Source organism: Salmonella sp. 32070601201500089SM (assembly GCF_017573605.1).
GTDB lineage: Bacteria > Pseudomonadota > Gammaproteobacteria > Enterobacterales > Enterobacteriaceae > Salmonella > Salmonella enterica.
The window spans coordinates 115,344-156,548 of sequence record NZ_JAGETK010000012.1; the positions used below are offsets into that span (position 1 = coordinate 115,344).

General features: G+C 51.4%; 38 protein-coding genes and 2 pseudogenes (1 of these 40 cut by a window edge). 20 read left to right on the forward strand and 20 right to left on the reverse strand.

Going from position 1 to position 41,205, the window contains the following annotated elements; translation table 11 throughout:
• The 6 genes and pseudogenes from J4728_RS18190 to J4728_RS18215 all read right to left on the reverse strand — a co-directional run.
• Positions 1-491, reverse strand: partial view of an SIS domain-containing protein gene (locus J4728_RS18190; protein WP_208212183.1) — the beginning only. It extends 571 nt beyond the left edge of the window; only the first 491 of its 1,062 coding nucleotides appear in the window; the start codon lies at positions 489-491; its stop codon lies beyond the left edge, outside the window.
• A 12-nt stretch (positions 492-503) separates the two neighbouring features.
• Entirely contained in the window at positions 504-1,352 is an 849-nt protein-coding gene (locus J4728_RS18195; protein ID WP_000178065.1) for a PTS system mannose/fructose/sorbose family transporter subunit IID, read from the reverse strand.
• Positions 1,330-2,109, reverse strand: a complete 780-nt coding sequence (locus tag J4728_RS18200; protein ID WP_000228863.1) for a PTS mannose/fructose/sorbose/N-acetylgalactosamine transporter subunit IIC — start codon at positions 2,107-2,109, stop codon at positions 1,330-1,332. Before J4728_RS18200 ends, J4728_RS18195 begins: the two co-directional genes overlap by 23 nt.
• Before the next feature lie 25 nt (positions 2,110-2,134).
• Positions 2,135-2,596 carry a PTS sugar transporter subunit IIB gene (locus J4728_RS18205; RefSeq protein ID WP_000634729.1) on the reverse strand — a complete coding sequence of 154 codons (462 nt, stop codon included), beginning with the start codon at positions 2,594-2,596 and terminating at the stop codon, positions 2,135-2,137.
• 14 nt (positions 2,597-2,610) lie between these two features.
• The gene (locus J4728_RS18210) at positions 2,611-3,033 is read right to left on the reverse strand and encodes a PTS sugar transporter subunit IIA (protein WP_023205824.1); all 423 of its coding nucleotides are present in this window, start codon (positions 3,031-3,033) and stop codon (positions 2,611-2,613) included.
• 101 nt (positions 3,034-3,134) lie between these two features.
• Positions 3,135-5,900, reverse strand: a pseudogene (locus tag J4728_RS18215) (sigma 54-interacting transcriptional regulator).
• Positions 5,901-6,036: 136 nt separating this feature from the next.
• On the opposite strand from J4728_RS18215, the pseudogene J4728_RS24005 reads away from it, so the two are divergent.
• Positions 6,037-6,111, forward strand: a pseudogene (locus J4728_RS24005) (GNAT family N-acetyltransferase); the annotation flags it as partial.
• Positions 6,112-6,222: 111 nt separating this feature from the next.
• On the opposite strand, the gene tsr reads toward J4728_RS24005, so the two are convergent.
• Entirely contained in the window at positions 6,223-7,884 is a 1,662-nt protein-coding gene (gene tsr, locus J4728_RS18220; RefSeq protein WP_000919519.1) for a methyl-accepting chemotaxis protein, read from the reverse strand.
• 366 nt (positions 7,885-8,250) lie between these two features.
• Here tsr and btsT point away from each other — a divergent pair, with 366 nt between their 5' ends.
• The 6 genes from btsT (at position 8,251) to J4728_RS18250 (ending at position 14,538) form a co-directional block, all read left to right on the forward strand.
• Entirely contained in the window at positions 8,251-10,401 is a 2,151-nt protein-coding gene (btsT, locus tag J4728_RS18225; RefSeq protein WP_208212185.1) for a carbon starvation CstA family protein, read from the forward strand.
• A 94-nt stretch (positions 10,402-10,495) separates the two neighbouring features.
• Positions 10,496-10,699: a YbdD/YjiX family protein gene (locus tag J4728_RS18230; RefSeq protein ID WP_000460616.1), complete on the forward strand. Its 204-nt coding sequence runs from the start codon at positions 10,496-10,498 to the stop codon at positions 10,697-10,699.
• Between the two features lie 10 nt (positions 10,700-10,709).
• On the forward strand, positions 10,710-11,666 hold the full coding sequence (gene yjiA, locus J4728_RS18235; RefSeq protein ID WP_000187840.1) for a GTPase: 957 nt from the start codon (positions 10,710-10,712) through the stop codon (positions 11,664-11,666).
• Positions 11,667-11,703: 37 nt separating this feature from the next.
• Positions 11,704-12,519 (forward strand): AraC family transcriptional regulator, encoded by an 816-nt coding sequence (locus J4728_RS18240; protein WP_001128429.1) that lies wholly within the window; start codon positions 11,704-11,706, stop codon positions 12,517-12,519.
• Between the two features lie 47 nt (positions 12,520-12,566).
• Positions 12,567-13,208 carry a LysE family translocator gene (locus J4728_RS18245; RefSeq protein WP_000438687.1) on the forward strand — a complete coding sequence of 214 codons (642 nt, stop codon included), beginning with the start codon at positions 12,567-12,569 and terminating at the stop codon, positions 13,206-13,208.
• Positions 13,209-13,617: 409 nt separating this feature from the next.
• Complete coding sequence (locus tag J4728_RS18250; protein WP_208212187.1) at positions 13,618-14,538, forward strand: DUF5655 domain-containing protein; 921 nt, start codon at positions 13,618-13,620, stop codon at positions 14,536-14,538.
• 76 nt (positions 14,539-14,614) lie between these two features.
• On the opposite strand, the gene yjiS is transcribed toward J4728_RS18250, so the two are convergent.
• Positions 14,615-14,779 (reverse strand): DUF1127 domain-containing protein YjiS, encoded by a 165-nt coding sequence (gene yjiS / locus J4728_RS18255; protein ID WP_000397915.1) that lies wholly within the window; start codon positions 14,777-14,779, stop codon positions 14,615-14,617.
• On the opposite strand from yjiS, the gene J4728_RS18260 reads away from it, so the two are divergent.
• Positions 14,746-14,889: a hypothetical protein gene (locus tag J4728_RS18260; protein WP_031604638.1), complete on the forward strand. Its 144-nt coding sequence runs from the start codon at positions 14,746-14,748 to the stop codon at positions 14,887-14,889. The two genes, yjiS and J4728_RS18260, sit on opposite strands and share 34 nt — an antisense overlap.
• Positions 14,890-14,983: 94 nt before the next feature.
• On the opposite strand, the gene J4728_RS18265 is transcribed toward J4728_RS18260, so the two are convergent.
• On the reverse strand, positions 14,984-16,354 hold the full coding sequence (locus J4728_RS18265) for an NAD-dependent succinate-semialdehyde dehydrogenase (RefSeq protein ID WP_208212188.1): 1,371 nt from the start codon (positions 16,352-16,354) through the stop codon (positions 14,984-14,986).
• Positions 16,355-16,534: 180 nt separating this feature from the next.
• Positions 16,535-17,500, reverse strand: coding sequence for an Rpn family recombination-promoting nuclease/putative transposase (locus J4728_RS18270; RefSeq protein WP_000749991.1), 966 nt, complete (start codon positions 17,498-17,500; stop codon positions 16,535-16,537).
• A 478-nt stretch (positions 17,501-17,978) separates the two neighbouring features.
• On the opposite strand from J4728_RS18270, the gene mdtM reads away from it, so the two are divergent.
• From mdtM to hypT, 7 genes are all read left to right on the forward strand, one after another.
• A complete protein-coding gene (mdtM, locus tag J4728_RS18275; RefSeq protein WP_080197632.1) occupies positions 17,979-19,220 on the forward strand; it encodes a multidrug efflux MFS transporter MdtM in 1,242 nt (413 codons plus the stop codon).
• Positions 19,221-19,306: 86 nt separating this feature from the next.
• Positions 19,307-20,578, forward strand: a complete 1,272-nt coding sequence (locus J4728_RS18280; RefSeq protein WP_001033033.1) for a DUF445 domain-containing protein — start codon at positions 19,307-19,309, stop codon at positions 20,576-20,578.
• 219 nt (positions 20,579-20,797) lie between these two features.
• On the forward strand, positions 20,798-21,982 hold the full coding sequence (locus J4728_RS18285) for an MFS transporter (protein ID WP_017465690.1): 1,185 nt from the start codon (positions 20,798-20,800) through the stop codon (positions 21,980-21,982).
• An 871-nt stretch (positions 21,983-22,853) separates the two neighbouring features.
• A complete protein-coding gene (locus tag J4728_RS18290) occupies positions 22,854-23,525 on the forward strand; it encodes a nucleoside recognition domain-containing protein (RefSeq protein WP_000068750.1) in 672 nt (223 codons plus the stop codon).
• Positions 23,522-23,983, forward strand: coding sequence for a YjiG family protein (locus J4728_RS18295; protein WP_000211979.1), 462 nt, complete (start codon positions 23,522-23,524; stop codon positions 23,981-23,983). The genes J4728_RS18290 and J4728_RS18295 overlap by 4 nt, the downstream gene beginning before the upstream one ends.
• Before the next feature lie 12 nt (positions 23,984-23,995).
• A complete protein-coding gene (gene iadA / locus J4728_RS18300; RefSeq protein ID WP_208212190.1) occupies positions 23,996-25,168 on the forward strand; it encodes a beta-aspartyl-peptidase in 1,173 nt (390 codons plus the stop codon).
• A gap of 118 nt (positions 25,169-25,286) precedes the next feature.
• Complete coding sequence (gene hypT / locus J4728_RS18305) at positions 25,287-26,195, forward strand: hypochlorite stress DNA-binding transcriptional regulator HypT (protein WP_000383509.1); 909 nt, start codon at positions 25,287-25,289, stop codon at positions 26,193-26,195.
• A gap of 5 nt (positions 26,196-26,200) precedes the next feature.
• Here the strand turns inward: hypT and J4728_RS18310 are convergent, their stop codons facing one another.
• Both J4728_RS18310 and J4728_RS18315 read right to left on the reverse strand, forming a co-directional pair.
• On the reverse strand, positions 26,201-26,935 hold the full coding sequence (locus tag J4728_RS18310) for an aspartate/glutamate racemase family protein (RefSeq protein ID WP_000683251.1): 735 nt from the start codon (positions 26,933-26,935) through the stop codon (positions 26,201-26,203).
• Positions 26,936-27,173: 238 nt separating this feature from the next.
• The gene (locus J4728_RS18315; RefSeq protein WP_000907671.1) at positions 27,174-27,704 is read right to left on the reverse strand and encodes an Hcp family type VI secretion system effector; all 531 of its coding nucleotides are present in this window, start codon (positions 27,702-27,704) and stop codon (positions 27,174-27,176) included.
• A 717-nt stretch (positions 27,705-28,421) separates the two neighbouring features.
• Here J4728_RS18315 and trpS point away from each other — a divergent pair.
• A complete protein-coding gene (trpS, locus tag J4728_RS18320; RefSeq protein WP_001094611.1) occupies positions 28,422-29,435 on the forward strand; it encodes a tryptophan--tRNA ligase in 1,014 nt (337 codons plus the stop codon).
• Here the strand turns inward: trpS and uxuR are convergent, their stop codons facing one another.
• The gene (gene uxuR, locus J4728_RS18325; protein WP_000841654.1) at positions 29,436-30,209 is read right to left on the reverse strand and encodes a Uxu operon transcriptional regulator; all 774 of its coding nucleotides are present in this window, start codon (positions 30,207-30,209) and stop codon (positions 29,436-29,438) included.
• 349 nt (positions 30,210-30,558) lie between these two features.
• Here uxuR and J4728_RS18330 point away from each other — a divergent pair, with 349 nt between their 5' ends.
• On the forward strand, positions 30,559-31,233 hold the full coding sequence (locus J4728_RS18330; RefSeq protein WP_023260960.1) for a dienelactone hydrolase family protein: 675 nt from the start codon (positions 30,559-30,561) through the stop codon (positions 31,231-31,233).
• Here J4728_RS18330 and J4728_RS18335 read toward each other — a convergent pair.
• The 3 genes from J4728_RS18335 to J4728_RS18345 all read right to left on the reverse strand — a co-directional run bounded on the left by J4728_RS18335 (position 31,230) and on the right by J4728_RS18345 (position 33,769).
• Positions 31,230-31,691, reverse strand: a complete 462-nt coding sequence (locus J4728_RS18335) for a DUF302 domain-containing protein (protein WP_208212192.1) — start codon at positions 31,689-31,691, stop codon at positions 31,230-31,232. The genes J4728_RS18330 and J4728_RS18335 overlap by 4 nt on opposite strands.
• Before the next feature lie 204 nt (positions 31,692-31,895).
• A complete protein-coding gene (locus J4728_RS18340) occupies positions 31,896-32,807 on the reverse strand; it encodes an STM4504/CBY_0614 family protein (RefSeq protein ID WP_114064387.1) in 912 nt (303 codons plus the stop codon).
• A 353-nt stretch (positions 32,808-33,160) separates the two neighbouring features.
• Positions 33,161-33,769, reverse strand: coding sequence for a DUF1062 domain-containing protein (locus J4728_RS18345; protein ID WP_000864858.1), 609 nt, complete (start codon positions 33,767-33,769; stop codon positions 33,161-33,163).
• Between the two features lie 487 nt (positions 33,770-34,256).
• Here J4728_RS18345 and J4728_RS18350 point away from each other — a divergent pair, with 487 nt between their 5' ends.
• From J4728_RS18350 to J4728_RS18360, 3 genes are all read left to right on the forward strand, one after another.
• Entirely contained in the window at positions 34,257-34,514 is a 258-nt protein-coding gene (locus tag J4728_RS18350; protein WP_001054381.1) for a YjhX family toxin, read from the forward strand.
• A gap of 4 nt (positions 34,515-34,518) precedes the next feature.
• Positions 34,519-36,150, forward strand: coding sequence for a class I SAM-dependent methyltransferase (locus J4728_RS18355; RefSeq protein ID WP_208212194.1), 1,632 nt, complete (start codon positions 34,519-34,521; stop codon positions 36,148-36,150).
• Between the two features lie 559 nt (positions 36,151-36,709).
• On the forward strand, positions 36,710-37,426 hold the full coding sequence (locus J4728_RS18360) for a YebC/PmpR family DNA-binding transcriptional regulator (protein ID WP_000532939.1): 717 nt from the start codon (positions 36,710-36,712) through the stop codon (positions 37,424-37,426).
• Between the two features lie 476 nt (positions 37,427-37,902).
• Here J4728_RS18360 and J4728_RS18365 read toward each other — a convergent pair whose 3' ends face one another.
• From J4728_RS18365 to J4728_RS18380, 4 genes are all read right to left on the reverse strand, one after another.
• The gene (locus tag J4728_RS18365) at positions 37,903-38,778 is read right to left on the reverse strand and encodes a phosphorothioated DNA-binding restriction endonuclease (RefSeq protein WP_208212196.1); all 876 of its coding nucleotides are present in this window, start codon (positions 38,776-38,778) and stop codon (positions 37,903-37,905) included.
• A 399-nt stretch (positions 38,779-39,177) separates the two neighbouring features.
• Positions 39,178-40,167 (reverse strand): restriction endonuclease, encoded by a 990-nt coding sequence (locus tag J4728_RS18370; protein ID WP_077906441.1) that lies wholly within the window; start codon positions 40,165-40,167, stop codon positions 39,178-39,180.
• A 313-nt stretch (positions 40,168-40,480) separates the two neighbouring features.
• Complete coding sequence (locus J4728_RS18375) at positions 40,481-40,777, reverse strand: TA system toxin CbtA family protein (protein WP_000854676.1); 297 nt, start codon at positions 40,775-40,777, stop codon at positions 40,481-40,483.
• A gap of 20 nt (positions 40,778-40,797) precedes the next feature.
• A complete protein-coding gene (locus J4728_RS18380) occupies positions 40,798-41,115 on the reverse strand; it encodes a type IV toxin-antitoxin system YeeU family antitoxin (RefSeq protein WP_208212199.1) in 318 nt (105 codons plus the stop codon).
• Between the last annotated feature and the right edge of the window lie 90 nt (positions 41,116-41,205).

Consider the following 41,205-nt stretch of genomic DNA (forward strand, 5'->3'; position numbering starts at 1 on the left):
ATTAACAACGCGATAAGCAACAGATTCAGTACCGTCGCGCTAAATCCACGGGTAACAAAGCCGACGGACTCAATCCCGGTCAGAATATCCAGTGGAAAATCACTGGCCTTGCCAAGAGGGCTTTGCGGATCGGCGGTCAGAGCGAATACCGGACGTCCCTGCGCCTGAACTTTACGCATCGCCTCCAGGGTAGAAGCGCTTTTCCCGCTCTGGGAAATAGCAATAACCATATCGGCTTGCGGATCGCTATTCTCATACTGGCTAAAGGTGTACGGCTCTTTAATATCAATAGAGATACCGCAGCGCTCAAAGAAATAACGGGCGCAAAAGGCGGCATTCAACGACGATCCGGTGGCTAATATCAGGATTCGCCGTAACGTTTTTTGGCTGGCGAACCGCGATACTTCTTCCAGCGACTGGCGATGGCGGCGAATAATATTCGCCAGGACGTCAGACTCTTCGTTAATATAGGTCAGCATGGTTGGTGACATTGTGTATCCCTCTTAAAATAACCCTATCCAGGAACCGAAAATTCCCACCAGCGCAATACCGCCAATGATGGTTAACGGTTTCACTTTTTTCCCTAACAGCCAGTACACAATGGCGAAGCTAATTAACGGCAGCAGACAAGGCATGATGTCGTTAATAATGTCCTGAACATGGGTTTTCGCTTCTCCCGTACCAAACGTAATGGGAATGGTGATATCAATCATGGAGGCCGTCATCGCGCCAACCACCATCAGACCGATAATCGAGGCGCCATAGGTTAGGCTTTCCATCATTCCGCTTTGCTGAATACGTTGCAGTACGCCGGTTCCCAGCACATAGCCCCAGCGGGTAAAGAACCAGCGGGCCAGAATATGCGGTACGTTAAACACCAGCAGAAATAAAATCGGCCCCAGAATATTGCCTTTCAGCGCCAGACTGGTACCGATGCCAGTGGCGATAAGACGCAATGTTCCCCAGAAAAAAGAGTCGCCAATACCCGCCAGCGGCCCCATTAACGACGCTTTGACGTTATCGATAGAACTGGCGTCCATCTCTTTCTGCTGGCTATTTTTCTCCTCCATCGCCACGGTAATACCGAGGATCAACGTCACAATGTGCGGCGTGGTATTAAAGAAAGCCAGATGGCGTTTGAGCGCTTCGGCAAGATCTTCTTTTCGGCTATACAGTTTCTTTAATACCGGAATGAGCGTATAGACGAACGCCAGGTTCATTTGTCGTTCATAGTTCCAGGAAAACTCCATCTGGAATGACCGCCAGAAGACGCGGCGTAAATCACGCGCGGTGACCAGACCAGTGGTTTCCGCCTGCTGGCGGTCTTTATCAGAAATCATCTTCATCGTCATGAGACGCTCCTTGCGCAGGTGCCGGTTGCGAGGCCGCAAATTTCGGCATATTGACCATCACGACGGCGACGATCGCGCCGAGAATCGCAATACCCGTCACCGGAATTTTTAAATACGCCATTAAAACAAAACCGAGGAAAAAATAGGGGGCGACCTTTTTATTAATTAATAAGCGCGCCAGCATGGCAAAACCCAGCGCGGGAATAATACCGGTGGCAACGCTTAATCCATGTTTAATAAATTCTGGAATGGCATCCAGAAAACCTTTAACCATATTCACGCCCGCTAAATAAGAGACCGTGACGATAATCCCCAGCGTCAGCGACAGCCCAATGCCGGAGATTAAATGCATACGCTCAATGCCCCGGGTATCCCCCATCTCAGCGTAAGCATCGGCTTTATGACAGAGCAACGGAATAAACATTCCGTTATAGATATTTTTCACAATTAACGCCAGTGTCGCGATAGGCAAACCTAATAACAGCGCGGTTTCCGCCCCAGCGCCGGAATTAATCGCAAAGGCCACACCTAAAATACCGCCAGTGACCACATCCGGCGGCAGCGACGCGCCCACCGAAAAGGAACCGATAAACGCCAACTCCAGCGTCGCGCCCATCACAATTCCGGTTTCCATGTCGCCCAGCACCAGTCCGGTTAAAAGTCCGGTCACGATAGGTCTGGAAATCAGCGACGTCCCTAATGCATATTCAGACTGGGCGATAAACGCCACCAGTCCAAGTAAAAGCGCCTCTACCATAATATGTCCTCAGGAGGGTATCCGCTCAGGCAAAAAGTTGTTTACGATCGTTAGGCACCAGCCGAATTTCTATCTCTACTCCGCCAGCCGCCAGCTCCCGAAGTTGAGTCATTTCATCCGCTAACAGATTGATGGCTTTAGCAATATTCTGGCTCCCTTCACGTACCTTCGTGCCGCCTAAATTAATGCTTTTAATGTCGGGTAATTCGCGCGCCAGCCGGTACGCATCCGCCACGGATTCAACAACAATAAAAAGTTTATATTTATCGGTAACGCCGCTTTTTATCGCTTCAATTGAATCGGCAATATTTTTAATAACCAGCTTCACCGCGGGCGGCTTCGCCATTTTAATGGTGGTTTTACGCAGGTCATCATTAGGTACGCTGTCGTTGGCAATTAAAATACAGTCTGCGCCAACGTACTGCGTCCAGGAAAAGGCGACCTGCCCATGTAATAAACGATGATCCACCCGTAAGAAAACAATCATGACGCTTCCTCCCCTTAAAAATCTTTATCGCTTTGCATGGCGCTGGTGATAGTTTGATTGCAGTACTGAATATTTTCTTTTGAATCCGCTAACGCCGTCATTATGGTATGCGTGGTATTGCCATCGTTTTCCGACATAAAGAGATCGATAACCAGCGGCAGGTTAATCCCTGCCAGCAGATGAAAATTTTCCCGTGATAAATAACGGACAAATTCATTATTCACGCTGCCGGCAAAAATATCGGTCAGCGCAATAATTTCATCTTCCGGCGGGATCTGGGCAATTAGCGTATCTACCTGCTGGCTTAAATCCACGCTCTCTTCAACGTAAGCGCACAGCGTCCAGACATTTGACCGTTTGCCTAAAATCAGCTCCACGGAGTTTAAAACTCCGCTGGCCAGCGTGCCGTGGCTGGCGAAAATATAATGTCTCTTCATCCTGACCTCTAAAACACATTCCACTGTGATAAAAGAGAGCAAGCGGCGTGCCAGAAAAAGTGGCGCGCCGAAAAAAGATGCGGGTTAACAGAGGGAAATCGTTAAAACTGTTGATCTTGCTCGATAAGTTCTGTTTCGAAGGTCAGGATATTATGGATATAGCCAAGCTCGGCGGTGGGGATTTTGACACTGTAGTTACTCTCAATGACACTAAACGCTTCCCGTAGCCGATTCAGTTCCTGTTCCGGACACTGTTGTCCACTATAAGCAGTAATGCCCGCATGGCGGATCAGACGCTCAATCAGGCAACTAATATGCACATAGAGCGCCACCTTTCTTTCATTCGAGACGGTAACGCCCGCCAGATGCTCATAGCGCAGCAGAAACTGCTCAACGTGGTTGATGACTTTGCTGGTGTCGAGGATGGTGACGGATTCGCTCACTCGTCGGAGCGAGAAGTTTTTCAGCAGCAGGTTGTTGATCTCCGCCACCTGCTCCGGCGTGGTCAGCGAACCAAACAGCCGCATCAGGTAGTGGTTCCCCTCGCCGGAGATCAGCGAGTCGAGCGAAATCCACGGCACGCTGGCGATGTGCGGGTCCAGCGTGCCAACTATCGCCAGTACGTCGTAGCGCATAAATACCGGCTCCTGGGTTTTATTGCTCGCCAGCATCGCATAATCGCAGGCGACGACGTCAATCTCCAGCGCCTGCGGAATACTGGCGCTCAGTAATGCGCAAAGATTCGTCGCCACCCCGATACCGGTCGCGCAGGTGGTCAATATGGCGCGCGGTTTGTTGCTTTTCGGCCAGTAGAGCTGATACTCGACCGGCACATCCCGGGCGATATCGCGGGCGATCTCTTCAATAAAATGCCCCTGTAAAATACGCTCCCCTACATACAGGGCCATGCTGGTCGAGACGTTGTTGATAATCGTCACCGGCGTGGAAAGCGCGCGATCAAAATGACGATGAATGGCCTTGAGCGATCCCATATCCACCAGAATCATCAGGCCGGAGGCGAGCGGATGCTCTTCCAGATAGCGCATCACCTGCTGCGCTATCGCCTCCGGCGTGACGTCCAGCGGCATATCGAACGATTCAAAAATCGTATTTTTCAGTAACCGGTTGGCGACGTTGGCGATACTGCTGGCGGTGGCATAGCCATGCGCCAGAATCACCGCATGCGTCACCTATTTTTGGTTGTTAGCCCCCTGTTTATGCAGCCAAAGCGCCAGCAGCAGCATATCAATGCGTCTCGGCTCCAGATCCAGCTTCTGGCCCAGCGTCTCCAGAATTTGTAAACAGAAGCTGTACAGCAGCGGATATTTCTGGGCGAGGAAGGCGTCCAGTTGGCGGATCTGCTCGCTGTTGAGACGAGAAGGCGCCAGTGCGGTACGATGGATTAAATAGTGGCTAAGCGCGTAAATACAGTTGCCGTTAAGCTGCATATTGAAGCGCTTCTCCAGACGATAAAACTCTTCCCGCACCTGGCTTGTAATTAACAGCAACCGCTGTGAGTGCACATTATCGTCGCCGGTAAAAATCAGGCGATCGAAGAGGGTCTCAATTTCATCGCCCATTCTTTTTTGTACCGTCTCCCACCCCTCTTTCCCGCTACGTACCAGCTCGTACAGCGCCAGCACATGACACTGCGTATCATGGATCATGCCCTGCATCTCGTCGCGGGCGCGCAGCAGCCAGGTAAGGTTCGTGTCGGGCGAGATGCTCACCGGCGTGTCGTCCGCCAGCGGTTCATTCAGTGACGGCAATGCCGACAGCATGGCATCCGGCAGATCGTGCAGCGACACGGTAACGGTTTCCTGCCCAGGCTTTTTCGCCCATGCCGTCGCCACCGCATACTTCACCACATTTTTCAGCTCGCCGACGTTGCCGCGATAAACATATTGATTGAGGATCTGCAACAAACGCGGTTTGAGGATAAGCGTGGCCGAAAGTTTTTTCGCCTCCGTCCAGAAAAACAGTAAGATCAGCGCCTCTTTTTCCTGGCGGCTACGGTGCTGGAGATCCGGCAGGTTGACCTGAATCGGGATGCGTCGCAAAAATGTCGTCAGAAAGGTACTGTGTATCTCTTCGGTCGTCGCAAATACCAGACGTACCGAAACCGGATGCCCCTGCGCGGTGTCGCCTACCCGATAAATTTCACCACGATCGAGCCAGGTAAAGAGCTTCTCCTGCCCTTCGGCGCTCAGCCGGTGGACTTCATCCAGAAATAACATGCCGCCGTCAGCCGCCTCGAACGCGCCCGGTCTGTCGCTCTGCGCGCCGGTAAACGCGCCCTTCACATAGCCAAAAAGATTCGCCGCCAGCAGTTCGGGATTGCTCGCATACTGGGCGCAATTAAAACTGATAAATGGCGCATCCGGCGACAGAAGCGCCTGGGCGATGGCATATTCGTGCATGAGCTGCGCCAGATAACTTTTCCCGGTGCCGCTTTCGCCGGTCATCAGTAGCGGCAGTCCGCCGTCGGGATAAAACAGCGCGGTTTTCAGTTGCTCAATCGGGCGCTTCAGGCTTTCGTTATGGCCAATCAACAGGGAAAAGTGATCGTCCGGCGCGCACTCCTGTTCCCCGTGCGCTAACAGCTCCGCGACGCTGGCGTATTCATTACGCGAAAGGGTAAAAAACTGTTGGCTAAATGCCTGCTTATGCAGGAAATAGACGGGACGGGTATTGATTTTGCAGAGCACGCCCTGCGCCACCAGTTGGTTCAGATAATGGCTGGCGGTATTGCGCTGCATATTAAAACGCTGCGCCAGATAGCGCGCGGTAAACACCTCACTGACATTTTCCGGATCAAAAAAATCCGTTTGGTTCATCAGGAAAGCAAGCAGGGCATCTTTGCGCATCGTATCCTCTCACGATTATCACATCAGCAATTATGATGCCGCGAAACAAGGCTATCCTGCCGTGCGTTCTCTCGCTTTATTCATTTTTTGTGGATCACCGCACACCTTCACTCAACGTTGGATTAGCGCGCGATATCAGAAAAGAGAGGAGGAAGCGGCGCACGGCCTCGCGTATGAATCACGCTGCGCCATGCGCCTGATGCTGGTTTAAAATCGGCCTGCGCGGACTGCCAGGCCTGGTAAGCGCTACGCCATCAGGCAAAAGTGTGAACATCTCATCCGGCCTACGGTCATCTGTAGGCCGACTGTTCACCATACGCCCTTAAAATGTTTCCCAATTATCGCTGCCGTCGGCCACTGCGGCCTTTGGTGACGACACGGCTGCCGGGGTTTTTACCGCAGCCACTTCACGCGCACGCTGCTGTTGCTGGTGAATACGGAACACCGCGACGGCCTGGGTCAGACGGCTGGCTTGCTCTTCCAGCGCCGCAGCCGCGGCGGCGGACTCTTCCACCAGCGAGGCGTTCTGCTGCGTTACGCGATCCATCTCCGCTACCGCCAGGCCCACCTGGTCGATACCACGGCTTTGCTCGTCGGACGCCGAGGCAATCTCGCCCATGATATCGGTCACGCGGGTCACTGCATTGACGATCTCATCCATGGTTTCACCGGCGCTTTCGACCAGCGTCGAACCTACATCAACACGGCTCACGGAATCCTCAATCAGACTCTTGATCTCCCGTGCCGCCTGCGCGCTACGCTGGGCCAGATTACGGACTTCACCGGCCACCACTGCGAACCCGCGTCCCTGCTCGCCTGCGCGCGCCGCTTCTACCGCCGCATTCAGCGCCAGAATATTGGTCTGGAAAGCAATACCGTCGATTACGCTGATAATATCGGCGATTTTCTGCGAACTGGAGGCGATATCGCGCATTGTTTGTACGACGTTATCCACCACTTTGCCGCCTTTTTGCGCTGTCTCTGACGCACTCAGCGCCAGGTGACTGGCCTGACGGGCGTTTTCGGCGTTCTGTTTCACGGTGGCGGTCAGTTGTTCCATACTGGCGGCGGTCTCTTCCAGAGACGCTGCCTGCTGCTCAGTACGGGAAGAGAGATCGTTGTTGCCCATCGCAATCTCGCTGGCGCCGCTATAGATCGCATTCGCGCCGTTACGTACATCGCCAACGGTACGCATCAGTTCACTTTGCATATGACGCAGGTTTTCAGCCAACTGCCCCATTTCGTTGGAGCCTTCCACGTCGATACGCTTCACCAGATCGCCGCTGGCGATATGACGAATGCTTTCAATCAGACGATTCATCGGGGCGATAAGCGACAGTTTGATGCCGAACCAGACGGCGATAATGACCACCAGAACGGCAATCAGCACACTGACCAGTACCCACATCGCCTGGTTGTAGGAACTGTTGTTATCCTCAACAGCAATATCGTACAGACGATCGTTTTGCTGCATATAGGCCATGTACTGCTTCTCAAAAGCGTCCTGATAGCTTTGAGTCGGTTGATCAAAAAACTCGTTAATCTTACCCGCGCCAAGAAGCTGAATAAGCTCCGCCAACGCACCGTGGTAGATATCATAGGTTCGTTTGATCTCAAGGAAAGCCGCTTCACTCTGACGTGGATCGCGCGGTAACGCCTCATACTGCTCCCAGTTTTTTTCGGTCAGCTTCAGCGTATTGGTCGCCCCCTGCATCAGTTCAGCGACAGTTGCGCCGCTGCCAATATTGCTCTGGTCCATCATCCAGCGGATACCCGCGCGATTCAGGGTATTACGCGTTTGCAACAGCTCCACCCAGGTTGCATTCAGGGCAGACTGCTGCTGACGAATGGTTTGCAATACGGTGAAGTTTTCTTTGTCATTCTTCAGCGAGTTGAAGAACAGCCCGCCGGATGTCAGTTGTAAAAGGCCAAATAGCGCCAATACCAGCAGTAAGCTGGTAACAATTTTAATTCGCTTTAACATGTTTTCTCTTTCCGCTAGACAGATACAGAATTTTCGGCCTGGAAAGGGAAAACTTTATGGGATGCGCGCCATTAATATCACGATTAGCTCAGTGAAGTCGTTATGACGCCCCGCGCAACAAGGATCATCCCATTTTATATCGTGATCTCAATCACATAAAATAGCCCACGCCCTCCTCTGCGAAACCGCTTACCGGTACGTCCGACCGCTTAAACCGCCATACAACCACTCACTGATTTACCTAACTTTACGCGCGCGATGATCTGGCAAGATCCTCTCAGCATAGCAGTCAATCTACCTCCTCAAACACGAACTCAATGTCCACCCAGCTTCGGCTGATAATTAAACTTACAACCAGGTTTTACTATGGATACGAAAAAGATATTCAAGCACATACCCTGGGTGATTCTCGGAATCATCGGTGCTTTCTGCCTCTCGGTTGTTGCCCTACGTCGGGGTGAACACGTGAGCGCCCTGTGGATCGTGGTCGCTTCCGTTTCCGTCTATCTGGTGGCTTACCGCTACTACAGCCTGTATATCGCCCAGAAGGTCATGAAACTCGACCCGACGCGCGCGACGCCGGCGGTCATCAATAACGACGGCCTGAACTACGTGCCGACTAACCGCTACGTACTGTTTGGTCACCACTTCGCCGCCATCGCTGGCGCAGGTCCGCTGGTCGGGCCGGTATTGGCCGCGCAGATGGGCTATCTGCCGGGGACACTGTGGTTACTGGCGGGCGTGGTGCTCGCGGGCGCAGTGCAGGACTTTATGGTGCTGTTCATCTCTTCCCGCCGTAACGGCGCCTCTCTTGGCGAGATGATCAAAGAAGAGATGGGTACCGTTCCAGGCACCATCGCGCTGTTCGGCTGCTTCTTAATCATGATCATCATCCTCGCGGTGCTGGCATTAATCGTGGTTAAAGCGCTGGCCGAAAGCCCGTGGGGCGTCTTCACCGTCTGCTCCACGGTGCCGATTGCGCTGTTTATGGGCATCTACATGCGCTTCCTGCGTCCGGGACGCGTAGGCGAAGTCTCCGTTATTGGTATCGTGCTGCTGGTGGCGTCTATTTACTTCGGCGGCGTGATTGCCCACGACCCTTACTGGGGCCCGGCGCTGACCTTTAAAGACACCACCATTACCTTCGCGCTGATCGGCTACGCCTTTGTTTCCGCGCTGCTGCCGGTATGGCTGATCCTCGCCCCGCGCGACTATCTCGCTACCTTCCTGAAAATCGGCGTGATCGTCGGTCTGGCGCTGGGGATTGTGATCCTCAACCCAGAACTGAAAATGCCGGCGTTGACGCAGTATGTCGACGGTACCGGCCCGCTGTGGAAAGGCGCTCTGTTCCCGTTCCTGTTCATCACCATCGCCTGTGGCGCCGTCTCTGGCTTCCACGCGCTCATCTCTTCCGGTACCACGCCGAAACTGCTGGCCTGTGAGACCGATGCGCGTTTTATCGGCTACGGCGCGATGCTGATGGAGTCCTTTGTTGCGGTGATGGCGCTGGTGGCGGCCTCGATCATTGAACCGGGTCTCTACTTCGCGATGAACACCCCTCCGGCAGGTCTGGGCATTACCATGCCAAACCTGCACGAGATGGGCAGCGAGAACGCGCCGCTGATTATGGCGCAGTTGAAAGACGTTACCGCACATGCAGCGGCGACCGTCAGCTCCTGGGGCTTTGTGATTTCCCCGGAACAAATCCTGCAAACTGCGAAAGATATCGGTGAACCGTCAGTATTGAACCGCGCAGGCGGCGCGCCAACGCTGGCAGTAGGTATCGCGCATGTGTTCCACAAAGTCCTGCCGATGGCGGATATGGGCTTCTGGTATCACTTCGGTATTCTGTTCGAAGCGCTGTTTATCCTGACCGCACTGGATGCGGGTACCCGTTCCGGCCGCTTTATGTTGCAGGATTTGCTGGGTAACTTCGTCCCGTTCCTGAAAAAAACCGATTCTCTGGTCGCGGGTATCATCGGTACCGCAGGCTGCGTCGGTTTGTGGGGCTATCTGCTGTATCAGGGCGTGGTCGACCCGCTGGGCGGCGTGAAGAGCCTGTGGCCGCTGTTCGGTATCTCTAACCAGATGCTGGCCGCCGTGGCGCTGGTGTTGAGCACCGTGGTACTGATCAAAATGCAGCGCACCAAATACATCTGGGTGACGGTGATCCCGGCGGTATGGCTGCTGATCTGCACCACCTGGGCACTGGGCCTGAAACTGTTTAGCGCCAACCCACAGATGGAAGGTTTCTTCTACATGGCAAACCTGTATAAAGAGAAGATTGCCAACGGCGCCAACCTGACCGCGCAGCAGATTGCCAACATGAACCATATCGTGGTGAACAACTACACTAACGCTGGTTTGAGTATTCTGTTCCTGGTGGTGGTGTACAGTATTATCTTCTACGGTTTCACCACCTGGATGAAGGTACGCAACAGCGATAAACGTACCGACAAAGAAACCCCGTATGTGCCCGTGCCGGAAGGCGGCGTGAAGATCTCTTCACACCACTAAAACTGATGCCGGGTAGCGCACAGCGCTCCCGGCTAGTGTAGGCCGGATAAGGCGCAAGCCGCCATCCGGCTTTATTCATTAACAGGACGGCAGAATGTTTGATACTTTAGGTCAGGCAAAAAAATATCTCGGCCAGGCGGCAAAAATGTTGATTGGTATTCCGGACTACGACAACTATGTCGAGCACATGAAAACCAACCATCCCGACAAGCCGTACATGACCTATGAAGAGTTCTTCCGCGAACGTCAGCAAGCACGTTACGGCGGCGATGGCAAAGGCGGTATGCGCTGTTGTTAATGGAGAGACTATGACCCCGATTGCAGTTACCCTACTTACCGGTTTTCTTGGTGCCGGCAAAACCACCCTACTACGCCATATCCTCAACGAACAACATGGTTTTAAAATCGCCGTTATCGAAAACGAATTTGGCGAAGTCTCCGTTGACGATCAACTGATTGGCGATCGCGCCACACAGATCAAAACCCTGACCAACGGCTGCATCTGCTGTACCCGCTCCAACGAGCTGGAAGATGCGCTATTAGACCTGCTCGACAGCCGCGACCGCGGCGATATTGCTTTCGACCGCCTGGTGATTGAATGCACCGGCATGGCTGACCCCGGCCCGATTATTCAGACCTTTTTCTCCCATGACGTATTATGCGAACGCTACCTGTTAGACGGCGTGATTGCGCTGGTCGACGCGGTGCACGCTAACGAGCAGATGAACCAGTTCACCATCGCCCAGTCGCAGATAGGCTACGCCGACCGCATTCTGTTGACCAAAACCGACGTGGCAGGCGACAGCGAGAAACTGCGCGAGCGGCTGGCGCGTATCAATGCCCGCGCCCCGGTTTACACCGTGGTACACGGCGATATTGACCTGAGTCAGTTGTTTAATACCAGCGGTTTTATGCTGGAAGAGAACGTGCTGGCAAGCCAACCGCGTTTCCACTTTATTGCCGATAAACAGAACGATGTGTCGTCAATTGTGGTGGAACTGGATTACCCGGTGGATATCAGCGAGGTGTCGCGGGTGATGGAAAACCTGCTGCTGGAATCAGCGGATAAACTGCTGCGTTACAAAGGGATGCTGTGGATCGACGGCGAACCCAACCGCCTGCTGTTCCAGGGCGTGCAGCGCCTCTACAGCGCCGACTGGGACAGACCGTGGGGCGACGAAACGCCGCACAGCACGCTGGTATTTATCGGGATCCAGTTGCCGGAAGACGAGATTAGAACGGCATTTGCGGGGTTAAGGAAGTAAACGGGCGCAGAAAAGCCGGGACCGCACAGGAGATTGTATGCCCCTTATCCGAGATATTCACCAACGCTTCTGGCGTCTGCCACAACTGCCGTGGCTGGAGCTACGTACCACCAGTGAAAGCCGTCAGGCCTATAAGCGCCACAGCCACCCGCAACTGTCGCTGGGCGCGATCATCGCCGGAGAAACCCGCTGCATCAGTAACGGGCAAGAGTATCTGTTACGCCCCGGCGAGCTGATCCTGATCCCCCCGCAATCTCCACACAGTTGTAACCCGCTCCACGAGCGACCACGCAGCTATCATATGCTGTATCTCGATGTGGACTGGTGCCTGACGCAACTTCCCCATTTGCCGGCGGATAGCCGCCTGCATACCACGCAGCCACAGTTGCAGGACCCGCAGCTTTTCCAGCTTTATCAGCAAATTGTGACGTCTATTACTCAACAGCAAACCGCCGGACTTCCGGCGCTTATTATCCACCTGTTGCGCGCCCTGCCGCTACAAAGCGCCGACGCCGAACCGCCATGCGCCATCAGCCGCCAGTTGGTTGCCCGCTTAGTCAGCAACCTTCAGGAACCGCCGACGCTGGACACACTGGCACAGGAGTTTGCGCTCCGTAAGGAGACTCTGATTCGCACTTTTAAGCAGGATACAGGCCTGACTCCTGTCAGCTTTACCAATATGGCCCGCATTGAATATGCCCGGCACCGATTGCGCGCCGGGGACGATATTGCCGATGTTGCCTATCAGACCGGTTTCGCCGATCAAAGTCATTTCCACAAAACCTTCGTCAGCTACACGGCGGCAACGCCGCGTCAGTACGCGCAGAACAGATCAATATCCGACAATAAATAGCGCATCCGCAGGTATAGGCTGACCTCAGTATCATCACTGAGGTTACTATGGAACAGGTTACAACGTTATTTCCCCCGGCGTTTCCCGCACTGGCGCTGGCGCATTTTATGGCGCTGCTCAGCCCGGGTCCGGACTTCTTTTTGCTGGTCGGTTACGCCGTACGCTATCGGCTGCGCGGCAGCGTCGGGCTGTGCCTCGGCATTGCGGCGGGAAATGGGCTCTATATTCTGCTGGTGGTGATTGGGTCAGGGCTACTACGTCAGACGCCGCTGCTCTTTACCATCATCGAACTATTGGGTGCCGCCTACCTGCTATGGGTGGGCCGTCAACTGTTGAAAAGCCGCGCCGGGCCGCTGGAGTGGCGGTACGCCGCATCGGCATGTCCGTCACTGGCAAAACAACTATTACTGGGGCTAGGTTCATCGCTGTTGAATCCGAAAAATGCCCTGTTTTATCTGGCGCTAATGACCGCCCTGCTGGGCCCAAACGTGACCGTTACACAGCAGGCCATATGTGGAATCTGGATGACCAGCGTAGTGTTACTCTGGGATCTGCTGCTGATAACGCTTATCGCCCTGCCGCAAATTCAACGTCGCTTGGGTAATCTTGTCTGGAAAATTGAACGCGCCGCCGGCGGCATTCTGATCGCCTTTGGCTGCTGGATTGTATGGCAGTTCATTACAAGTTAAATCGATGAGGGGCAGCTTTATACGGTGGTCAACGTTGCCCGGGCAGATAAATAGGGTCTGCATCATTCGAACCCTTTCCTTCTTATAATGCTGACGCCGCCATAAATTAACCTGCCCCAGAAACCAATAAAGCGACTAAATAGCCGCTTTATTCTCATCACCAAATATAATATCACCTCTCATCCAGCGGCTTATTTTCATTGATTTTCAGCTGAACTTTCCTTCTGTAAGACGCGCAAATTGCTGTAACAGCGTCGGATGGCGCTAACGCTTATCCGACCTACGGCCCGCTGCCCGGTAACCACCTGCTGTCGGGCTTATAACATATCTCACCTCCAAAAGCCCGATTTCCGCTTTTATCTCTTTTCACATAACGTATGATAGTGCGCAGAAAATTCAGGAGGGATCCATGAGCGATATCCAGCTTTTCCGCCTCAGTGGCGGGAAAGTACAAGAACTACCGGGCAAAGCCGCAGCCATTGAAAAAGATCTGCAAATGCTGATCGAATCCCATATGGAAACGTTCCTTGGCGTCCGCTTTCTCGAGACCGAATACCACACGGGTAAAACCCATCGTGGGCGAATTGATTCCCTCGGCCTCGATGAAAATAACTGCCCGGTGATTATTGAATATAAGCGCCACAGCAATGAAAACGTCATTAACCAGGGGCTCTTTTATCTCGACTGGCTGCTCGATCATAAAGCGGAATTTCAGTTGCTGGTGATGGAGAAAATAAATAAAACCGCGGCCAAAGCCATTGACTGGTCCGGCACACGGTTAATCTGTATTGCCGCCGATTTTAATAAATACGACGAACATGCCGTTCAGCAAATCAACCGCAATATCAACCTGATTCGCTACAAGCTTTTTGCCGACGACCTGTTAATGCTGGAACTGGTTAACGCCGTGGTCGAAAATAGCCCTCAGCACATCATCGCGAACGGTTCCGTCAGCAGCGGTAAACGCCATACCCGCACGCAGCGCGAACAGCTCTCTTTGGCCTCTCCCGCGCTGCTTTCATTATATGAACAGCTAAAAAACTATGTGCTCTCACTCAGTGATGAGGTTCAGTTTAAAGAGCTTAAGCTCTATGACGCCTTCCACCTCATTCGTAACTTTCTGTGCGTGGCCGTTTATCCCGTGACCGACCCACACCTACGCCTGTGGCTGAAAATTAATCCACAGCATATCCAGCTTGAAGAAGGATTTAGCCGGGACGTCACAAACATTGGCCACTGGGAAACCGGCGACGTCGAATTGATTGTGCGTAACGAACATGATCTGGATAAAGCCAAACTGCTGATCGAGAAAGCCTGGCAGGAAAATTAGCGTTCCAGGATACCCGCCTACTGGAGAGGTTAAGATAAGATTATCCAGCCTTTCCAGTTTTACTGGCTCTTATCTGTTATTCCACATCCTTCCTTTCCAACCCAATATCCTTTAACTGCTCGTCACTCATTCGTCGCAGCGCCTGACAGGCCCGCTTACGCAGCCACCACCTTTTTAGCGCCCGTCTGAGCTGCACAAAGCCAATGAATGGTTGTCTGGGGCGGTTCTCGTAAAATTCCATACCGGCCTCCGCATAGAACAGAAAATGCGGGCATCATGAATGTCTGTACAAACAATATCGGGATAAAAAGCACGGTTAGTGCAACGTGGATAAATAAGGAGGGCAATTGAGGGTGTTTTGTTCGCTTATTTCGTTCTGATTTAAGATCCGCGTCCTTCGCTGCAAAAAGCCAGGCCCCTCCCGTTTTCAGAGGGGCAACAGGGATTAGCGGCGCACCACTACCAGCTTCTGGTTCACAAACTCCTTAATCCCCAGATCCGATAGCTCGCGTCCGAAGCCCGAACGCTTAACGCCGCCGAACGGCAGCTCCGCTGCGGTGTCGGTCAGCCAGTTGATATAAACCATCCCGGTTTCAATCCGGGAGGCCATGCGTTTAGCACGCTCAATATCCTGACTAAACACCGCACCGCCCAGGCCGTAGTGGGAATCGTTGGCGAGTTTTACCGCCTCGTCATCGTCTTTCACCACATACATCTGCGCCACCGGGCCGAAGAACTCTTCAAAGTACGCCGGGTTGTCACGCGTAATGTGGGTCAGAATGGTCGGCTCAAAGAAGTTGCCTTTGCTTTCCAGCGGCTTGCCACCAACGTGCAGCGTCGCGCCATTTTTCACCGCTTCCTCGACCTGTCTGGTCAATGTTTCCAGCGCATCTTTCGACGACAGCGGCCCCAGTTCGGTAGAAGCGTCCATCTGATCCCCCACCTTCACCTTCCTGAACGCCTCGGTGAACTGGCTGAGGAATTGATCGGCGATTTTCTCATGCAGGATAAAGCGCTTCGCCGCCGTACATACCTGCCCCGCATTAGTGAGCCGTGCCTGCATGCCAATTTTCACCGCTTTCTCAAGATCGGCATCGTCCAGCACGACGAACACATCGTTCCCGCCCAGTTCCAGCGTCGATTTTTTAATGTGCTTCGCCGCCTGTGCCGCCACGGCGCTCCCCGCTTTTTCAGATCCGGTCAGCGCCGCGCCCTGCACGCGCGGGTCGGCGATGATATTCGACACCTGATCGGAGGAAATAAACAGGTTGGTCCATGCGCCTTCCGGCGCGCCGGCTTCACGCACCAGATGGGCAAATGTCTCGGCGCAGTGCGGTACGATGCTGGCATGTTTCGCCAGCATCGGGTTACCAGCGGCCAGGTTCGGCGCCAGCACACGCATCAACTGATAGTACGGGAAGTTCCACGGCTCAACAGCCATGATGACGCCAATCGGATGATGTTCTACCCACGCGTCGCCAAACTCGGTTTTATAAGGCACCGGGGCAAGAAACTGCTTCGCGTTATCCGCATAATAGCGAGCGATCTGCGCGCACAGTTTGACTTCGCCACGGCTCTGCTCGATGAGCTTGCCCATCTCCTGGCTGGCGATTTTTGCCAGTTCTTCAACACGGCTGTCGATCAAGTCAGCCAGCTTATGCAGTACCGGCAGACGTTGGTCAATCTCTCCTTTGGACCAGTCGGAGTGATAGAGCGCGTCAGCTTTTTGCAGCGCGGCTTCAATATCCGCGTCCGTGTGCGGGGGGTACTCTTTAATGAGCTGATTATTGGCAGGATTCACTGTCTGGTAAGCCATATCACATGTCTCCTTGTTATCGTCATTAAGGCAGCCGTAAATGCCGCTCAGAACAATAAGGGTAGTAGAGATGGCTGGCGCTATCGGTAAAGTTCGGTATATTCGTGCGGTTATCAACGATAATTATAGAGCGCGTTGCCCGGCGGGCACCGGGCCTGCAACATTCAGACTGGAACCGCGTTAGTGACTAACATCCTGAAGCTCTTCAGCCGTAAGGCCGGTGAACCGCTGGACAGTCTCGCGGTCAAGTCCGTCCGCCAGCATCTGTCTGGCGATACGCAATGCGGCAACATGCTGACCTTTTTCCAGCCCTTTTTCTAATCCTTCTGCTAATCCTTCCTCCAGACCGAGCTGTCTTCCTTGCCGTTCCCCTTTTCTGCGATCCGCTGCGCGGATCCTCTCTATCAGCGTCATCAGTCTCTCCTTAGTGTGCGGGACATGCCCTACCACATCACGAATAAACGTGGTGAAACGAGGCGTATGTCCGTGCTGAATCATAAGATAATTAAACAGCGCTTTAAGCTGCCTGTCATTAGCGCAACCAGTAACTAACAGCGAAGCAATCCGTTCAACCAGTCCCAGCAGGTCCCGCTGGCGGATATGTTTTTGGATGAGCTCCAGCAGCGCAATGCGGCGGTGCTGCATAATGTCATCATCCGATACCACCGTAATGTCGACCAGCGGAAAGGCAGCGGCATAGAGTCTTCTTGCCACTTCCGGGTTCGCAAACTCATCCAGCCAGCACAGCGAAAAAGGATACGGGCTATCAACACCGTGATAAAACAGCATCGGCACCACCAGCGGAAGATGCTTATGCCCCGCATCCAGATGCTGTTGCATTGCCGCCATCGCATACCGCATCAGCCGAAACGCCATATGCGCATCCGGCGTGCTCTGATGTTCAATCACGACATAAATATAACCGTCGCCCTCGCGCGTTTTCAGCGACCAAAGCACATCGGAATAATAGGCTCGCAGATTTTTTTCAATAAAACTGCCGGGCTCCAGCTTTAGCGTCCGCAGGTCGCAAAGCTGGCGTAACGACACCGGCAGATGAATCTCCATAAAATCGCGGGCGGTTTCCGGGTGGCGCAAAAAGGTTTTAAACACCGCATCATGCGGTGTTGAGGTCGTCGATTTTTTCATGGCGCTCCGTCATCCCAAACCAGGATGCTGCGACTCTACCTCCTGAAAATTCCTTTCTCATCCGTACCTTTTCAGCATTGCGAGGCGCGACGGAAGATAAATCCTGTTATCTGTAATGCACATACATTTTCGGAACTGAACACGCAAAATACCAGCCTGCGCGCCCTGCCTTTATCTTTATTAACCAGACAAACTCTTTTGATTAACATCAAAATTTAATTACACTTAATGTGTATATTTTCCGTGCAACGTAAATTTCCCGAGGTGTGATGTGCTGATTGTTATCTGTAATCGCCACACGTTCTGACGAGATTCAGAACGCGTCTCTTCCTGTCTGTGTTTTCACCGGCAGCATTTTTGATTACATGAAATTCAGTACATCCGCAGCCGCTGTTTCCATCGCCTGCCTGACGTCACGATGACGGTATTGAGTTTCGCTATCCCATCATGGGGTTCTCCGACATGGAGCGCATTTTTTATGCAACGGATTATTCAGTTTTTCTCCCAACGCGCCACAACGTTATTTTTCCCGATGGCGCTGATTTTGTACGATTTTGCCGCCTATCTGACGACGGATCTGATTCAGCCTGGCATCATTAACGTCGTGCGCGATTTTAATGCTGACGTCAGTCTTGCGCCGGCCTCGGTCAGTCTCTATCTGGCGGGAGGAATGGCGTTGCAATGGCTTCTGGGGCCGCTATCCGACAGGATTGGCCGCCGGCCAGTGCTGATTGCAGGCGCATTAATTTTTACTCTCGCCTGCGCGGCAACGCTGTTGACGACCTCAATGACGCAGTTTCTGGCTGCCCGTTTTGTGCAGGGCACCAGCATTTGCTTTATCGCAACGGTCGGCTACGTCACGGTACAGGAGGCCTTCGGTCAAACCAAAGCCATTAAGCTGATGGCGATTATTACCTCCATTGTGCTGGTCGCTCCGGTTATCGGCCCGCTCTCCGGCGCCGCGCTGATGCACTTCGTTCACTGGAAGGTGCTGTTCGGTATTATTGCGGTGATGGGACTGTTGGCGTTGTGCGGCCTGCTGCTGGCGATGCCAGAAACGGTGCAACGCGGCGCGGTGCCGTTCAGCGCGGTGAGCGTACTGCGCGATTTTCGTAATGTGTTTCGCAACCCGATTTTTCTCACCGGGGCGGCGACGCTGTCGTTGAGCTACATCCCGATGATGAGCTGGGTGGCGGTGTCGCCGGTGATCCTGATCGATGCCGGCGGGATGAGTACTTCGCAATTCGCCTGGGCGCAGGTGCCCGTATTCGGCGCGGTGATCGTGGCCAATATGATCGTTGTGCGCCTGGTGAAAGATCCGACCCGACCGCGTTTTATCTGGCGCGCCGTACCAATCCAGTTAAGCGGGCTGGCGACATTGCTCCTCGGTAATCTTCTTCTGCCGCACGTCTGGCTTTGGTCTGTGCTGGGCACCAGCCTGTACGCGTTCGGCATTGGAATGATTTTCCCGACGCTGTTTCGCTTCACGCTTTTCTCCAACAACTTGCCAAAAGGGACGGTTTCAGCCTCGCTGAACATGGTGATTCTGACGGTGATGGCGGTGTCGGTCGAAGTTGGCCGCTGGCTGTGGTTTCACGGCGGGAGACTGCCGTTTCACCTGCTGGCAGCGGTGGCCGGGGTGATTGTGGTCTTCACCCTGGCGACATTATTACAGCGCGTGCGCCAGCATGAGGCGGCAGAACTGGCCGCTGAGAAGTAAACACTCTGCCGGATAGAGGCTTATCCGGCACAGGATAATCTGATGTTTTTTGCACGTTCTTGCCGTCTGGCTCTATCCTTAACCCTATGAATAAAATCGCCGAACTCAAACGCGCCAAACGCCTGGCGCTCTCACTGTTGCTGATAGCCGCCGCGACGTTTGTAACCACGCTTTTCCTGCCGCCCAGTTTTTGGGTGCTGGGCGTAAAAGCTATTGCCGAAGCGGCGATGGTTGGCGCGCTGGCGGACTGGTTTGCCGTGGTGGCGCTGTTTCGCCGCATTCCCATTCCGTTTATTTCACGACATACGGCGATTATTCCCCGTAATAAAGACCGAATCGGCGAAAATCTTGGGCAATTTGTGCAGGAGAAGTTCCTTGATACGCAGTCGCTGATCGCGCTAATCCGCCGCCATGAACCCGCGCTGCTTATCGGAAACTGGTTCAGCCAGCCGGACAACGCCAGCCGGGTCGGGCAGCATCTGCTGCAAATTATGAGCGGCTTTCTGGAACTAACCGATGACGCCCGTATTCAGCGGCTGCTCAAGCGAGCGGTACATAAGGCGATTGATAAAGTGGATCTTTCCGGCACCAGCGCCCTGATGCTGGAAAGCATGACCAAAAACGATCGTCACCAGGTGTTACTCGATACGCTGATCGCCCAGCTTATCGCCCTGTTACAGCGTGACAGCTCCCGAACATTTATCGCCAGACAGATCATACGCTGGCTGGAAACCGAGCATCCGTTAAAAGCGAAGATTCTGCCGACCGAATGGCTGGGAGAACACAGCGCTGAACTGGTCTCCGACGCGGTGAATTCTCTGCTGGATGATATCAGTCACGACCGCGCACATCAGATTCGTCATGCCTTCGATCGCGCGACGTATAAGCTGATCGATAAACTTAAACATGATCCGGAAATGGCTGCCCGGGCAGAAAACATTAAAAGTTACCTGAAGGAAGATGAGGCGTTTAACCGTTATCTCGGCGAGATCTGGGCGGATCTGCGCCAGTGGTTAAAAACAGATATCAACGCCGAAGACTCAAAGGTGAAGCAGCGCATCGCTCATGCCGGACAATGGTTTGGCGAGACGCTGATCGCCGACGACGCATTACGCGCCTCGCTTAACGGTCATCTGGAACAGGCCGCGCACCGCGTCGCGCCGGAATTCGCCGCCTTCCTGACGCGCCACATCAGCGATACCGTAAAAGGCTGGGATGCGCGCGATATGTCGCAGCAGATTGAGCTTAATATCGGTAAAGATTTGCAGTTTATCCGCGTGAACGGCACGCTGGTCGGCGGCGCTATCGGTCTGGTGTTATATTTACTGTCGCAAATACCGGCACTGCTCAGTATCTAAGAAGGGGAAGGCGCAATTCTCGTTCAGATTAACTGCCAAACCCCGCACGTGGGAGGCATTAATTTAATGCCATTTCCCACCGATGCCCCTCTTCTCAATCCGTTATTCGCCTGCGCTTCACTTTCTTTTCTTGCAAATTTGAAACATTAATTTTACTTTTTATTATCATTTACAACAACAATCCGGCATTCCTGCCTTACTTTAGCAAAGAGAAAAACCATGGTTCATGCTCAGAGCGCTTCACCTCGCCATCCCATTTTTACAGCGCTTTTCGGTATGATGGTACTGACGCTGGGGATGGGAGTTGGCCGCTTTCTGTATACGCCCATGCTGCCGGTAATGCTGGCGGAAAAGCAGCTAACGTTTAACCAACTCTCCTGGATTGCCAGCGCCAATTATGCAGGGTACCTGGCGGGAAGCTTACTGTTTTCCTTTGGCCTTTTTCATCTCCCCTCTCGTCTACGCCCCATGCTGCTGGCTTCGGCGGTCGCCACCGGTATTCTTATTCTGGCCATGGCGATATTTACCCAACCCGCGGTCGTCATGTTGGTGCGCTTCCTGGCAGGCGTCGCGAGCGCGGGAATGATGATTTTTGGATCAATGATTGTGTTGCATCATACCCGCCATCCGTTTGTGATCGCCGCGCTCTTTTCCGGCGTCGGGGCCGGGATTGCACTGGGCAACGAATATGTCATTGGCGGTTTACATTATGCGCTTTCGGCCCATTCGCTATGGCTGGGGGCCGGGGCGCTCGCCGGTATATTGCTATTAATCGTGGCAATATTGATTCCCCCCCGCGCTCATGCGCTGCCGCCTGCGCCCTTAGCAAGAATCGAAAATCAGCCTATGCCCTGGTGGCAACTGGCGCTGTTGTACGGTTTCGCCGGATTCGGCTACATCATTGTCGCTACCTATTTGCCGCTGATGGCGAAAAGCGCGGGCTCTCCGCTACTCACGGCGCACCTTTGGTCGTTGGTCGGCCTGGCGATCATTCCCGGCTGCTTCGGCTGGCTGTGGGCGGCAAAACATTGGGGCGTCCTGCCATGTCTGACCGCGAATCTGTTGATCCAGAGCGCCTGCGTGCTACTGTCTCTCGCCAGCGACTCGTTGTTGCTGTTAATACTGAGCAGTATTGGTTTTGGCGCCACGTTTATGGGCACAACCTCGCTGGTGATGCCGCTTGCCCGACAACTCAGCGCGCCGGGCAATATTAATTTGTTAGGCCTGGTGACGCTAACGTATGGTATTGGGCAAATTCTCGGTCCGCTCGCCGCCAGTCTGTCAGGCAATGGCGCGTCGGCAATTATCAACGCCACGCTTTGCGGCGCCGCGGCGCTCTTTTTTGCCGCGCTGATCAGCGCCGCGCAGCAGATAAAACAAAAACGGTTTGTGATACGTGAATAAGCGGTAGAGTAAACCCGCGCTATCCGCACCGGGTTGTATCTTTAATGCTATTCGCGGCGCAATGCGGATCTGTTTTTAATAGCACATCCTCAACACGTTATTTCAAGGTAAAGATGCCACTAAAAACTATACTTATTCTATGGTTATTAGTGCTATCAATCTGCCTATTATTTTATATACCCTTCCTACTTCAAGTGGCTTATGTGTTGGCTACGGATTACCCGGCCCATCCATGGGCCTCGCCCTGACGGGCCGTTGCTCACCCCAGTCACATCGTTATCTATGCTCCTGGGGACTCACTCCCTTGCCGCCTTTAAGCAACTCGAATTATTTTGGCTATATATTCCATTATGATGATTATCGTTCCCTCTCAAATCATCACAATTATAAATAAATCACATTATGAAATTAATTCGATTATTCGTTTTTTATTACCTGCCCGCAGGATTCTTAGGGCGCAAGCTGACCCATCAGCGGCTACTGACCTGACCGTGACAATTCCTCTTAAGGCGTGAAAAATTACAGTAAAAAAGTAAAATTTAGGTTAAAAAATCCTATTTTTTAACAACGATAATTAAGTGGCGTGAAATTGACTAACGTCAAATTTATTTCCCCTTTTTCCTGCTCCCGGCTCTGGCCTGCGTCAACACCTGTTTCTTTGCTTTTTTACCGCGCGTTATACCGTCCACGGTTCCCCGCGCCTCCGGCAGTAGCGAGGATGGTGATTTTTCGCGCTGCTATGCAAGAAACGCATAGCACGATACATACTTGCATTTTGTCCTTACCCTTATGGCTGATAAGGTCTTTCTGTTTCGGGCTTTTTGGCCTGTGGCTACAACCAACACATCATCAAAAAAATTCGGGGATCGCTATGGCGCAACAAGTGGACGGGGCGGCCATGCCGCTTGATACAGAAAAGGTCGGGATAAAGGGATACCTGGCGTTTTTTCTCACCATTATTTTCTTTTCCGGCGTATTTTCCGGAAGCGAAGGCTGGTGGCGCGTTTTTGATTTTACCGTACTCAACGGGTCATTCGGACATGTGACCGGTACGCAGACCTTTCGCGGCGCGGGCGGAACGGGCGCGAAAGATGGCTTCCTTTTTGCGCTGGAGCTGGCACCGTCGGTTATCCTTTCTCTGGGTATCATCGCGATTACGGATGGACTGGGCGGTCTGCGGGCGGCACAGCAACTGATGACGCCCATCCTGAAACCGTTGCTTGGCATTCCCGGTATTTGCTCACTGGCGCTGATCGCCAACCTGCAAAATACCGACGCCGCGGCGGGTATGACCAAAGAACTGGCGCAGGAAGGCGAAATCACCGAACGCGATAAAGTGATTTTTGCCGCCTGGCAGACCAGCGGCAGCGCTATTATCACCAACTATTTCTCCTCCGGCGTTGCGGTATTCGCCTTTCTGGGAACGTCAGTCATCATTCCGCTGGTGGTCATTCTGCTATTCAAATTTATCGGCGCAAACCTTTTGCGCATCTGGATTAACATCGAAGAACGCCGTCACCCTGCGCAAGGAGCCCAATCATGACGACTCAGGTACGTAAGAATGTCATGGATATGTTTATCGATGGCGCACGCCGCGGTTTTACCATCGCCACGACCAACCTGTTACCCAATGTGGTCATGGCATTTGTCATTATTCAGGCGCTGAAAATTACCGGTCTGCTCGACTGGGTAGGCCATATCTGCCAGCCCGTGATGGCGTTGTGGGGGCTTCCTGGCGAAGCGGCTACGGTGCTTCTGGCTTCGCTGATGAGTATGGGCGGCGCCGTTGGCGTGGCGGCCAGTCTGGCTACCGCCGGCGCGTTAAGCGGCCACGATGTTACCGTACTACTGCCAGCCATTTACCTGATGGGAAACCCGGTACAGAATGTCGGCCGCTGTCTCGGTACTGCCGAAGTCAACGCCAAATATTACCCGCATATTATCGCAGTCTGCGCCATCAATGCGCTGCTGTCGATCTGGGTCATGCAGCTTATTGTTTAATAAGGAGTTATCATGCCTGATTTATCCGCCGCGGAGTTTACTTTGTTACAGGGTGCGCACCTGTTTGCGCCAGAAGACCGGGGCATCTGCGATGTTCTGCTCGCGAATGGCAAAATTATTGCCGTCGGCGCTGACATCCCCGGCGATATCGTACCGGACTGTGCGGTGATTAATCTTAGCGGTCGTATGCTGTGCCCGGGCTTTATCGACCAACACGTTCATCTGATCGGCGGCGGCGGCGAAGCGGGGCCGACGACGCGGACGCCGGAAGTCTCCCTGAGCCGCCTGACGGAAGCCGGGATAACAACGGTCGTCGGCCTGCTTGGCACCGACTCCGTCAGCCGTCATCCCGCGTCGCTGTTAGCCAAAACGCGAGCGCTAAATGAGGAGGGGATCACCGCCTGGATGCTCACGGGCGCTTATCACGCTCCGTCGCCGACCATTACTGGCTCGGTAGAAAAAGACGTCGCGCTGATCGATCGCGTCATTGGCGTGAAATGCGCAGTCTCCGACCACCGTTCCGCCGCGCCCAGCGGGAATCAACTCGCCAGCATGGCCGCCGAATCACGCGTTGGCGGCCTGCTGGGCGGCAAACCCGGTGTCAGCGTTTTTCATATGGGCAGCAGCAAAAAAGGGTTACAGCCGCTGTATGACATCCTGGAAAACAGCGACGTGCCGATCGGTAAACTGCTGCCTACCCACGTCAACCGTAGCGAATCGCTTTTCGAGCAGGCGCTGGCGTTTGCGCTTAAAGGCGGCGTAATCGACATTACCACCAGTATCCCGGATCCCGTCGCGCCGGCGGAGGGCATTGCCAGAGCGGTAAAAGCCGGCGTCCCGCTTTCCCGAGTGACGCTCAGTTCAGACGGTAACGGCAGCCAGCCGCTATTTGACGCTGCCGGAAATCTGACGGGTATCGGCGTCGCAGGCTTCGAAAGTTTGCTGGAGACGTTGCAGACGCTGGTTAACCACTACGGATTCAGCCTGACCGATGCTTTGCGTCCGCTGACGACCAGCGTAGCCGCCTTCCTCAGTCTGGACGGCAAAGGCGAAATCCGTCCCGGTCACGATGCGGATCTGCTCGTCTTTAGCGCAGATTTACGCATTGAGCAGGTGTATGCGCGCGGCAAACGCATGGTCAATGAGGGGAAAGCCTGCGTAAAAGGTACCTTTGAACCGGCGTAATTCCCGCTAGTTTCAGGCTGCCCCATCACGGCATTCTGAAAGAGGACGGGATAAGCGGTTGTCAGCCGCCCGAATGGACGTAGAATGCCCCTTCGGGCGGCTGACAGGATAACGGTAAATGGATGTAACTGGAGCAGGTTTGCACAATATTGAGACAAAATGGCTATATGATTTTCTGACACTGGAAAAGTGCCGCAATTTCTCTCAGGCCGCCATTATCCGCAACGTATCGCAACCCGCTTTTAGCCGGCGGATTCGCGCCCTGGAACATGCCGTGGGCGTTGAACTGTTTAACCGACAGGTCTCGCCGCTACAGCTTTCCGAACAGGGTAAAATCTTTCACTCCCAGGTTCGCCACCTGTTACAGCAACTGGAAAGTAATCTGACCGAACTGCGCGGCGGCAGCGATTATACGCTGCGTAAAATCAAGATTGCCGCCGCCCACTCGCTCTCCCTCGGCCTGTTACCGACCATCGTTAAGCAGATGCCGACGCAGTTTACCTACGCCGTTGAGGCGATAGATGTCGACCAGGCGGTGGATATGTTACGTGAGGGACAAAGCGATTTTATCTTTTCTTATCACGATGAAAACCTGCAACAAGCGCCGTTTGATAATATCCGCCTGTTTGAGTCGAGACTGTTTCCGGTTTGCGCCAACAATGGCCGGGGCGAGCCACGCTATACGCTTGAGCAGCCGCACTTTCCCCTGCTTAATTACAGTCAGAACTCCTATATGGGCCGGCTGATAAATCGTACTCTGACTCGCCATGCTGAACTGAGTTTCAGTACATTTTTCGTCTCTTCGATGAGTGAATTGTTAAAACAGGTTGCGATGGACGGCTGCGGAATCGCCTGGTTGCCCGAGTATGCTATCCGTCAGGAGATTACCGACGGACGCCTGATAGTGCTTGATGCCGACGAACTGGTTATTCCGATCCAGGCTTATGCTTATCGCATGAATACCCGCATGAGTCAGGTAGCCGAAACATTTTGGCGCGACCTGCGTGGGCTTCAGGCCGCGCTGTAAACACCTCAGGCGGTAAGGCGTTGTTCCCCGGTCAAAGAGGCGCGGGTGTCTGGCCAGGACTCATACCAACGAATCGCCGCGCGCACCAGCGACGCGGTGGAATCAATCATCGGGCACGCTATCGCGCGTTCATGTCCGGCCACAATAAGCGGAATTTCGGTACACCCCATAATAATTGCCTGAGCGCCACGGGCAATAAGGCTATCGATTTGCGGCAGCAGCAGCGCTTGCGCCGCAGTTTTATCGCCACGTTTAAGCGTATAAATAGCCTGCATTACCAACGCCTGCCCCGCTTCTTCTGGCTGAATTAACGTCAGCCCCCGCGCCAGCGCTTTCTTTTGATATAACCCGGTTGCCAGCGTCGCATTGGTCGCCAGCAGACCAACGTGCCGCGCCGATGGCGGAATATCCCCCAGGGTAGCGTCCAGGATGCTGATCATTCGCGCTTTCGCGACGTTCTGTAAATCATCAAACCAATAATGCGCAGTGTTACATGGGATAACGATACACTCCGCCCCGGCGTCTTCCAGCATATGCAGATAACGCTCCAGATAACGGTATGGCGAAGGCCCGCCGGATAACAGACATGCTGTACGATCGGGAATATCAGGGATAGAGCTGACAATGAGCGGGATGTGTTGTTGATCACAACTGGCATGTCGCAATTCAACAAATTTTTCCAACATATCCGCCGTTGCCGCAGGTCCCATCCCCCCCAGTATCCCAATGGTGTGTTTCATCGCTTTTCCCGCTTATTTACGTCAAGGTCAGAAACACACTATCAACTTGATGTGTATATAAAAAATGCCGTTTTATTAGCGGCTATGCGTAAAAATCATAACGGGTGTAAGGGCCATGCGTTATCGCCTTTTCAGGCAATCGATTGGTTACATGAGCGCTCACCAGCCTTCGCAAGCCGCTAAATGCCATTTCGCTACACCGCATCGCCCACTGCGAGTCCGCAAGCTTGTTTTGTCCTCATCGCCACAGCGCCTGTCGGTGAAGGGGCCGCCGTGTTTTGCTTTTCGACGCTAATGCGGGAATATCCCAGCGAATATGGCTATAAACCAAATCCACGGTCTCCGTGGCGCTGCCTTCGGCGTCGCCATGATTGCTCATGCGTGAAATTCGCACATTGGTGAGCGTATAAATAATAAATGGCAGCATTGCGCCCTTATCACGACGGCATAATGTCAGCACGCCTTCTTTCACCGTTTTCCCGTTACAATAGTGCTCATAGAGGCCAGGCGTAGCAAGATCGACTGGCTTTGTCAGCGTCAACCCTCCAATATATGTCCCTCTCGCTTCGCCGGACTCCCGTTTCGTCGGGTTGTGGTTGTAAGCAATAAGTTTTATTTGGTTTTCAAAACCTTTGATCCGGCTTTCGCCTTCAATACCGTCCAGTTTTAAATAGATGGCGTCCATCCCCCCTCCGTGATTATCATGCGGCAAAGCAGGCTGACAAGGACGGAACGCCAACAATGAAAGAACGTTCCATTTTCCAGCCATTTCGTTGGTGTCTCTGTATACCAGATTAAATACCGACAATCTGCTATAACTGGATTCTTGCTAAATACCTTCTGCCATCAACAATCCATTTTACAATAGCGCTACTGACCTGAAATCTATTACGCCAGGCATTCAAGCATCGTTTCCTGAATAACCATAGCCGCTATAAGAACCATATCAAAAAAGAAATATCAATATCATTTCTTATTTTTATCCGAGAAATTACTTAATTACACCGAATCGGAATATAGACAATTCTTATTCCTTTTCACATCAATGGGCTTTTTAGACTTTTGTCATATCGAAAACAACCATTCCAATAGAACATATTTACTATGTGAATATATTTAATGTTTTTATCGCGCACAGTGTTATCACAGTAATAAATGATTTGCATCAAAAATGCGCCTTTCAGCGCCACGTATTTTTGGGCAGCAAATTATAAAATCGCGTTTCAAAGTCAGTAACATGTTCTCTGTTCAGGCGATATGACTTTATGCCCGGACGACACGCCAGCCGCTTTACCCTTACGTTTAGTCGTGATACGTTAGATCACATGAACACGAAACGATCCAACGCTACGCAACGTCATCTCCGCTGGTGGCTGCCTTCCTGAAGGCGGCACGGATCACTATCCCTTTTTAAGTAGCCGCCGAAAGGCGGCTACTGCGTTTCGGGACGTCTTTCGGCTTTACAGTAAGCATAAAGGAGTCCTTAATGAACACCCTTCCCATCATTCTGACTGGCGATCGCCCCACCGGCTCGCTGCACCTCGGCCATTATGTCGGTTCACTGCGCCAGCGCGTCGCGCTACAGCAGGATCACCAACAGTATGTCCTGATTGCCGACCTGCAGGGACTCACCGATAACGGCAGTAATCCGCAAAAAATCCGCGATAATATTCCGCAAGTGTTAGCTGACTATCTGGCCGTCGGCATCGATCCCGCGCTAACGACGATCTGCCTGCAATCCGCATTACCCGCCCTCGCTGAATTAACGGTGCTGTATATGAATATTGTTACCGTCGCCCGAGTGGAGCGTAATCCTACGGTAAAAAATGAGATTGCCCAAAAAGGCTTTACCCGTTCCCTGCCGGTCGGGTTCATGGCGTATCCCATTAGCCAGGCGGCAGATATCACCGCCTTTAAGGCCGAAATGGTACCGGTTGGCGACGACCAATTGCCCATGATTGAGCAAACGAATGAGATCGTTCATAAGATGAATAGTCTTTTCTCCTCGCCGGTATTGCGACCCTGTCAGGCGCTCCTGAGCGATACGGGTCGTCTGCCCGGCATTGACGGCAGCGCCAAGATGTCGAAATCGCTCGGCAATACCCTGCTTCTTTCCGCCAGCGAAGAGACCATCCACCGTGCGGTCAGCGCGATGTACACCGATCCCAATCATTTAAAAATTAGCGATCCGGGAAAAATAGAAGGTAACGTCGTCTTTACGTGGCTGGATGCGTTTCATCCGGATAAAGCCAAAGTCGCGGCGATGAAAGCACATTATCAACAAGGCGGATTAGGCGACCGTGTCTGTAAAAATGAGCTGGAGACCTGCCTGCAAGAACTGATCGCGCCCATACGCGAACGACGGGCAACCTTTATTGCGGATAAGGGAATGCTAATGGAATTGCTGAAAAAAGGTAGCGAGCGGGCGCATGAGGTCACTCAAAAGACGCTACAGGAAGTAAAACGTGGACTGGGTCTGCCCACGCTATTCCAGGTATAATCAGGCATCAACGTTGTCCAGCGGCCATGACTCAAACAGATAGCCATCAAAGTAGATGTCATCAACATTGGAAAACTCCAGCAGACGCTGCTTCACGTTTTCCAAGTGCTGCCACATCGCCAGCTTCGCTGCGCGGGCGTCTTTCTTAATTAACGCCGCGAGGATCTGCTTATGATCGACCAGCCACTCCTTACGGTAAAGCGTATCGCCCAGATGGCTATGAAGCTGGAGCCACATCGGATTATTTTCACGCCATTGCCAGGACTGACGGAAGAGCTCTACCAACATACTGTTATGGGTCGCTTCGGCAATGGCCAGATGAAACTGCATATCGCCGCTTTCTGAGCCGCCCGGCGCGCTGGAGGCGAGCTCTCGCTCTTCCAGTTGTAACGCCTGGCGCATTTTAATGATGTCTTCGCGGGTGGCCTGCAGAGCGGCAAATTCAGCGATATTGCTTTCCAGCAACTGACGCGCCTGTAACAGTTCAAACGGCCCGGCGTCATTACAGTGATTGACGTCAGCGCCTTCCATCTCGTTATTATCCGCGCTGTCGAGCACGTAGATCCCGGCGCCGCGGCGGACTTCAACCAGACCTTTAATTTCCAGCATGATCAGCGCTTCACGCACGACGGTACGCGTCACATTGAGCCTCTCAGCGATCTCTCTTTCCGGCGGCAAGCGCTCCCCGGGGCGGTACGGCGTCTGAACAATCAGATCCCGTATCATTGCGCCCACTTCCTGGTAAGGTCTTTGCTGAGAAGTGTTTGATTTCATATTGGTCGTGCCCGTCCGATGCGATTTCCCGGTATCAGACTATAGCATTTGTAAAGAGAGATAGCACGCGTAGCACACCAAAAACGCGAAACTGGTCAACCAACAAAACAATAATGCGCCCCGTTTCGCTAGTGAAGCCAGATGAAAGGAAAGGCAATAAACAATACACGACTGATGCTCTATCTTTAGCCCTGATGCCTGAATATGAACAGCATATTGGTTTACCAATATAAAATTTATCAACCAAAAATCAGGCCATAAAATGTATCTGTACATTGACAGGAACAACGCCTCTGACATAGCGTGATCGGCGAAAATCCAGCCGCTCTCTTTGTATCAAGAACGCGTTATGATAAAAGACACCGTGTTTTTCGCCCCAGGCGTATCCGGGGGGAGCAACGCCTCCAGTCTGGCGAGCCGCCATCGCCGGGCAGCGATTATTCTGCATGAAATTTATGGTATTAACGCTCATATCCAACGCGCAGGCCATGAATGGATGACGCGCGGATTCGACATCTATATTCCCGCGCTGTTTCCTCACCATACCCCCTTTCGCTATGAACAGCAGGAGGAGGCTTACCGTCACTTTTCAGCAAATGTCGGCTTTGATCCCGCCGTCGTTACCACATTACTCCACGATCTCAGAACGCAGTACGAGACGCTAATCGTCGTAGGATATAGCGTCGGCGCAACGCTCGCATGGCTAAGTGCAGCCAGTGGGTTATGCGATGGCGTCGTTTGCTATTACGGTTCCCGTATACGCCAGTACCTTCATCTTGCGCCTCTCTGTCCGACACTGGTTATTGTCGCGCGTTATGAGCCAGCGTTTGATCCCCTCGCCATGCGACAGGCGCTGGAAAAGCGCCCCCGGGTGCAGTGTAAAATGTACGATGCGCGGCACGGGTTCTGTGATGCTGATAGCGCCACCTTCGATGCCGCCTTATCGCATCAGGTAATGGACGATGTGACCGCATTTATTCGCGACATCACTTGTGCAAACACATCGCCCGATTTTCAGCTTTAGTGGAGACTTTTTTCAACGAGCTGTTCCAGTTTTTTCAAAGCCTGTATGGCTGCGGCATCAAGACCATAACGTTGCAGCGTTTCAGCGGGATGATAACTGACTAACGTTCGCCCATCGGCTTGCTGGCTAATGAGCACCCGAAACGGTAAATCCAGCGCCAGTTCGGGATGCGCCAGCATGAGAGGCGTTCCGCCTTTAGGATTGCCAAAGACCAGAACCGTTGTCGGCGGCATTTTCAGGTTAACATTCTGTGCCGCTCTGGCATGGTCAAATTCCCCAAATAACACCAGACCGTGATCGGCGACAGCGTGCATCAACCGCGCTCGGGTCTGCAAATAGTCATAAGTGCTGTAGGTTTTAACCATGGTTATCGCTCCATCCTCCGTTGCAAAGCCAGGCCTTATTAAGATTAACATCAGGGTTACCGCCAATAAAAAAGGCTTTAAAATAGTGTTCATTCTTCTCTCTCCCTGACCCAATACCCATGAGTAAATGCGACACAGATGATATGCAGTTTAAAAATCAGTCATCGTACTGTACCCCTTATTATTGCACTGAACAGCTCATCACTAAAAAAACAGACGGCAGAACAAAAAATTCCGACGTCTGAACAAATTTAAATAACGATGATGCAGTCTGACTGAACGACAGCGCGATCGTTATTATGGCGCGACACTATCTTCTTCAGCCCGCTGGGTAAGAAAAAATATACTCCGCTCAGTAAGATAATAAATACTACAGGCCAACTCTTCAGAGATACGGAGCATCATTGCGTAGTGATGATGCGATTTTTCTGGCGCCATCGGCAGAAATATTTCTGACTCCAGCACGTTACTTAAAAAATGAAATTTATGTGCATATTCAGCAGATATAACGCCTCTCGCCATCAGATTAGCCATTAGTGTATTTAAACTATCTTGTTCATGATATGCGATACCTTTTCTCTCATGAATTCTGAGAAGAACGCTTCTGAAGACTGCATGACATTCCTTTACGACACAGGCAAAATCATTAAGCATCAGGCGATTATACGCTTCCATAAGATCATATTCGACAAAGCCATACTCTCCAGGGGAGTACAAATAATAACATATGTTTTTAAGCCGTTTTATTCTGCGCAACCTTACAATTCTACCATTTTCATAGCGATATTTTAAACTATGCTCATGAAATATATTATTTAATTCACTAATCGCCTTATCCGGTTCTAACCCAAGCGTAACTTCATAGGTCCGAAGGTAGGTATCTATATAGTTAAAAGCAAGCTCAATGGTATCAATATGCTTTCTTTTATCATCTGTTTTTAATAACAGATTACTCATTTCATCCAGATATGACGTTGAATGCGCATATAAGGTGAATAAGCCATACTCTTTGCGCAACGTTTTACATATTCTTCGATAAACTTCGTCAGAATGACTATTATGATAGCAGTATAATGTCATATCATAAAAAGAGGAGCAGTTTCCTAGCGTATTGATAATCAATAAGATTATTTGCTCGCGTATTTCTAACGGAATATCTTCATATAACAGATCGCTATGCCTTAGTGAGTATGGTCTAAAGGTGTGCATTCCTCCCCCTGTAACCGCAACAGAAAAAATTACGCTATGAATAGCGCCACATTACTCTAATTCAGTGGTTCAGGTATTAATATCAGCTCAACAGTGAGCCATTTTTTCTTATTTTTTAATGGTGTTGCGTGAATATTTATTTACTCTACAGATAATTGTAACCCATCGCCCTTTGTCATTCTGCTGATCATCACTGGTGCGAAAACGTCTGGATTATCCATGGCATTCAGCCTTCACTGAATGCCACAGACAAGGGTTATTCAACTAAAGCTCACCTGTCCCTTAGTCCTTCTTTCATTCCGTTACGTCGTTGCCATACCAGCACACTTAAACGTAAGGTGAGCTTATTATTTTTATCGACGGGTCAGAACAATCCTTCGCCGGTCATACAGTGTTTCAACTGAGAGCTGCAAATCATATTTCGCATTCTTCAGTTTTCGCGATTTAAGCATTTTCATCGTGACGCCACTTATTTGCCCTGTTTCAATCCGTCTCTTGATTTCGGCTGCGCTTAGCAGGAGTTGCTTCTTCAAAATCGACAGCAGGCTGACCTGAAAAGAACGGGAAATCCTGACGCTAACACTGACCTGCTTGTGGGAGGCGATACTGACCAGCCACCGTTCCTGAATGTGAAAATCAGGCTGCCCCGATAATTCAGCATTGTTTCGCTTCAGGATCGCGTTGTCATAAGCAAAATATTGCACCGTGGCAGCATCATTCGCCATCAGCCGGCAATAAAGATCGCGGTTAATTTTGCTGACTGGTAGGCGTGAGAACAAGGAGATATTCCAGGTGTAATCGCAGTGTGTGCATTTATAGATACTCCAGACATCGAGTACCTTCTTTTGCGAATTAACCCGAAATGCCCCAGAAGGCGTGAAGTCCCGTTTTACGCTGCATGAAGGGCAACGTTTCGCTATGCGCTGATACCCCACAGGAGTGACAGTCCATATGACTTTCATAACGTACCTTTTTTAACCCATACAAAACCGGATCCGAACTCAGCGGACCATAAATGTTTGTGTATGAAAAATATTTAAGTGATATTTTTCAGCGGGTTAAAAAAAGATTTCCAACGCTACAACCCTGTCAACGGCCAAAAGATACGTCGAGACTATCAAAGCGGTCATTATCGGGTATATGAGTTTAATCAATATTCATTATGGTAATTGCGGGAGCTATTCATCTGATACGCTAAACGTCATGAGCCTCCCTTTGAGATCACACTTTTCACTCCCGGTTATTCACTTACAGAAATCAGGTGTTATCATTCACGACGTAAATACCTTTCAACTCAACCCGAGGCTTTGATGCTGGAGAATGTCATCATCTGATAATCAGTTACCCGACCTTTTCAGGCCGGACTGATTATCAATGCGCCGAAATCGAATGCGGACACTGCAGTGTGTTTGCACGTTTAGCCTATGATGATTAAACAGGTTCTTCAGTATGAATTTATCCCGTCAGGAACAACGTACCTTACACGTTCTCGCCAAAGGCGGACGCATTACGCACATCCGCGATGCGTCAGGCCGCGTCACCGCCGTTGAGTGCTATAGCCGCGAAGGGTTGTTGCTCGCCGATTGCACGCTCGCTGTATTCAAAAAACTCAAAACCAAAAAGCTGATCAAATCCGTTAACGGTCAGCCCTACCGCATTAATACAACCGGGCTGAACAGCGTTCGCGCCCAGCCTGATAATCGCTAAGGAGATGATGATGGATATCAGCGCCGTTATTTTTGCAACGCATCACATTCGGCTATTACCCGATGAAGGCAAAATCCCCTGGGACGAGCCAGCCTTCAGCCAACGCATGCTGGAAAATCATCTGTCGCAGGACCACGACTGGGCCAGCCGCCGGCTAACCGTGATTGAGCAACAGGTAACATGGATTACCCGTCAGTTACCCGCTGGCGCCCGCATTCTGGATCTCGGCTGTGGCCCCGGTTTTTATACCCGCCTGTTAGCGGAGCGTGGGTTTCACTGCACAGGCGTAGATTTCTCTCCGGCATCCATCACATGGGCTCGCCAGCAGGCGCAAGCCGCAAACCTGAATATTGACTACATTCAGCAGGATATTCGTACATACCACCCCACGGAACCTTTTGATTTCATTATGATGACGTTTGGGGAACTGAATGTCTTTAGCGCTGCTGATGCGCAAAGCCTCATCAGTCATTGCGCTCAGTGGTTGAAACCGGATGGCAAACTGCTTGTTGAAGTGCATACCTTCGATGAAGTTAAACGCCAGGGCATGGCGCAGCCAGGCTGGCAGCGTTGTCCGCACGGCCTGTTTCTTGCCGAGCCTCATCTGCTGTTAACGGAAAATGCCTGGGATGAAGAGGCCCAAACCAGCTCAACGCAGTTCTGGGCGATAGCGGAAAACGGCTGTACCACCCGTTTCGGCAGTCAAATGAAGGCCTGGCGCGATGATGAATATATCAGCCTGCTTGGTGATGCTGGCTTCACTGTGTTGCAGCGCCCGGACAGTCACACCTGGCCGGTCGGCGAGACTTTTGCAGGCAAGCTGTTTGCGCTGCTGGCTGAAAAAGCATCCACTTCTGAGGGTATTGCCCTCAGTAAAAGGAATAACCCAATGGATATCCCACGTATTTTTACCATTAGCGAAAGCGAACACCGTATCCATAATCCGTTTACAGCGGAAAAGTACGCCACGCTGGGCCATGCGTTACGCATGAAACCAGGCATGCGGATTCTCGATCTCGGTAGCGGTTCGGGTGAGATGCTCTGCACCTGGGCTCGCGATTACGGTGTTACAGGTACTGGCATTGACATAAGCCCGCTCTTCACCACACAGGCAAAACAACGTGCAGAAGAGCTCGGCGTCAGTGAATACGTACATTTTATTCATAACGACGCGGCCGGTTATATCGACGAGGAAAAATATGACGTGGCGGCCTGCGTAAGCGCGACCTGGATTGCGGGCGGTGTCGCGGGGACAATAGATCTGCTGGCCAAAAGCCTCAAACCTGGCGGGATCATTCTCATCGGTGAACCGTACTGGCGTCAGATCCCCGCAACGGAAGAGATCGCCCACGCCTGTGGCGTCTCATCCGTCGCCGATTTTCGCCCCTTGCCCGAGCTGGTCGCCTTTTTCGACCAACTCGGCTATGACGTAGTGGAAATGGTGCTGGCGGACCCGCAAGGCTGGGACAGATATGAAGCCGCGAAGTGGATGACCATGCGCCGCTGGCTGGAGGAAAACCCTGACGATGAGTTTGCGCAAGAGGTTCGAACAGAACTGACGGTAGCCCCCAAACGTCACGTCACCTGGACGCGAGAATACTTTGGCTGGGGCGTATTTGCGTTAATCGCGCGATAACGTAAAGCAGGAGGTATACCCTACAAGAGGTATACCTCCATTTAAAAGTATGCAACAAATTAACACGGCTCAAGGCGGGAATATATCGTCTTAGAGCCTATCCCAGTAGGCGTTATTGGCGCAGCCAGTTTGGACACGGACAGCGCGCAAAAACCGGAGCGTACACGTAGTACGTGAGGATTTTGAGCACTGCCCAGGTCCAAAATGGCAAGTAAAATAGCCCTAATGGGATAGGCTCTTAATTTCGCCATTAAGTTTCTGCCACAATATGTCGCAAGACGTGCAAGCGTTCCACCTCACCTGATGAGCGACACCACCATCAATAAGACGTTATTGCTGCAATTCAATTATTAAAAATAAAAAAAGAACCAGAAGAAAATTAAAAAATGACTTACCCACCATATTAGCCATTGTTAAAATCAAAGTACCCCCCCGTAAAAGCTGGATGTTTTTATTTCTCATAGACGAGAATTTATATATTATGATATAATGCGGCAGAAAAACATGCGGGTTATTAACCTGCCATTAATGTAAATAATTCTTTGAGGAGATGTTTCCAGTGGGACGTAAATGGGCAAATATTGTTGCTAAAAAAACAGCTAAAGACGGTGCAACGTCTAAAGTATATGCAAAATTCGGTGTAGAAATCTATGCTGCGGCTAAACAAGGTGAACCAGACCCGGAATCAAACTCAGCTTTAAAATTCGTTATTGAACGTGCGAAACAAGCACAGGTTCCAAAACATGTTATTGATAAAGCTATTGATAAAGCCAAAGGTGGCGGAGATGAAACGTTCGTGCAAGGGCGTTATGAAGGCTTTGGACCCAATGGTTCAATGGTTATCGCTGAAACGTTGACGTCTAATGTTAACCGTACGATTGCTAATATCCGCACAATTTTTAATAAAAAAGGCGGGAATATCGGAGCGGCAGGTGCTGTCAGCTATATGTTTGACAATACTGGAGTGATTGTATTTAAAGGAACAGACCCTGACCATATTTTTGAAATTTTGCTTGATGCTGAAGTTGATGTTCGTGATGTAACCGAAGAAGAAGGAAACATCGTTATTTATACTGAAGCTACAGACCTGCACAAAGGAATTGCAGCGCTAAAAGCAGCTGGAATTACTGAATTTTCAACAACAGAATTAGAAATGATTGCTCAATCAGAAGTTGAACTTTCACCAGAAGATTTAGAAATCTTTGAAGGACTTGTTGATGCCCTTGAAGATGATGATGACGTGCAAAAAGTATATCATAACGTTGCAAACCTCTAATTATAAATTAAACAAATCTGTCTCTATGGCAGATTTGTTTAATTTATAAAGCTGTTATAAAAAAGTCTATTTGGCCAGATATAGGTTTTTAAATTTATGTGTCTTATCACGACCTGATCTGACACATAGCCTTAAAAGGTTGAGAGTTACCGGTTTTGATATAGTGTCGAATCCTTATATAAAACATGAGGTAATTTTCATGCTTCATACGACGAATCCCGTCAGCAAGCTAAGCAAAAGCCAGCAATATCGGGCTACTTACAATCTCCCTGTGCTCTTTAAGGCACCGCCCTTATAAATTCTGCTTGCGCTCGTAATGGTTCATCTGGCGCTCTACGCGTCGCTTGACTACAGGTGTGACTCCACCAGCGCGCTACAGACCATAGTGCGAGAACCGTGGCCGATTACTTTGATGCCTTTGATGTGATTCTGTTTTTAGCAGATAACGTATACCCCACTCAAAATACTCCCCCAGATCAATGCCCTCCTCTGAACACCTCCCTCTTGTGCCATTCCACAAACCGTTCACCCGGATAATTTTCTTTCATCTGCGGCAACGCGATCTCTTTCCCCGCAAAATCCCAGAACAGCCGCTGTACCACTCCGCCACCATTCACCGCGTCGGAAACCACCAGGCGCATATTTTCATCCAGGCCAATCGAACCACGATCGAACGCTTTATGATGAATTGCGCACAACGCCAGGCCATTAGGCACTTCACAAGGACCATGATGCTGCTTCCATCTGATATGGGCTGCTTCAAGGGCTATAGGGGCGTTGTCGTGGCGCATATTGAAGCCGCAGACCGCACATTGATAATTGTAAACTCGTAGCACCGCCTGGCGAAACTTCGGATCGCGTTGACGGAGAGAGGTACGAATATCAAAACCCATCTCGTCAGCGATGTCTTCCTGAATACTGGTCGGAAAATGCGCCTCAAGGATCTGCTGCGCCAGCGTGTCGATTAGCTTACGTTTTTTTGTTACCAGCGCGAAATTGTCGACATCAAACCCACCAGCGACATTATATTCAATGAGTTCGCGCTTGGGCGGCTGGCGGCTACCACTCGTTGAGCAGAATTCCGCGTTTTGCAATTCCCAGAAACCATCGCCCTTCAGACGCCAGAACGGCATATCCGGGCGCTGTTCACGGCGCTGTGGTCCATAGCGTTCCAGCAAATCCAGCAATTGCTCATGAATTTCAGAACCATAATCAAATAGACGATCGTGACCCTGCCGATAGTGCGAGAGGACATATAACAGCAATAACGGCTTATGCGGCGCTCGCTGTTCGCCTTTGCGCCAAATAGTAATATTTGATATCGCTTGCTTTAGGGTTTTGTCAGAGGTCATTACATTGAAGAATTCATGAGCACATAGTTGCGATGATGCTCGCAACTATATGTACATTCAAGACATTATTGCAGACATACTTTTTGTCTGTCGGCTCTGTCCTGACGGTTAGCATGCTGATAACAACGGAAAAAACACAGCGCTCAACCGAGAAAGGTAGATAACTTCTGGATTTCAGGCATAAAAAAGACCTCAGTTGAGGTCCATTTATATGCTCCTGGTGCGAAGGCCGACTCGAATTTCACACCTAATAGACTGATATCAATGTTGTTTAAAATAGGGGGGAAATAGTTATACCCGCACTTGTACCCACAAGTTAAAATCCGTATAAAAAATAGACAATGCGAGTAGTTATAAAGCCATACCAGTAGAACACCGATATGGCTATCAAAGCAAGATTCAGGCAGGCAGGAAAGTTTTCTTCAGAGGCACCAAAAGTTTGGTTTCGATATCAACCTGCTCATAGTTTTCAATGAGGGCTCTGACAAGATCGTCCAGCGTCCAGAGCGTCAGAGGTATCTGTGAGCGGTCGGCTTCATAGCGAGCATCTTTCGTAAAGCCCCCCGTACTGACATAAAGCCCACGATCTTCTGGATGACGACCGCCAATAAAGCTGCGGATCTGCTGACTCCCCATTTGCTCCCTGCGATGTTTTACCTCAACGATAATACGTGGATTTTCAAAACCAAATCCATCAGGTGAAGCAATAATGTCTTTACCCCGATCGGCTCCCGCAGGTGAGACCTGCGTTTTATAGCCCATACCGCGTAAAACTCCGGCAACAAGATTTTGCATCTCATCCCAGTCAAGAGAGTTGATACGATCTTTGATACCCTCAAACGCCAGCATTTCCATATCGCGAAGCGGATCCGAAACAGCCTCATCTTCATCCATCGCAATTGGATTCTGAGTAATTACATCTGCAGTGGGTTTCTTATCCTGCAAAAGCTCTTCTAGCGCATATTCTGGAAGCTGGAAAACCGTCAGCGTAGAACCCAATGTGTTTTTGGTAGCAACAGACAGTCTATCGCGGTCGATTTCTTGAGTATTCCATTTAACCTGCCGAGCGATACCCATCCCCTCTTCCACCCATTCAGGATGATACTGGAAGTCTGAAGTAACTTTGCCTAGCAAATAAGTACGGTTGGCTGGCGAATAGGTAATAACCCAATCACCCTTTTGGATCTCATTCACAAAACGCCAGACCTGCGATGCGCCAGAACGGGCTGTTCCGAGCTTTGTTAAGGGATCAGCCTCCTGGTATAAGGCGAGTAACTGGGCTCGGGATAGGCCGGGTTTGACTAATGGAGCCAGCTGAGACCAACCGATGCCTACAATTTGCTTATCGCGAAAATCGTCATAGAGCTTGCCGCCGTCACCGCGGATCATCCACATTCTATTGCCCATACCAGTCCCTTCATGAGGAAAAGAAATTATGCTGGATCATAAGCTTGATCGTAGTATGCGTCAAAACCATCAACAACGACGGCCCAGCATTCCCGGATTGTGCTTGCGATAATGTGCCCAGTTAAAATTACAGCTTCAATTTGCATGATATTTCGTCCATATAAGTAAAAGCACCAACCAGCATCGGCAGGTGCTTTTTGGAATGAGTAAATTAAATAAGTAAGGAAAGCTGCAGTGTGAATCAGGAAGGCTATTCCCAATGTTCACCGTGCCGCGCTTTCAATAAACCTGTTGCCTATCGCGCCCGCAGAATATCGACTGCCCGCAGATATGGGGACTGTTCTTGCCAGTCGAATCCCCTGCGATCAATACGAACCAGCCCGTACTTTTCCACCAGAAAATTAACGGCATCGGCCAAAGATATACCGGCATCGATATGTTCCTGAATTACCGTTGCATCACTGAATGGCGTGTCGTTGAGAGTCAGGCCATAATGTTGTTCCAGCAGGCGTGCAAGCAGCATTTGCCAGACAGCCACGGGCGACAGACATAGCTTCGCCGCCTGCAGATTTGTTGCAGGTAGAGTTTTCATATTTGCTCTTGTGAAAGTAGTTAACGATGGGTGGAGTAAACGGCGATGTATACGTAGCCGCAACTGCCAAGGGTATCGGCTTCGCAGGTGAAACCATTGTGGTACAGGGTGACACAGTGGGCATGGCGAGGATTCATTTCACCAGTAGTCAGCATCGATTCCATCTGGCTGATAAAATGCGGGAATGCCACATCCAGCTTAAGACATTCTGCTTCGCTGAACTTACCGGTGATACTGGCCCGGTCAGCCAGATAGTGCAGCCGGTTTCCCTCCTGTACCAGACAAGCGCCAAAGCAAGGTGTGAATCGCCACAGGTTTAACAGACACCTCAGAGTCATTTAAGATGACTTAAAGAGAGGTGCCCATGAGCGGTAAGCGTTATCCCGAAGAGTTTAAAATTGAAGCGGTCAAACAGGTTGTTGATCGTG

What these genes read in the sequence shown, in the direction of transcription:
- J4728_RS18195 (WP_000178065.1), bottom strand. Translation starts at nt 1,352, where the DNA reads ATGACGATGAAGATGATTTCTGATAAAGACCGCCAGCAGGCGGAAACC.
- J4728_RS18290 (WP_000068750.1), top strand. Translation starts at nt 22,854, where the DNA reads ATGGCGCAACAAGTGGACGGGGCGGCCATGCCGCTTGATACAGAAAAG.
- J4728_RS18330 (WP_023260960.1), top strand. Translation starts at nt 30,559, where the DNA reads ATGATAAAAGACACCGTGTTTTTCGCCCCAGGCGTATCCGGGGGGAGC.
- J4728_RS18350 (WP_001054381.1), top strand. Translation starts at nt 34,257, where the DNA reads ATGAATTTATCCCGTCAGGAACAACGTACCTTACACGTTCTCGCCAAA.
- J4728_RS18210 (WP_023205824.1), bottom strand. Translation starts at nt 3,033, where the DNA reads ATGAAGAGACATTATATTTTCGCCAGCCACGGCACGCTGGCCAGCGGA.
- J4728_RS18285 (WP_017465690.1), top strand. Translation starts at nt 20,798, where the DNA reads ATGGTTCATGCTCAGAGCGCTTCACCTCGCCATCCCATTTTTACAGCG.
- J4728_RS18345 (WP_000864858.1), bottom strand. Translation starts at nt 33,769, where the DNA reads ATGAAAGTCATATGGACTGTCACTCCTGTGGGGTATCAGCGCATAGCG.
- J4728_RS18205 (WP_000634729.1), bottom strand. Translation starts at nt 2,596, where the DNA reads ATGATTGTTTTCTTACGGGTGGATCATCGTTTATTACATGGGCAGGTC.
- J4728_RS18250 (WP_208212187.1), top strand. Translation starts at nt 13,618, where the DNA reads ATGAGCGATATCCAGCTTTTCCGCCTCAGTGGCGGGAAAGTACAAGAA.
- J4728_RS18335 (WP_208212192.1), bottom strand. Translation starts at nt 31,691, where the DNA reads ATGAACACTATTTTAAAGCCTTTTTTATTGGCGGTAACCCTGATGTTA.
- mdtM (WP_080197632.1), top strand. Translation starts at nt 17,979, where the DNA reads ATGCAACGGATTATTCAGTTTTTCTCCCAACGCGCCACAACGTTATTT.
- J4728_RS18355 (WP_208212194.1), top strand. Translation starts at nt 34,519, where the DNA reads ATGATGATGGATATCAGCGCCGTTATTTTTGCAACGCATCACATTCGG.
- J4728_RS18340 (WP_114064387.1), bottom strand. Translation starts at nt 32,807, where the DNA reads ATGCACACCTTTAGACCATACTCACTAAGGCATAGCGATCTGTTATAT.
- iadA (WP_208212190.1), top strand. Translation starts at nt 23,996, where the DNA reads ATGCCTGATTTATCCGCCGCGGAGTTTACTTTGTTACAGGGTGCGCAC.
- J4728_RS18260 (WP_031604638.1), top strand. Translation starts at nt 14,746, where the DNA reads ATGGTTGTCTGGGGCGGTTCTCGTAAAATTCCATACCGGCCTCCGCAT.
- J4728_RS18295 (WP_000211979.1), top strand. Translation starts at nt 23,522, where the DNA reads ATGACGACTCAGGTACGTAAGAATGTCATGGATATGTTTATCGATGGC.
- hypT (WP_000383509.1), top strand. Translation starts at nt 25,287, where the DNA reads ATGGATGTAACTGGAGCAGGTTTGCACAATATTGAGACAAAATGGCTA.
- J4728_RS18380 (WP_208212199.1), bottom strand. Translation starts at nt 41,115, where the DNA reads ATGACTCTGAGGTGTCTGTTAAACCTGTGGCGATTCACACCTTGCTTT.
- J4728_RS18265 (WP_208212188.1), bottom strand. Translation starts at nt 16,354, where the DNA reads ATGGCTTACCAGACAGTGAATCCTGCCAATAATCAGCTCATTAAAGAG.
- J4728_RS18280 (WP_001033033.1), top strand. Translation starts at nt 19,307, where the DNA reads ATGAATAAAATCGCCGAACTCAAACGCGCCAAACGCCTGGCGCTCTCA.
- J4728_RS18245 (WP_000438687.1), top strand. Translation starts at nt 12,567, where the DNA reads ATGGAACAGGTTACAACGTTATTTCCCCCGGCGTTTCCCGCACTGGCG.
- btsT (WP_208212185.1), top strand. Translation starts at nt 8,251, where the DNA reads ATGGATACGAAAAAGATATTCAAGCACATACCCTGGGTGATTCTCGGA.
- tsr (WP_000919519.1), bottom strand. Translation starts at nt 7,884, where the DNA reads ATGTTAAAGCGAATTAAAATTGTTACCAGCTTACTGCTGGTATTGGCG.
- J4728_RS18315 (WP_000907671.1), bottom strand. Translation starts at nt 27,704, where the DNA reads ATGGCTGGAAAATGGAACGTTCTTTCATTGTTGGCGTTCCGTCCTTGT.
- J4728_RS18370 (WP_077906441.1), bottom strand. Translation starts at nt 40,167, where the DNA reads ATGATCCGCGGTGACGGCGGCAAGCTCTATGACGATTTTCGCGATAAG.
- J4728_RS18310 (WP_000683251.1), bottom strand. Translation starts at nt 26,935, where the DNA reads ATGAAACACACCATTGGGATACTGGGGGGGATGGGACCTGCGGCAACG.
- trpS (WP_001094611.1), top strand. Translation starts at nt 28,422, where the DNA reads ATGAACACCCTTCCCATCATTCTGACTGGCGATCGCCCCACCGGCTCG.
- yjiS (WP_000397915.1), bottom strand. Translation starts at nt 14,779, where the DNA reads ATGGAATTTTACGAGAACCGCCCCAGACAACCATTCATTGGCTTTGTG.
- uxuR (WP_000841654.1), bottom strand. Translation starts at nt 30,209, where the DNA reads ATGAAATCAAACACTTCTCAGCAAAGACCTTACCAGGAAGTGGGCGCA.
- J4728_RS18375 (WP_000854676.1), bottom strand. Translation starts at nt 40,777, where the DNA reads ATGAAAACTCTACCTGCAACAAATCTGCAGGCGGCGAAGCTATGTCTG.
- J4728_RS18240 (WP_001128429.1), top strand. Translation starts at nt 11,704, where the DNA reads ATGCCCCTTATCCGAGATATTCACCAACGCTTCTGGCGTCTGCCACAA.
- J4728_RS18230 (WP_000460616.1), top strand. Translation starts at nt 10,496, where the DNA reads ATGTTTGATACTTTAGGTCAGGCAAAAAAATATCTCGGCCAGGCGGCA.
- J4728_RS18200 (WP_000228863.1), bottom strand. Translation starts at nt 2,109, where the DNA reads ATGGTAGAGGCGCTTTTACTTGGACTGGTGGCGTTTATCGCCCAGTCT.
- yjiA (WP_000187840.1), top strand. Translation starts at nt 10,710, where the DNA reads ATGACCCCGATTGCAGTTACCCTACTTACCGGTTTTCTTGGTGCCGGC.
- J4728_RS18270 (WP_000749991.1), bottom strand. Translation starts at nt 17,500, where the DNA reads ATGAAAAAATCGACGACCTCAACACCGCATGATGCGGTGTTTAAAACC.
- J4728_RS18365 (WP_208212196.1), bottom strand. Translation starts at nt 38,778, where the DNA reads ATGACCTCTGACAAAACCCTAAAGCAAGCGATATCAAATATTACTATT.